This window comes from Marinobacter sp. S0848L (assembly GCF_023016065.1).
Lineage (GTDB): Bacteria > Pseudomonadota > Gammaproteobacteria > Pseudomonadales > Oleiphilaceae > Marinobacter.
Genome location: NZ_JALKAQ010000009.1, coordinates 1 through 57,671, shown reverse-complemented (window position 1 = coordinate 57,671; position 57,671 = coordinate 1). Strand labels below are relative to the sequence as shown.

Sequence of the window (57,671 nt, the reverse complement as noted above, 5' to 3'; positions counted from 1 at the left end):
GCAACAGCAGCCAAAGTGGCCAAACGAATGGCCTTCACGAGTACGTTGGTATTCTTGTGCATGGTGTCTCCTTATTAGTTTGCGCGGAGTATACGCAGCAGAGGGTTACGGCCTCAAATGCCAAAACTACTTATTTGCAAAGCTAATTGTTTCTGCCACATTTAAAACGCAAAAAGCCCCCGACTGGAGGCTTTTTGCCAGATAGATTCAGTCGTCCTGGATGGTCAGTTTATCGACCGATGACGACAAGCTGTCAGCGCCCTTTGCGTCGCTGCCAAGCTTGATCATCAAGCGCAGATCGTTAGCCGAGTCCGCATGGGCCAAGGCGTCCTCATAGGTGATTGAGCCTTCGGAATAAAGCTTATACAACGCCTGATCGAAGGTCTGCATACCGCTTTCGTTCGATTTCGACATCAGCTCTTTAAGCTTGTGGACTTCGCCTTTACGAATCATGTCGGCCACCAGAGGTGTATTGATTAATACCTCAATAACCGCTTTTCGGCCTTTACCGTCCGGCGTTGGCACCAACTGCTGAGCCACGATGGCTTTCAGATTAAGCGACAAGTCCATCCAGATCTGGTTGTGCTGTTCCGGCGGAAAGAACTGGATAATCCGGTCCAGCGCCTGGTTTGCGTTGTTCGCGTGCAACGTCGCCAGACAAAGGTGACCGGTTTCCGCGAACTGCACCGAATACTCCATGGTCTGGCGGGTACGCACCTCACCAATCAAGATGACATCCGGCGCCTGACGCAGGGTGTTTTTCAACGCCACATCAAAACTTTCTGTATCTATACCGACTTCACGCTGAGTGACGATGCAGCCTTGGTGCTGGTGTATAAATTCAATGGGGTCTTCAATAGATATAATATGCCCGCGGCTATTACGGTTACGGTGCCCAAGCATCGCCGCCAATGAAGTGGACTTACCGGTACCGGTCGCGCCCACAAACATGATCAGGCCTCGCTTGGTCATGGCCAGGTCTTTAATGACTTCCGGCAATGAAAGCTCATCAATTTGCGGGATCTTCACTTCAATGCGTCGCAACACCATGCCGCACAGGTTGCGCTGAAAAAACGCACTCACCCGGAATCGACCGATGCCTCGGGCGCTGATGGCAAAGTTACACTCGTGGCTTTCGTCGAACTCGGCGCGCTGTTTGTCATTCATCGCACCGTAGACAAACTCTCGAGTCTGTTCCGGCGTTAACGCATTTTTCGTGACGGGCAACACCTTGCCGTTCACTTTCATGCTAGGCGGAACACCTGCGGTGATAAAAAGGTCCGAACCGCCCTTTTCCACCATTAGCCGTAACAGCTTTTCAAACTCCATTTTTCATACCTATTGGTTTCAATATCGTAGCTAACGCTTAAAAATTATCCGGAATTTTCGCTTTCATACGGGCGTCTTCACGGGAAATCAGCCCTTTTCTGAGCAAGCCTTCCAGACACTGATCCAGTGTTTGCATACCGAGTGAACCACCCGTTTGGATCGACGAGTACATCTGCGCGATCTTATCTTCACGGATAAGGTTCCGAATCGCCGGGGTGCCGATCATGATCTCGTGCGCCGCGATTCGGCCTCCCCCCATTTTCTTCATCAGAGTCTGCGAGATAACCGCCTGCAACGACTCCGACAGCATCGAGCGGACCATGGACTTTTCTTCCGCCGGGAACACGTCGACAACACGGTCAATGGTTTTGGCTGCCGAGGTGGTGTGCAACGTGCCGAACACCAAGTGACCGGTTTCTGCCGCGGTCAATGCCAAACGAATGGTTTCAAGATCTCGAAGCTCACCCACCAGAATGATGTCCGGATCTTCCCGCAAGGCCGAGCGCAAAGCCTCATTAAACCCGAGGGTATCCCGGTGGACTTCCCGCTGGTTCACGAGACATTTTTTCGATTCGTGTACGAATTCGATAGGGTCTTCAATAGTCAGAACGTGCTCGTAGCGGGTATCGTTGATGTAGTCCATCATCGCCGCCAGCGTGGTTGATTTACCGGAACCCGTTGGCCCGGTCACCAACACCAGGCCCCGCGGCACAGAGGCGATGTCCTTGAAAACCTGACCCATGCCCAAATCTTCCATGGTCAGTACTTTCGAGGGGATGGTCCGGAACACGGCACCGGCACCACGGTTCTGATTAAAAGCGTTAACACGGAAACGGGCGACTCCCGGAACTTCAAACGAGAAGTCGGTTTCCAGAAATTCTTCGTAGTCCTTGCGCTGCTTGTCGTTCATGATGTCATAAATCAACCCGTGCACTTCTTTGTGCTCCATCGGAGGCAGGTTGATCCGGCGTACATCGCCGTCGACACGAATCATGGGGGGCAGGCCAGCTGAAAGGTGCAAATCCGACGCACCTTGTTTGGCCGAAAAGGCAAGCAGTTCAGTAATATCCATATGGATCCTCGGAAGGCTTTTTCTTTTAATACAGACGCGGCAAACTCACACTATGAGCAGCATAGCAGACAACATCAGAAGCGTAACCCGACGCATACAAAAAGCAACACAGCAAGCCGGCCGCAAGCCCGACAGTGTGCGGTTGTTGGCAGTTAGCAAGACCCGGCCGCCGGAAGATATTCGTGCCGCAGCCGAGGTTGGTCAAACGGCATTCGGTGAGAACTATCTGCAGGAAGCGTTGGACAAGATCGAAGCACTTAAAGATCTGGGTGTTCTGGAATGGCATTTCATCGGTCCGATCCAGTCCAACAAAACCCGTCAAATCGCCGAAGCCTTCTCTTGGGTGCACAGCGTGGACCGTCTGAAAATTGCCCGCCGGCTCAGCGAACAGCGCCCGGATGATCTCGGCCCGCTGAATATCTGCCTGCAAGTGAACGTGAACGATGAAGAGAGCAAATCCGGTTGCTCGTTATCCGAACTCCCGGAACTGGCGGCCGCGGTCAGCGAACTGCCCAATTTGGCCCTGAGAGGGCTGATGGCCATTCCGGACCCGAACCAAAGCGAGGCCGACCTGAAACGCAGTTTTCGGAAACTGGCCGATGCCCTGGCTCAACTTGGCCAAACCTTACCCGGTGCGCAGCAACTCGACACGCTGTCGATGGGCATGTCGAGCGACCTGGAACCGGCTATCGAAGAAGGCGCAACTTGGGTTCGGGTTGGCTCTGCCCTGTTTGGCGCTCGGCCGGTCAAAGAGAGCCTAAGCTGAATCCGTGCGTTCCTGTTATCATCAGGAACAGACCATTTACTGAGTAAGCACTTGGAGCGAACCTTGAGCAAATCACCCGTCATCTCGTTTATAGGCGCAGGCAATATGGCCAGCGCTATTATTGGAGGCATGCTGGATAACCGCTTCGAAGCCGATAATGTCTGGGTCAGCGCGCCCGATGACAGCCACTTGCAAGCTGTTCGAAACCAGTTTGGCGTAAGCGTCAGCACAAACAACCGCTACTGCGTGGAACAGGCCGACATCGTTGTTCTTGCGGTAAAGCCCCAGGTTATGGCCGACGTATGCCGGGACATTGCACCGGTCGTGCAAAACACCCGGCCACTGATTGTTTCTATTGCAGCGGGACTTACAGCTGAGACAATCGACCAATGGCTCGGTGGCGGCCTGCCGCTGGTGCGCGTGATGCCGAATACGCCGTCATTGGTCGGCAAAGGCGCGGCAGGTTTATTTGCCAATGACAAGGTGTCGGACGAACAGAAAACCATGGTACAAACGGTGTTCGAAAGCATCGGCACCGCGCTTTGGGTCGAAGACGAAAACCTGCTTCACGGCGTTACCGCCTTATCGGGCAGCGGCCCGGCCTACTTCTTCCTGATGCTGGAAGCGCTGGAAAGTGCCGCTACCGATGCCGGCGTAGATCCCGCCACTGCCCGTAAACTTGCCATCCAGACCATGGCGGGTGCGGCCGAAATGGCGGCACGCAGCGAACATGACCCCGGACAACTCAAACGCAACGTGATGTCGCCGGGCGGTACCACCGAGCGAGCGATCAACACGTTTGAAGACGGCGGCATGCGTGATTTGGTGAAAAAAGCCTATGATGCCGCATTCACACGCTCTGAAGAGATGTCAAAAGAACTGGCAGACAAACAGTAACCGCGACGGAGACACAGCTTCATGCTGGCAGACATTCTGATTACGATTCTGATGATTGCATCCACCTTTTATATGTCGGTGGTGCTGCTGAGATTCCTGCTGCAACTGGCTAGGGCTGATTTTTACAACCCGATTTCCCAGTTCGTGGTGAAAGCGACCAACCCACCATTGCGGCCCTTGCGCAGAATCATCCCGGGCTGGGGAGGCATCGATGGTGCCGCTCTGGTGCTGGCGATCCTGATTCAAGCCATTACCTTCTTTTTGATGCTGCTGATTTACAACTCGGGCATGCCTTCTTTTAACCCGCTTACGCTGCTGGTGTGGGGCACATTGAACGTGCTCAGCCTGATCGTAAAGATTTACTTCTGGTCGGTAATTGCCGTGGTCGTAGTTAGCTGGATCGCGCCCCAGAGCGGGCACCCGGCGATACAGCTGGTTGTTCAGATCACCGAACCGGTGATGCGCCCTGTCCGCAACATCATGCCGTCCATGGGCGGGCTCGATTTATCGCCGATTATCGTGTTCCTGATTCTGAACGTGCTGGATGTGGTGTTAAACCACATGAAAATTGCGGCCGGAATGGGCTTCCTTGGCGCCGGCATGTAACCTGCATCACAAATATACATATCGTTACATAATACCTAGACTTTAAACATCTCGAGGCCGGCGCATCAACTCTTTGATACGCCGGCCTTTTTTTGTTTGTCATTTTGCGCCAAACGTCACAACCGGTAAACGCGGCCATACCACAGCTGGATAATCGGGCTATTATTGCCGACATTTAATTTGGGACCATCTACCTCCCAAACGTCGCGCCAAAGGATTACCTCATGAGCCAGCAGGGAACACTGTCGCAGCAGGTGGAAGCCTACCACGACTGGAAAAAAGATCTGATCCGCCAGATCGGCCGATACCGGTTGTGGCTGCAGGACAACAACCTTTTTTCAGAAGACATCAGCACCCGTATCCGCCACGGGCTGGAACTTCTGATTGAGGATGAACTGACGATCGCCTTCGTGGGCGAATATTCCCGCGGCAAAACCGAACTGATTAACGCGCTGTTTTTTGCCAGCTACGGCCAACGAATGCTGCCTTCTGAAGCGGGCCGCACCACCATGTGCCCCACTGAATTGTTCTTCGATCGCACCAACAACACGAGCTATCTCATGTTGCTTCCGATCGAAACCCGCACTGGCGAGCTATCCCTGCAGCAACAACGCAAACGGCCTGAAAACTGGGTTCGGCACGAACTGGCCGAAGACAACCCAACGATGATGCGTGAAGTACTCTCCGAGGTTGCCCGGGTTAAAAGCGTGTCGATCGGAGAAGCCCGAAAGCTAGGTTTCGACGAAGACATGCTGGAAGCCGACCCGAGCCTTCCTGGCAATGTCTTGGTACCGGCCTGGCGCAATGCCCAGATCAGTATTCGCCACCCTCTGTTTGAGCGCGGCCTGCGCATTCTCGATACACCGGGGTTGAACGCACTAGGGTCTGAACCTGAACTGACTATGAGCATGCTTCCCCGTGCTCACGCGGTGATTTTCGTTCTCGGCGCCGATACCGGCGTTACCGCCAGCGACATGACCATTTGGAAGGAGCACATCAACACGGACCATGCCGACCATCGCGCTGGCCGCTTTGCTGTGTTGAACAAAATAGATGTGCTGTGGGACGACATTCAGGGTCAAAACCACACCGACGAGTCTATCGAGCGAGTACGCACCTACACCGCCGAACACCTCGGCATGAAGCAGCACGATGTTTTACCACTATCGGCCAAGCAAGGCTTGCTGGCGCGGGTGCGAAACGATTCCGAATTGTTTGGTCGTTCGAATCTCGGAATGCTGGAGAAGCTGATTGTTCAGCGCATCCTGACCCACAAAGAACAGTTGATTACTCAGCACCTCATCAGCGACCTTCTGGGCATGCTGCAGAACAGTCAGGCAGCGATGCAGTACCGCCTGAAATCGCTGGAAGAAGAACATGCGGCCTGCACCGGCTCTGCACTGGATAAACCGGCGCTCGCCCGGCTCGCAGAACGGGCGCAGAAAGACTACGACTTCTACTACAAGAAGTTGATCACCTTGCGCTCGTCTCGCCGCCTGATGGACTCGCAAGGTGAAATTCTGAACAACCTGGTCAGCGAAAAACGCTTTGAAGCCCACGCCGAGAAAGTGCGAGAGATCATGATGAAAAGTTGGTCTACCGCCGGCATGGTCCGTGCGATGGACCACTTTTTCGACCTGCTGGAAATCGACCTGAGCAACCTGCTTGCGGAAGGCCAATTGGCCGAGAAAATGGTCGGCTCGATTTATCGACGCTACAACGAAGATTCCCGCGCCAGACACTTGGAGCCTATCCCGCTCAGGGCCGGGCGCCATGTCATCGCCGTCCGCGAACTGCGCAAAAAAGCGCGACGTTTCCGCATCAGCCCAAAAAACCTGATGTCTGAGCAGTCAATGCTCATTCGCCGGTTCTTCAATGTGATGGTAAGCGAAGCACGAACGCTACACAGCCGGGCAAGGTCCGACGTTGGGCGCTGGCCGCACGAAGCTTTGCTGCCAATTATCCAGTACTCGATGGAGCAAAAGCAGCTGTTGGAGCATCAAATCAGCCGGTTAAGAGATCTGGTACGAAACGATCGCGACAGTCGTGCCGAGAGGGCGCGCCTACAGCACGCCATCGCCGACCTGCGCAAACAGCTCGAACTGGCCGACAACATGGTGCGTCACATTCGCAAGCCAGCACCGACCATGATCCAGCAAAAAGTCGTCAACATTTACGGCTCCGCCTGAACCCCAAGTTGCTGCAGGCGGCACGCGCCGGTTGCAGCAACCACCCCCCGCCTTTAAACTGCTCTATCGGCGCCAGCTTCTGCGCCACCGCAGGCTTATTGCCTGACTCATGTGGACTGGATCAGGATATCAACACGCTCATGCCCGACTCCCTGCCTACGGATTCCGTGGGCCTCGTTAGCCCGCAAACCATTCATTTCGACACCCCCATCGAATTGGCCTGCGGCCAATCTTTGGACAGTTATGATCTGGTCGTGGAAACCTACGGCACGTTAAATGCCGAAGCCAGCAACGCGGTTCTCATTTGCCACGCGCTTAGTGGCCATCACCACGCCGCCGGATATCATTCCTACGACGATAAAAAACCCGGATGGTGGGACAGTTGCATTGGCCCGGGTAAGCCGATCGACACCAATCGTTTTTTTGTGGTTTGCCTGAACAACCTCGGCGGTTGTCACGGAAGCAGCGGCCCCAGCTCAATCAACCCCAGCACAGGCAAACTTTACGGGCCGGACTTCCCCGTCATCACCGTTGCCGACTGGGTAAAAAGTCAGGCCCGGTTGGCTGACCGCCTCGGCATTCAGCAGTGGGCGGCGGTTGTCGGCGGCTCGTTGGGCGGCATGCAAGCGCTACAATGGAGCCTGGACTATCCCGACCGCCTTCGTCATGCGGTGATCGTCGCCTCTACACCGCGACTGACCGCTCAGAACATCGCGTTTAACGAAGTCGCGCGCCAAGCCATCACCTCTGACACCGATTTTCATGACGGCCGCTATGATGAGGAGAGCACCCTGCCCCGGCGCGGTTTGATGCTGGCTCGCATGGTCGGGCACATCACCTACCTGTCAGATGCGGCTATGGGTGAGAAGTTCGGCCGTGAACTGCGAGAAGAAGCGTTCAAATTTGGATACGACGCCGAATTTCAGGTTGAAAGCTATCTGCGCTACCAAGGCGAACGCTTCTCCGAAAGCTTCGACGCGAACACTTACCTGCTAATGACTCGTGCTTTAGACTATTTTGACCCCGCTTACGAATTTGGCGGTGATCTCTCGAAAGCACTTGCGCCGGCCCAATGCGAGTACCTGGTGCTGTCGTTCAGTACCGACTGGCGCTTCTCGCCGGCCCGCTCTGAGGAAATGGTGAACGCCATGATTTCCGCTCGCAAGAAAGTCAGTTACGCCGAAATCGATGCCCCTTGGGGCCACGATGCGTTTCTGATCCCAACGCCCCGATACACCAACGCGTTCACAGCGTATATGGATCGGGTAGCACGGGAGGTGGGCGCATGAGAGCCGATCTGGAAATCATCCAACAATGGGTAGAACCCGGCCACCACGTGCTCGACCTCGGGTGCGGCGACGGCACTCTGCTCCATTATCTGCAGCAAGAACGCAACGCCACCGGTTTTGGTCTGGAAATCAACCCGGACCACATCACCACCTGCATGGGCAAAGGCGTATCGGTGATCGAGCAGAACCTGGACACTCAGGGCCTGGACAACTTCGGTGACGGCATGTTCGACATCGTGCTGATGACCCAGGCCCTGCAAGCCGTACGCAGACCCGACAAAGTGATCGACGAGATGTTGCGGCTTGGCCGCGAAGGCATTGTCACCTTCCCCAACTTTGCTCACTGGCGCCTACGCTGGGGCCTGGCTCTGAGCGGCCGCATGCCGGAATCAGACGCGTTGCCGTATAAATGGTACAACACCCCCAACATTCGCCTGTGCACCTTCAAAGATTTTGAAGCCTTGTGCCGGCAGAAAGGGATAAAGATCAAAAGCCGCCGGGTCGTCGACGGCCAACATCAAAACAGCTGGCTGGCTCGTGCATGGCCAAACCTGCTGGGCGAGATTGCGATTTATCGAATCACACGGGAGCACACCTGATGATTATTCGTTCTGTTACCCGCTTTATGGCCCTCACCTTTGGCCTGCTACTGTTAGCCAGCCAAGGTCAAGCCGGCGAAAAAGATTTTGGCGAATACACACTGCACTGGAGCGTTTTCCCCAGCACCATGCTGACTCCGGAAGTTGCCAAAGCCAATAACCTGCAGCGCAGTAAAAGCATCGGCGTGGTGAACATTTCCATCATGACCGACAATGAACACGGCCAGCCTCAACCGGTAGGCGGGCAGGTGGAAGGCCAGGTTGCCAACGACATCCAACAGGTCAAATTTCTGGCCTTTCGCCGGATTCAGGAAGGCGACGCGGTTTACTTCATCGCCCAGTATCAATATCGCCCGGCGGAATTGATGACCTTTAACATTACGGCACGTCCCACAGGCTACCCACAAGGCCTGAAGGTGCGCTTCGCCCACTCCTTGTTCAACGACTAAAACCATGTCTCAGAAACTCGTTATTGCCAGCAACAACAAAGGCAAAATTGCCGAACTGACAGAACTACTCAGCCCGCTCGGCTTAAGCCCCGTTGCCCAAGGCGAACTCGGTGTTGGTGAAGCGGAAGAACCGGCCGTTACCTTTGTTGAGAACGCCATTTTGAAAGCCCGCCACGCGGCCCGTGAAACCGGCTTACCGGCTCTGGCCGACGACAGTGGCCTGGCAGTAGACGCCCTCGGCGGCCAACCCGGCGTGCGCTCTGCCCGCTATGCCGGTGCGGCAGAAACAGACGCAGACAATGTTGAAGCGCTATTAGAAGCCTTGAAAAATGTGCCCGAACAAGAGCGTGGCGCGCAATTTCACTGCGTTCTGGTTTATCTGCGCCATGCCGATGACCCGACACCGATCATCTGCCACGGCCGCTGGCCGGGATACATTCTTTCCGAGCCCAAGGGCGACGGTGGTTTTGGCTACGACCCGGTTTTCTACGCGCCCGAGCACGACTGCAGCGCCGCCGAGCTTACACGCGAACAGAAAGGCCGCATCAGCCATCGCGGGCGCGCGCTGGCGAGCCTGCTAGACCAACTTAAGAGCATTCATTAAACGTGCCCTCTTCCTCTGCTGTTTCGGTCTATCCGCCGCTATCGCTGTATATCCACGTGCCTTGGTGCGTGCGCAAGTGCCCGTATTGCGACTTCAACTCCCATGCAATTCGGGGTGACATACCTGAGGCGGCCTACCTTGCTGCCTTGCTGGAAGATCTTGAGCACGACCTAGGCTTTGTTCGCGACCGCCCGATTGAGAGCGTGTTCATCGGCGGCGGCACGCCATCGCTCATGACCAGCGATTTCTATCAGCGCTTGTTCGAAGGGCTTCGCCAACGTCTGAGCTTCGCGCCCGACGCCGAAATCACACTCGAAGCCAATCCCGGTACTTTGGAAGAAGGCCGTTACGAAGGTTTCCGCCAAGCGGGCATTAACCGGCTTTCGATCGGGGTGCAGAGCTTTCATCAAGAGCACCTTAAAACACTGGGGCGCATTCACGATGCCAACGCCGCTCATCGCGCGATTGAGACTGCGAAAGCGGCGGGTTTCAGCAATTTCAATGTGGATTTGATGCACGGTTTACCGGAGCAAACTCCGGAACAAGCATTGGACGACCTGCGGCAAGCGCTGGACCATCAACCCTCACACTTGTCCTGGTATCAGCTGACCATTGAACCCAACACCGAGTTTTTCTCCCGCCCACCGGACTTACCAGACGACGACCGCCTTTGGGAGATCTATCGACAGGGTTCAGAATATCTGCGCGCTCACAACTTCGATGATTACGAGGTATCAGCCTGGAGCCTCCCGAATCACGAGAGCCGTCATAACCTGAACTACTGGCAGTTTGGGGATTACCTGGCACTGGGAGCCGGCGGGCACGGAAAAATCAGCCTTGCCGATGCTCGGATCATCCGCTATTGGAAAACCCGCCAACCAGAAGCCTACCTGAACCGGATAGGTTCACGCACGGCAGGCAGCGAAGAGATCGAACCGAAGGAACGGCCGCTGGAGTTCATGATGAACGTGTTACGGCTGAAACAAGGTGTCGCAGAAGAACTGTTCGTAAAACGTACAGGTTTACCCTTGGCCCCGGTTGAGGTACAACTTGAGCAATTGCGGAAACAAAATCTGCTGGTCGGTGATCGGATCCAAACCACGGAACGGGGCCAGCGGTATCTCAACAGCTTGTTGGAGCAGTTTCTCTGATGGACCAAGCCCGGCACCTCCCGAAGCGGCCCCTTGGATCAGCCTTGGTGACGTCACTGGTAATCAGTGCAGCGTTGTTCATAGCGCTTCTGGTGATGAACCAGCCGCTTAAAACCGCCAGCGCACCGCAAGGCATGATCAGTTTTCAGCTGGCAGGCACTGCTCAGCAGGCGCAAACCATTTTAGCCAGCTGGCGGCCAGATAGCGTGACGATGGCTCGAGCGTCTCTGTGGGTAGATTTTGCTTTCATCGCCGCCTATTTGGCGATGTTACTGCAGCTTACCCGCAGGTTCTCACTCGACCGCCCCGGCGTACGGGAACGAATCATCGCCAAGTGGGTGCGCATGCTGTTTATCGTGGCCGGCACCAGTGATGTTATCGAGAACATTGCCCTGCTCAATAACTTCAGCCCTCCCGACGACAGCCTGAGCATGGTTGCCAGTATCTTCTCACTACTTAAATTTACGGGGCTATTACTCGGCTTGGCGGGGCTTATTATTCTTCGCGCGGCCCGCCGGCAACCGTTAACCCCGGCCTCGTGACGCCGGGGTTCATACGGGGATTTAATTGGTGCGGTAATAAAGCAAGTCCCAAACCCCATGGCCCAGTTTCTCACCACGTTGCTCAAACTTGGTAATCGGACGGTCGTCCGGACGAGGAGAATAACCGCCCTGCTCCTGCACGTTGGCAAATCCCTGCGACGCGTCCATCACTTCCAACATGTGCTCGGCGTAGTTCTCCCAGTCCGTAGCCAGATGCAAAACACCGCCCACGCGCAATTTATGGCGAATGCGCTGTACGAACTCCTGCTGAACCAAGCGGCGCTTATGGTGTTTCTTTTTGTGCCAGGGATCAGGGAAGAACACCATCACACGGTCCAAAGAGGCATCCGGCAGGCATAAATCGATCACATCATTGGCATCGATGTTATACACCCGCACATTTTCCAGCTCGCGGTCATCCACTTCTTTGAGCAAGGCACCTACCCCGGGCAGATGCACTTCCACACCAATAAAATCCTGCTCTGGCGCGGCTTCTGCCATATCCGCCAGTGACCGGCCCATGCCGAAACCGATTTCCAGATTCAGCATGCTGTCGCGGCCAAACACTTCGCGGGGATCAATTACGCCGTCTTCCCGCGTCAGTCCGTACTTAGGCCAGTTCCGCTCGAAGGCTTTCTTCTGACCTTCGGTCATCCGGCCTTGGCGTAACACAAAGCTGCGCACACCACGGCGTGTGGTAATCGGATTTTCACCTTTGGAATCTTGCGAGTCGTTCTGGTCGGCCATTTGCTGTCCTCAACCGCCACTGCGGATCTGATTGCTGAAATTTACCGGACAGTTTAACAGAGTCCGAGGCTTCAAGCGGACACCAAACTACTTTGCCCTTGCTGCCGATCTAATTGCCGGTACCCCAATGCTTCGATCAGGTGTTGTTTCGACAGGTGTTCCTGCCCTTCCAGATCGGCCAAGGTGCGCGCCACGCGCAGAATCCGATGCAGAGCCCGGGCGGATAATCCCAACCGTTCCATGGCCTGAGCCAATAATTGTTCGCTACTGTCATCGATCCGGCACGCCTGGTCCAAAGCCCTGCCCGCAAGCGAAGCGTTCAAGCTGCCACGATCGCGCTGGCGCTTTCTGGCTTGCAGCACCCGCTGTTTCACACTGGCACTGCTCTCGCCGGCTTCGCCTTGGCGGAGTAACACATCCCCTTCCTGCACCGGCACCTCAACGTGCAAATCGAAACGGTCCAGTAAAGGGCCGGATATTTTGGATTTATAACGCATGACCTGACTGGGCGTACACTGGCACTCAATACTCGGATGACCGCTGTAACCGCACGGACACGGGTTCATTGCCGCAACAACCTGAAACTTTGCCGGAAAAGTGACTTGCCGGGCCGCGCGACTGATCGAAATCTCCCCGGTTTCCAGGGGCTCACGCAGCACTTCCAACACCCGTCGTTCGAACTCGGGCAGCTCATCCAGGAAAAGCACACCGCGGTGCGCCAGAGAGATCTCCCCTGGCCTGGGGCTGCCACCACCGCCCACCAAAGCCACCGCGGAAGCAGTATGATGAGGCGACCGAAAAGGCGGTTGGCGCCACCCGCCGGGTTGCAGTGGGTGGCCCGCTACGGAATGAACACTGGCCACCTCCATGGCAGCTGCATCGTCCAGCGCCGGCAGGATACCCGGAAGCCGACTCGCCAGCATGCTTTTACCGGTCCCCGGCGGGCCAAAAAACAGCACATTATGACCACCCGCTGCGGCGACCTCTAAAGCCCGGCGAGGCACCTGCTGGCCCCGCACATCGGCGAGATCGGCGGCATTTTCTGCTTCCGAGGCATGGACAGCATCCACTTCCGGCTTTGGCACGGGCACCAATTTCGCTCGCCCGGTCAGGTGCTCGCACACCGTAAGAATGTGACTTGCGGCCAACACATCACCCTGGCTGGCGAGCGCGGCTTCGTCTGCATTGGCTTGTGGAATCAGAAGTGAACGCCCGGCTCCCCGGGCTGCCAGCACCGCGGGCAACACGCCTTTGAGCGGTCGCAAGGCACCATCGAGGGACAGTTCGCCCATGAACTCCAAGGGTTTGAGGCTGTCGGGCGGAATTTGCCCTGATGCGGCCAATATTCCGAGCGCAATGGGCAGGTCGAAACGGCCACCTTCTTTTGGCAAATCAGCAGGCGCAAGATTGATCGTTATTCGGCGAGCGGGGAATTCGAAGCCCGCGTTCAGCAAGGCGCTACGAACACGGTCCTTGCTTTCGCGTACACCGGTTTCGGGCATGCCGACTATCGAGAGCGCGGGCAAACCGCCTGACAAGTGCACTTCGACGGTTACTTCGGGAGCAGACACGCCAATACTGGCGCGTGAATGGACAATGGCTAACATGATCACCTTCCATGGTGGGCAGATATGAGTCAGACGCGTCCTGCGCCTGCATCACAAACAAATCACGACTGAGCTTTCTGCTCCAGCTCAGCGACTCGCTTTTCCAGCGCTTCTACTTTTTCACGGGTTTTCATCAGAACGGCTTGCTGACCTTCAAATTCTTCACGGGTTACCAGCTCCAGCTTGGACAGTACCGTCATCACCGTTGCTCTGGCCTGGGTTTCGAAATCTTCCCGGGCGGCCCGCGCCATATCGGGAACAAACTGGCCAACCTGGCCTTGAAGCTGGGCGAAGAAATCTTGGGGGCCTTTCATGTGATACCTCGTGGATTCAATGTTTGTGCTCGATCAGGCCGTTTACCCGTCGAATACTCATGCAGTCAGGAGTGTATCACACCGCTGCCCCTGCCATACTGTACCCACTGGGCAGTATAATGAAGCCAGGCCTTGCCCACTGGTGGTTCAACCCTGAGTCAGAGTGGGGCGTAGCGCCCCGATTTGGTGCAGCAGGCTGCGCCAAATTGAAACAAGAAACGAACAGAACGTTGTTTTTATTATAATTTTTTGCGTTGGCATACCTGATGCTAAACCTTGTACACGATCCGCACAATTGATGTGCGAGGTGGCAGCATCCCGAACTCAACCACAAAGACAGTTGAGATGGCTTTACCAAGGAGAAAGCAATGAAACTTGTGACAGCGATCATTAAGCCTTTCAAACTGGATGATGTCCGAGAGGCACTATCCGAAATAGGCGTGCAAGGCGTAACCGTAACGGAAGTGAAAGGTTTCGGTCGTCAAAAGGGCCACACCGAACTCTACCGCGGTGCCGAATACGTGGTGGATTTCCTGCCAAAAGTAAAAGTTGAGATCGCGATTGGCGACAACCTGCTGGATCAGGTGATCGAGTCCATTACCAAAGCTGCCAATACCGGCAAAATCGGTGACGGTAAGATTTTCGTGACCGAACTACAGCAAGCGATCCGAATCCGGACCGGCGAAACCGGCGAAGAGGCGGTCTGATACCGGCCTGACTCCCGGATTCAGCCAACGCAAAAAAACTAAATACCTGACGGGCCTTGTGCGGAGGGCTTCCTATGGAAAGCAATGTCTTTCACCTGCAGTATGCTATAGATACCTTTTATTTTGTTATTTGCGGCGCATTAGTTATGTGGATGGCCGCAGGCTTTGCCATGCTCGAAGCCGGCCTGGTGCGCTCCAAAAACACCACTGAAATTCTTACCAAAAACGTTGCCTTGTTTGCGGTTGCCAGCACCATGTACATGGTGTGCGGCTACGCCATCATGTACGGCGGGAATCTGTTCCTTGCGGGCATTGGTGATGTCGATGTCGACGCCGTGCTGGGCGATTTCGCCAGCCGTGAAGACGGCTTTGAAGGCGGCTCCATTTACTCGGGCGCGTCCGACTTTTTCTTCCAGGTGGTGTTTGTAGCCACGGCTATGTCAATTGTCTCGGGTGCTGTTGCCGAGCGCATGAAACTTTGGGCCTTTCTGGCCTTCGCGGTCGTCATGACCGGTGTCATCTACCCTATGGAAGGTGGCTGGACCTGGGGCGGCAAAGACGTGTTTGGCCTCTATAACCTGGGCGACCTTGGCTTCAGCGACTTTGCCGGCTCCGGCATTGTTCACATGGCCGGTGCCGCCGCAGCGCTGGCGGGTGTTCTCTTGCTGGGTGCGCGTAAAGGCAAGTACGGCCCGAACGGCGAGATTCGCGCCATTCCCGGTGCCAACATGCCGTTGGCGGCTTTGGGCACCCTGATTCTGTGGATGGGCTGGTTCGGCTTCAACGGTGGCTCTGTACTGAAGCTCGGCGACATTGCCAGCGCCCACTCGGTCGCTATGGTCTTTCTCAACACCAACGCAGCGGCAGCCGGTGGTGCTATCACCGCCTTAGCGGTTGCTCGCCTGATGTTCGGTAAGGCCGACCTGACCATGCTGTTGAACGGTGCCATCGCCGGCTTGGTGGTCATTACCGCAGAACCGTCAACACCAAGTGCATTGACCGCTACCCTCTGGGGAGCTTTGGGCGGTGGCCTGGTGGTGTTGAGCATCGTTGCGCTCGATAAGCTGCGCATTGATGACCCGGTTGGTGCCATCTCGGCTCACGGCGTGTGTGGCTTCCTCGGCCTGATGCTGGTGCCGGTTACCAACGGTGACGTGAGCTTCAGCGGCCAGTTGATTGGCGCCCTGACCATCTTCGCCTGGGTGTTCATCGCCAGCCTGATCGTCTGGGGCATTCTGAAAGCCGTAATGGGCATTCGTGTCAGCGCTGAAGAAGAATACGAAGGCGTCGATATTGCCGAGTGCGGCCTTGAAGCCTACCCCGAGTTTGGCAGCAACAAGCAGTAACGCTGCCAGCGAGACCAAAAAGGGCGCCCTCGGGCGCCCTTTTTAGCTATCTAAACCACAACCCAGTTAACCTTCTTCCGGACGTACCTGATCTTCCAGCGCATCAATCATGAATTGCGGCATGGCCAACGCACCGTGGTGAATCCCCGAGTTGTAATAACGGGTGACGAACGGTCGGTCGTTCACGTCGGCTTCACGGAAGTACTTCAACGGGTTGTCTTTGCTACCCATGGTGCAGCTCCACCAGCCTGTGGGGTATACCGGTTGCGGGAATGGCAAAGTCTGCACATGGCTGAAACCGGCTTTGCGCATGTCGGTGTGAATATCTTTGATGATCGATTCGGTGTGAAGCAACGGTGATTCGCTTTGCTGAACCACAATTCCGCCATCCTTCAGCGCCACCATCGCATCGCGGTAGAAATCCAGTGCAAACAAGCCCTCGGCCGGGCCAACGGGGTCTGTGCTGTCGATAATCAGCAGGTCGATGCTGTTGGGCTCAACTTCGCGCATCCACTTTACGCCGTCACCAAAAAAGAAATTGGCCCGTGGGTCGCCATTGGCTTCGCACAATTCCGGAAAATACTTCTCCGACATGCGGGTAACGCGCTCATCGATTTCGACCTGCCAGGCCTCTTCCACGCCGGGGTGTTTGAGTACTTCTTTCAGGGTGCCGCAATCGCCGCCCCCAACAATGACCACTTTCTTCGGGTCTTTATGAGTGAACAGCGCCGGGTGGGTCATCATTTCGTGGTACAGAAAGTTGTCGCGAGTGGTCAGCATCACGCAGCCGTCCAGCACCATCAGATTACCAAAGGTCTCGGTTTCGTAGATCTCCAGTTTTTGGAACTGTGTCTGCTCTTCATGCAGTTTTTTCTTTACCTGCAGCGAAAAGGCCGTGCCCTGATCCTGAAATACCTCGGTAAACCAGCCTTCATTCAATGCTGTCATATCACTCTCCAACTGTATGCCGTTGCACCGCGCCCGGGCATCTCAAAAGAGACGTATTGTAGGGGCAGCAGTCTGCTCCTACAATGCAGCCTTCAACGGTTTTCCCGCCAACTCGGGTTTCCTGACAGGATAGCAATAATGGCAGAATCTACCGCATCACCGGCACACAAGGTTTACAACATCGCCCATTGGAGTGACGGGTACATATCCGTCAATGCGGAAGGTGAAGTTGAAATCTGCCCGGACCGGGGCCGGAGTTCGGCACACATCAACTTGCCCAAACTGACACGATCATTGTCTGACGCGGGCCTGGCCCTGCCGGTACTGGTCCGGTTTACCGACATCCTGCACGACCGGGTGAACAAACTCTGCGGTGCGTTCAATAAAGTCATTCACGAACAAGCGTATCAGGGCCAATACACAGTCGTTTACCCGATCAAGGTCAACCAGCAGCGACGCGTCGTCGAAGAACTGGTGGCTGCCGAACCTGCAGCCACCAACAACCAGATTGGCCTGGAGGCCGGCAGCAAGCCGGAATTGCTCGCCGTATTATCCCTAGCCCGCAACAATGGCTCGGTGATTGTGTGCAACGGCTATAAAGACCGTGAATACATTCGGCTGGCGTTGATTGGCCAGAAATTGGGCCATCAGGTCTTTATCGTTGTTGAGAAACAGTCTGAGCTACCGTTGATTCTGGACGAAGCCAAAAAACTCGGAGTCTCGCCGCTGATTGGTGTGCGCGCTCGTTTGGCCACCATTGGCAAAGGCAACTGGCAAAATACCGGCGGTGAAAAATCGAAATTCGGGTTATCCGCCAGCCAAGTACTGGAAGTTGTCGAAACCCTGAAAAGAGCCGGCGCACTGGACACGTTGCAGCTGCTGCATTTCCATTTGGGTTCGCAAATTGCCAACATTCGGGACATTCAAACCGGCTTAAAAGAGTGCGCCCGGTTTTACAGTGAGCTGCGCCACCTCGGCGCGCCTGTCGGCACCGTTGATATCGGCGGCGGTCTGGGTGTGGACTACGAAGGCACGCGCTCGCGCAGCAGCTGCTCCATGAATTACACCGTGTTTGAGTACGCTTACAACGTGGTACACGTGCTGCAGGCCGAATGTGACCGTTTGGGCTTGCCTCACCCGGCGCTGATCAGCGAATCCGGCCGGGCTTTGACAGCTCATCATTCGGTGCTGATCACCAATGTGATTGACCGGGAGACTCCCGGTCATCACGATGTCTCTGAGCCCGCCATCACCGCACCCTCGCCGCTACAGGATTTGTGGCGGGATCTGCGCAGCCTTCAGGACGACAACTGCCCCCGCTCACTGGCGGAAATTTACCACGACGTGCTGCACGCCATGACCGATGCGCACGCGCAGTTCGCCCACGGGCTGCTCTCGTTAACAGAGCGCGCTCAGGCCGAAACCTTGTACACCCGCTGCTGCCGGTTGATAAGGGCGCAGCTAGACAGCGCCAACCGCGCACACCGTGAAATCATTGACGAACTGAACGAGAAACTGGCCGAAAAGCTGTTTGTGAACTTCTCGCTGTTCCAATCACTGCCGGATGTCTGGGGTATTGACCAGATCTTCCCGGTCATGCCGATCAACGGACTGAATAGGCCGTTAAACCGCCGTGCCGTGGTGCAGGACATTACCTGTGATTCGGACGGACGTATCGATCACTACGTTGACGGCCAAGGCATTGAAACTACACTGCCTTTACCCGAACACAACCCTGACGAGCCTTTGCTCATCGGCTTTTTCATGACCGGTGCCTATCAGGAAATTCTCGGAGACATGCACAACCTGTTCGGCGACACACATTCGGTCGATGTGCGGCTGGACGATCAGGGCAACTACGATATCAGTGAGCCCATTAAGGGCGATAGCGTGGCTAAGGTTCTGAGATATGTGAACTTCGAGCCCGGTAGCATACTAAAAACCTATCAACGCAAATTCGAGGCAAGCAATCTCGAGCCCGAGCTGCAGCAAACACTGTTAGGGGAATTAGAGGAAGGGCTCGACGGTTACACCTATCTCGAAGAGTAGACTTAAACCGATAAATCTCAGGAAGATCCCGTAACACACCCAGGTCAACCCTGAAAATCTTTGCGGATCCAGCGATCCAGTTCATCACTTTGCGCGTAAAACAAGACTGACAAAAACGCGTTGAGTGCATAGAATCATGACCGTAGCCAAATTAAATCAAGCGACAGTCAAGGAGCGTCCAGTGACGACACTGGGGCAGCAACCAGCGAAAGGCGAGGGCCGAAAAGACCCTTGGGGCGCTCTGTTGGAGAAAGTGGGTCGGCACCAAGACAAAGCAGCCTATCACGCGCTGTTCGAGCACTTTGCACCACAGATCAAGTATTACGCCATCTCCAACGGCATCGCCAGTCATGCCGAAGAGCTTGTTCAGGAAGTTTTTGTTGCGATCTGGAGGCGTTCCAGCCTTTACGATTGGCGCAAAGCGGCTGCGTCTACCTGGATTTTCACCATTGCCCGAAACCAACGCATCGACATGCTGCGCAAGATGCAGCGTCGAAGTGGTGAGATGGCCATTGAAACCGAAGACCTCTGGCAGATTCCCGACGATAACGACGATGACCCTGTTACTTCATTGCACAGGCTGACCTCAGAACGCCGGATTCGCGAATCTCTGAGCCAGCTACCGCAAGAGCAAGTGACGGTTATTGCAAAAGTGTATATGGAGCATAAATCACATCAAACGGTGGCCGATGAGCTGAATTTGCCGCTCGGGACCGTAAAAAGCCGGGTTCGCTTGGCGCTGAACAAATTGAAAGTGATTTTGCAGGACCAGAACGTATGACTCGACACCATCCAGACAGTCTGAGCCTGATGGAATACAGTGCAGGCAACCTGAGCGAACCCCATGCGCTTTGCATTCGCTTGCATCTGGATCAGTGCGGGCATTGCCGCAGTCGGGTTGATACCTTGAACAGCCTCGGGGCTGTCATGATGGAACAGCAGCCGGACGTTTCCGTGTCTGACACCAGTTTCGAACAGTTATTGGCACGTATCGAAGAGGCACCCGATGCGCGAGCAGCGCAAGAGTCTCCCCGGCTCAGCCCGCTTCAAAAACTGCTTGGCGACGACATGAATAACCTGCCCTGGAAGCGCCAGTTACCGGATGTCAGTGTGGTTGATATCACCGACAAATTCCCCGGACAGTCAGAACGGGTGATTCTCCAGAAGCTGGCAGCCGGCGGTAAAGCTCCGGCACACACTCATCGGGGCACGGAAACAACCATCGTGCTTCAAGGTGCGTTTTCCGATGCGAAAGGTGTTTTTAATCAATGGGACTTTGTTGTACTGACCGATAAAGACGTGCACAAACCGGTCGCCATCGGTCACGAAGACTGCATCACGCTGTCGATCCTGAGCGCGCCGCTGAAATTGACCGGTCCGTTTGGCCGGCTTCTGAACCCGTTTATTCGCTGATAAGACGCCCGGCAGGCGAATCGGAACCTGCGGGGCGTCACCATGGCAAATCTTGCCCGTTCCAGCTGATAAAGCGACCGTTATCTTCCTCGGACAATCCCGATAAAACCTCGTATAAATTCGCTGCGGTCGCATCAGGCTCATGCACCGTCAGCTTCGCCAGCGACTGGCTAAACGGCGCACTGAGGTTGGAGCGAGTGGTGCCGGGGTGCAAAGCCACGCAGGCGATTGGCGCATACCTTCGGGGCAACTCCACAGATAGGTTTTTTACCATCATATTCAACGCAGCTTTCGAGCATCGGTAGGCATACCAGCCACCAAGCCGGTTATCCTCGATCGAACCCACCTTCGCCGAAACGGCGGCAACACGGGCCAAGCGCTTCCCCCGTAACCAAGGTGCCAGCGCCTGGACCAGCACACCAAAGCCAAGGCAATTCACCTGAAACGCCTGAATCATACTGGCCTGAGTCATATCCTCTACCCGTTTTTCGGGAGCAACAACGTCATCGTGCAACAGACCAGCGGCGTAGATCACCGATATTCCACCGTTCGCAGATTCCAGCATTTTCCGGATCTCGGGGTACCGAGCCATGTCCAGAGGAAGCTCTGCCTGCCATTCGATCAGATGCACCGCAGGATGCTCCCTAACGCGGGCATTGACGGCATCAACCGTTCTGGCCAGCCCAATTAGCGGCTCACCTGGCTGCTCGGCAAGAAACCGTTCTGCAAGCGCGCTGCCAATGGCGCCCGAAACTCCGGCAATAACGACGGTCATTGTCCTGTCTCCTGAATAAGTCGTGGTCGTGTCTAAGGGTAATACGCTCACAGACTCTCATCAGGTTGAATTTCGGGTGAGCCAGTTTATTCAAACGCACGTATGAACCCAGACACGGTTTTTAAGCGCTTGCAGTCAGTAAAGCGCAGTACCCACGGCAAACTGTGCCGATTTCGTAACGACAGGAGAGTGTCCATGCAATATCAAGCGCCTGCGAATGATCTTCGTTTTCTACTGTTTGATGTGTTGGGAGCAGACAAGCTGCACGAACTCGATAAGTACGCGGATGCCACTCCCGACCTGATTTCAGCGGTCATCGAAGAGGCCGGCAAGCTGGCAAGCGAAGTCATCCAACCCACCAACCAGGTCGGCGACCGACAAGGCTGCACCTTCGACCCGGACACAAAAACCGTCAAAACACCGGATGGTTTCCAGCAAGCCTACACGGCGTTCGTGCAAGGTGGCTGGACCGCGCTCGATGCACCCATTGAATATGGCGGCCAGGGCCTGCCGCACACCCTGAAATTCGTGGTGGATGAAATGGTGTGTTCCACGAATTTATCGCTCGGTATGTATCCGGGCCTTACTCACGGTGCCATCAGCGCACTCTACGCTCACGGCTCCGAGGCACTGAAGCAAATCTATCTGGAAAAGCTGATCTCCGGCGAATGGACCGGCACCATGTGCCTGACCGAGCCCCAGTGCGGCACAGACCTAGGCCTGATCCGCACCAAAGCCACCCCCAACGACGACGGCAGCTATGCCATCGAAGGCACGAAAATCTGGATCACCGGCGGTGAGCACGATCTGGTCGACAACATTGTGCATCTGGTGTTGGCGAAACTGCCCGGCGCGCCCGACACCACCAAAGGCATTTCTTTGTTCGTGGTACCAAAAGTGCTGCCGGAATCTGGCGAGCGCAACCCGGCCTTTTGCGGCGGTCTGGAACACAAAATGGGCATCAAGGGTTCTGCCACCTGTGTGATGAACTTTGAGGGTGCGAAGGGCTGGTTGGTGGGCGAGCCGAACAAGGGCATGAGCGCCATGTTCACCATGATGAACGAAGCGCGGCTGATGGTCGGTATGCAAGGGTTAGGTCTGGCTGAAATGGCTTATCAGGAAAGCCTGGCCTTTGCCAAAGAACGTCTGCAAAGCCGATCGCTAAGCGGCGCAAAAAATCCCGAAGGCGCGGCAGACCCGATCATTGTGCATCCCGATGTACGCCGCATGTTGATGCGCCAAAAAGTCTTGAATGAAGGCATGCGCGCTTTGGCACTGTTTACCGGACATCAACTGGACTTGTCGGTTGCTCACAGCGATGCCCAAATCCGGGAGAATGCCGATGACCTCGTGCAACTGCTGACCCCTGTGGTGAAAGCTTTCCTGACCGATGAAGGCTACAACAACGCGAACTGGGGCCAACAAGTGCTGGGTGGTTCCGGCTTTACTCAGGACTGGCCGCTCGAGCAACTGGTCCGGGATGGACGTATCGCCCGAATTTACGAAGGCACCAACGGCATACAGGCAATGGATCTGGTGGGGCGCAAACTATCACTGAAGGGAGGCCAACTGGTTCGCACCTTGTTCTCGGAGCTTGCGGGCTACCTGAAGGGCAATCCGGATGCACCCTACCGACACGAGCTCACACACGCCGTCAAGAAACTGGAAGAAGCGACCCTTTGGCTAGCCCAAAACGCTCCAAAAGACCCGGAGCAAGCGGGTGCTGCGGCTACACCGTATTTGCGCGTAATGGCGCTGACAGTAATTGGCTACCTCTGGTCACGCATGGCGGACGTTGCGAACAGTCAACTCGAAGCCGGTGAAGGCAATCGCTCGTTGCTGGAAAGCAAGCAAGTTTCGGCCCGCTACTACTTCGAAAAACTGATGCCGGAGATCGACTGGCTTCTGGCGGATATCGTGTCAGGTAAAGACAGCCTGATGGCCTTTAACGACGAACACTGGTTGGGCTAAAACGGCAGATTACCGATCTAACCAAAACTCATGTCCGAAAATGACCGATCATTGGCAATTTCTGACCTTCAATGGGATCGTCAGACAGTCAATACTGATCACGTTGATTAGTGTCTCTGAACTAGTCCAGCCTGGCTTCACACAAGTTAGGTATCTTCTTTTAACCACGCTTTTGCGTGGTTTTTTTTGGCCAGAGAAACGCCTGTCGTCATATGGGCCAAGAGTGCATTAGCGCATAGCCCCTGCCACAGCCCCTGCGTTACAATCTGCCCCTCATTGATACACCGTACGTTCAACCAGACACCACGAGCCCTGAATGACTTCCGACTCTCCGCAGCCTGACGATTATCAGTTTCGCTTTGGCGGCATCGAACGGCTTTATGGCCGAAAAGCCCTGACCGCCTTCCGGCACGCGCACATAGTTGTGGTTGGTTTGGGGGGCGTGGGTTCCTGGGCTGCTGAATCGTTGGCCAGAAGCGGCATTGGCACGCTTACCTTGATTGATATGGACGACATTTGCGTTTCCAACACCAATCGCCAGCTGCACGCTTTGCAAGGCCAGTACGGTCAGACCAAAACAGACGCCATGGCCGAACGCCTGCGGGCGATTAACCCGCAGGCGGATATTCGGGTTCATTTCGGTTTTCTGACCACCAAAAACGTGCAAGAGTTGATCACCGACGACATCACCGGCGTGGTGGATGCCATCGACAGCGTAAAATCCAAGGCCAGCCTGATTGCTCATTGCCATCGCCGGAAGATACCGGTGGTCGTTGCCGGTGGTGCCGGGGGGCAAATGGACCCCACACAGATTCAGGTGGCCGATCTCAGTAAAACCACCCAAGACCCGCTGCTGGCGAAGGTGCGCAACTTGCTGCGCCGCGAGTATAATTTTTCTCGCAATCCAAAGCGCCGATTTGGCGTTGAGGCCGTATACTCATTGGAGCAGCTGACGTACCCGGCTGCCGATGGCGAAGTTTGTCACCAGAAACCGGCTACGGAAGGCCCGGTCCGACTGGATTGTGCCTCGGGTTTTGGTGCCGCCAGCCCGGTCACCGCGAGCTTCGGTTTTTTTGCAGCCTCGAGGCTCCTGAACCGAATCGCTCGCCGAGCCAACCTCTAAACTTTTCAACCGGAAGCCCTTATGGCCGCTAGTACTGCTCTGATTCTTGCCGGTATCGGCATCAGCTCTCTGCTTTGCCAATGGTTCGCCTGGCGCGTGCGCATGCCCGCCATTCTCTTTCTCCTGGCAGGCGGCATTATTGCCGGGCCGGTATTGGGTTTTCTTCAGCCCGCAGAGGTCTTTGGTGATCTTCTTTTTCCTGTGATCTCCCTTGCGGTTGCCATCATTCTGTTTGAAGGCAGCCTGACGCTCCGCTACGAGGAAATCAAAGGCCACGGCAAGATGGTGCGCAATCTGGTGCCCGTGGGCTCCATCGTCACCTGTGCCATCGGCACACTCGCCGCACGCTGGATTCTGGAGGTGTCCTGGGAAGTTGCTCTTTTGTTCGGCGCCATTTCCGTGGTCACCGGCCCGACGGTGATTGCACCGCTATTGCGAGCCGTACGGCCCACCGCAAAGCTGTCGAATATTCTGCGCTGGGAAGGCATCATTATTGATCCGGTGGGCGCCCTGCTGGCGGTTCTGGTGTTCGAAGGCATTGTGTCCTGGGGTCAGGGCAATGTGTTTGGCCACTCACTGTATATCTTCGGCAAAACGCTGGTGGTCGGCTTTATCATCGGTGCCATCGCGGGCTATTTGAACGGGCAAGCCTTGAGAAAACACTGGCTGCCGCAGTACCTGCACAATGCCGGCACACTCACGTTTATGCTGGGTGTTTACGCCATCTCCAATGAAATGGCGCACGAATCCGGCCTGCTGACGGTAACCGTGATGGGGATCTGGATGGCGAACATGAAGCGGGTGCCGATCGACAGCATTCTGGAATTCAAAGAATCCCTGAGCGTTCTGCTGATTTCGGCCCTGTTTATCATTTTGGCCGCCCGTGTCGAGTTTTCCGCCATTCTGGATCTGGGCTGGGGGCTGGTGGCGGTTCTAGCCTGCCTGATGTTCATCGCTCGCCCAATCAGTATTTTCCTTTCCTCCATCGGCACGTCACTGAACTTTCGTGAAAAGCTGTACCTGAGCTGGATTGCACCACGGGGTATTGTGGCCGCAGCCGTATCTGCCCTGTTCGCTTTTCAGCTTGAGCGGCTCGGTTATGACGGCGCAGAAACTCTGGTGCCGTTGGTGTTCATGCTGATCATCACCACCGTCACTCTGCAAAGCCTGACCGCCCGTCCGATTGCCAAGTTGTTGGGCGTGAAAGAACCACCGGCTCACGGCTTCCTGATTCTGGGCGCCAACCCTATTGCCCGGCTGATTGGGCAAGCACTGCAAAAGCACGAAGTGCCCATCATGCTCTCAGACACCAACTGGGAGAACGTGCGACAGTCCCGAATGGAGAACTTACCGGTTTATTTTGGCAACCCGGCTTCCGAGCATGCCGCTACCCATATGGACCTGACCGGCATCGGTAACCTGCTGATTCTTTCGCCCTACAAACAGATGAACAGCCTGGCCACGTACCACTTCATGGACTGGTTTGGCGACACCTCGGTGTTCGGTTTAACCGAGGGCGACCAAGACCAGAAGGCCCGGCTACAAACGGCCGGCAAGGTACAGCGTACACGAGGGATTTTTGACGGCGTGAGCTACGCCAAGCTTGCCAGTTTGGTCAGCCAGGGGTACCACGTTAAAACCACCCAGCTGAGCGAAGAATTCAGCTACCAGCAGTTCCTCGAGCAATACCAGCAACAGGCTCTGGTGCTGTTTATCATCGACAGCAAAGAGCACATTCATCCGGTGAAAGATATGGAATCACTGGAACCGGAAGACGACTGGGTGTTGATCAGTCTGGTGCCGCCGCAGCCCAAGAAAGAGCGGGACAACAACGGCAACCAGAGTTCAGGCGAGAAAGCTGACAACTAGTCCGCCAGCCCGGCTCGTATTAGCGACAATCGAGCACCAGTTTGCCGCGAACATGACCTTCCGCCAGAAGGTCATGGGCTTCACGCACCTGATCCATGGCGAACACTTTGTCGATGTGCACGCGCACGTCGCCGTCTTCAATCAGCTCGGCAATTTCTTCAAGGTGAAACACATCAGGGCGCACGCGCATTCCGTGGGCTCGCACCCCCATCTCTTCAGCGGCACTGACAACGTCATCGGCGGTCACCGTTGGGATGGTGACCAAAACACCGGACGCGCCCAAGGTGTGCAGCGAGCGCTTGCCCGCGTCTCCGCCGACCAGATCCAAGACCACATCCAGCCCGAAGCACTCATCGGCAACGTCCATGGTTTGGTAATCAATCACCTCGTGAACGCCAAATTCCGCCAGGAAGTCGCGATTCCCGGCAGAGGCCGTGGCAATCACGTGGGCATCCCGTGCCAGCGCAAACTGCACCGCAAAGTGGCCAACCCCGCCGGCACCCGCATGTATCAGCACTTTTTGATTGGGCTCTAAGCGGGCGATTTCAAACAAGCCCTGCCAGGCCGTCAGCGCCGCTAAAGGCACGCCTGCTGCGGTCACCAGATCCAGCTCTTCCGGAACAATGGCCAGCTCGTCCGCGCGTGCAACGGCAAACTGCGCATAAGCACCGCCCGTCAACGGGAAACCAATCATGCCCATCACCCGATCGCCCTTGGCAAGGGTGGTGACTTCGTCGGCCACCGCCACGACTTCTCCGGCGGCATCGTAACCCGGCCCCCACGGCAGATCGTTTTCAATTTGGGTGGCGACAAAGCCCATGCCCAGGCGAGTTTTCCAATCGATCGGATTGAGCCCGGCACCATGAACACGAATCAGTACTTCGCCCTCACCCGGCTCCGGGATCGGCGCATCAACGACCTGCAGCACATCGCTGTCGCCAAATCGGTCGTAAACCACTTGGCGCATCGTTTCGACTTCCGTTAATTCAGTGGGGGCCATGGGGTTCTCCAGACGGGTTCGCATCAGATGCCTACAAAGACGATCGTGTTCAAGTTCAGCCTAGCAGAATTTCTACCCGGCGCGTTTTCCGCTCACTCAAGGCTTTCCCTGATCTCGGGAATGGCTTCTAACGACAATTTCCCGATACGGTCGTTATGCAGCGAGCCAAAATACAAATTACCATTGTGAGGGTTCACCGAGGTGATTTCCTGCAAATGCGTGCCCTTGGTGTCGTGCAGACTAAGCAATGCCTTACCGGTTGCATCAAAGGCAACCACCAGACCATATTCCTGAGGCTTGGGTTTCAATCCGTCGGGCAGTTTGGCGACCAGATTCTTGAGCCAGGGCTTGGCGTGCATAGCATCAATTTGAGCGTTTCGTAGCGTTGGGAAGGCAACCCAGTACCGGCCCTCATGGTCGATGGCCAGATTATCCGGGAACCCCGGCAGGTTGTCGGCGAACACTTCGGTTTTACCTGCTTTCGGGCCTGCGATCCAATGTTTCAGAATGCGGTACTTCCAGGTTTCGTTAACCAGCAGGTAATCGCCTTCGGTGGAAACGGCGACACCGTTGGGAAAGTACAAATCAGCCAGCAGCACTTCGGTTTTCCGGGTTTTCGGGTTGTACCGAAGCAAGCGGCCATGAGGACGCATTTCCAGCAGGTCCAGCAGGTAGTCCTGCTGGCCAAAACGGGAGCTGGCATCGGTGAAGTAGACCCGCCCATCGGGTGCAATGATCACGTCATCGGTAAACCGGAACGGCGTGCCTGCTGCTTCCCGACTCAGTACATTGATTTCGCCTTCCGGTGTAATCGACAACAATCCCTTGCCGGAGTCTGCCACCAGCAGGTTGCCCTGTTGATCCATCACCATACCCAATGGTCGGCCACCGGTTTCAAGCCAGTCATCCACCCTGCCGTCCGGGAACACGCGAATGATCTTGCCATCCTGGGTTCCGGCGTACAGCACTCCGTCAGCTCCCACGGTGGTATCTTCGGGGCCATACACTTGCCCTTTCGCCAACAACTCGGCTTGGCGCAAGTACCCGTTCGGGACGTAGGCACCGGTCATTGGCGGTGGTTTGGGCGCCTGCCAGGCTTTGCTATCCACAGGAGACGGGGTCAATAAAAAGCCGCCAAACAACAGAAACAATGCCAGCAAGGCAATCAACAACCACTTCATGGTGCACAACTCTTTATTCTTGTCATTGTTCTTCCTTAAGCGTCGCTAATACGGATCAGGACTCCCTAACCTTAGCAAACCTCAAGAAGGTCTCGGGACGGTGAGCGGTTACTGCTCCAGAAATTGCCGACACAAGGTCGCAAAAGTATCCGCTTTTTCCGCATGCAACCAATGCCCGGTGCCCTCGATTATTTTGAGTTCGGCGTTAGGGAACAAGGTTTGAGTCGTGTCTTGGTGCTTTGTCTGGATATAAGCGGAGTCTGCCCCTTTGATAAACAGAACCGCTCCATCGTATGGGCCGTCACCTTCGGGTGCAGCTGAAAGGTTCGAATAACTGGCATCGATCACAGGCAGGTTCAAGCGCCACCGAAACAGAAGGTCGTCCTGCTCGATGTCGTCTTTCGGGATGCGTTCAAGATTTTTCAGCAAAAACTGGCGCACGCCGGGTGTTTCAACATACTCCGCGAGCCGGGCATCGGCTTCGGTTCGTGATTTCACGCCACGCAGATCCAGACTTTTCATACCTTCAAGAATGGCGTCGTGACGTGGCTGGTAGCTAACGGGGGAAATATCCGCAACGATGATCCCTAGCACCCTCTCCGGATAACTTAACGCCACCTGCATCGCAACTTTACCTCCCATGGAGTGGCCAAGCAGATGCGCCTTATCGATGCCTTGGGCATCCATGTAAGCCACCACGTCGGAAGCCATAGCAGGATAAGTCATTTCATCCGTGTGGGGAGAGCTGCCATGATTGCGCTGGTCCAGGCCATGGATTTGCCATCCGTCTTCCAGTCGTCGGGCAACACCACCCAGATTTTCCAGAGAACCAAACAACCCGTGCAGCAGGATTAACGGTTCGCCTTGCCCGGATATCCGGTGATTCAGTTCAACACTCATAGTGGGGCAGTCTCCGGCTCATAGAATGTAGCCAACTACACTACCATCGCCAGATGTCGGGGCAAGAACAAATTTAGGCATATGATCGCCCACAAAAAAGCCGGGCATGTAGCCCGGCTATAACCATGTCGTCCGTACGCCTGATTGCTTAGCAGTAGTAAATGCTGCCAAGGTACTCAGCGAGTGCCATAACGTTTTCACGCTCGCGTTGGCTATGAGGTACAAAGATTTCCTGTTGCATACAATCCCTCCACTATGACCTTTCGGTTACTTCAACCTGATGTCACTCATGCTATCGTTGAATTAATGAAAAGCCGTTGACAAGCGGTGCCATTCGCTTGACATTTTGTAACAGTTTCTACAAAACCACTGATTTCAGGCCCCGGCATGACCGATGTCCATCCAGACAACGCAGAAATACCGCACGTTGCGGCTTCGAGCACGCTCGCGCTGGTGCATTATCTGGATGCCCGAGGGCTTCTTGCCCCCGCGGAGATTGAGCGCGAAACCGGCCTTCAGCTCAACACTCTGGAAGATCCGGACCTGCGCGTTCCCGCCACCGCTCACTACCGGCTGTGGGAACTCGCCGAGCGGCTCACCCGAGATCCCGGAGTCGGTCTGCATGCGGGCCAGGTGATCGACCCCGAACGTATGGGGCTGGTCGGGCACGTATTCTTCAATTGTGACACCCTTGGCGAAGCGGTTATCCAGTACGTTCGCTTGTACCGGCTAATCAACGAATCGGTCACGCTCCATTTTGAACAAACCCCGACTCAGGCGATCCTGAGCTGGCAGCCTGACAACCCCGCGTACTACTCGCGCCTTGATATGGACCGCACCCTTGCGGCGGCAATCTGCCGAACACGCCACTTTATCCACAAAGGCATCACCGCAGACTGGGTTGAGATCGCCCATCCGGAGCCCTCCTACGCCAAGGAATACCAAAAGCTGCTCGGTGGCCCCGTTGTTTTCGGGTGCGGCATTACCCGGATCGCTTTTTCCAGCGAACACTTGGACCACCCCATTCCACACCGCAACCCTTACGTGTATTCCGCGGTGCTGAAACAGGTCAATGCGGTATTGGCCAGGCTCCAAACCCGACGCTCGTTCAGCCGCAAGGTACGACGGCTCATTTCCCGACAGATGGCGACCGACAAGATCGATGCAGACACCTTGGCGCGCCAATGCCACATGAGCAGGCAAACCCTGTATCGGCGACTGAAGAAAGAGGGGTTAAGCTTTCAGGATCTGGTCGAGCAAGTCCGCCGTGACAAAGCCCTCAGATACGTAGCGGACGACCAATACGCATTGGGAGAGATTGCTTTTCTGCTTGGTTTTTCGGAACTTAGTGCCTTCAGCCGTGCATTCAAACGCTGGACCGGCGTTGCACCGGTCCAATTTAGAGCCGAACATAAGGGCAACCCTTCATGATCGAGGACACGTTTACCTTACTGGCGATTCCGCTTGGGCTGCTTTATCTGGCCTCACTGGCCTGCATCTATCGCATTCTGCTGACGTACCGTACCACGCAAGGTGCGATCGCCTGGATCACCACGTTGATCGCGTTGCCCTATGTAACCGTGCCTTTGTTCATTCTCTTCGGCCGGTATCGTTTTGGCGGTTATATGAAAGCACGGCGCTCCGGCAACAAAGCCCTCAGCGGCCTTCTCGAAGAATTCGAATGCCAGACCACCTCAATACCAGACCCGAATCAGAAAGAATTCGGCGATGAGTTGCAGGTTCTGTCTAAATTAAGCCGCCAGCCCTTCACCAGCAAGAATCAGGTAACTCTGTTGAAGGACGGCGAAGCCACCTTCGATGCGTTGTTTCAGGCCATGGAAGACGCTGAGCACTACATCCTTCTGGAGTTTTACATTGTCCGCTCCGACCGCGTTGGCCAGCGCATCAAAACGATCCTGGAACGCAAGTTGGCGGAAGGCGTGGAGGTTTGGCTGCTTTATGACGACATCGGCAGCCTGTCGCTGTCTCGACGCTGGCTCAAAGAACTGGCCCAGGCCGGTGCCAAAGTAGCGTCGTTTGGTAAAGGCAACATTCGCCGCCGCCGTTTCCAGATCAACTTCCGCAACCACCGAAAGCTGCTGGTCTGTGATGGCGTGACTGGCTTTGTGGGCGGCATCAATCTCGGTGATGAGTATCTGGGCACCGCCATGGATCATGAACCTTGGCGCGATACCCATTGTCGTATCGACGGCCCGGCTGTTACCGGCCTGCAGTTAGCATGGCTGGAAGACTGGAACTGGGCCAGTGACAGCAAACCGACATTAAATTGGTGCCCGAACTTTGACTCCTCGGGGGACGACAAGGTACTGGTATTGCCGACCGGTCCGGCGGACACCTGGGAAACCTGTGCGTTATTTTTCCTGAACTGCATCAACAACGCCCGAACCCGTGTCTGGATTGCCTCCCCGTACTTCGTGCCTGACGTGCAGATTATCAATGCGCTCCAATTGGCCGCCCTGCGTGGGGTGGATGTTCGTATTCTGATTCCTGAGAAATCCGACAGCCTGCTCATCCGTGTGGCGGCCTATTCCTACCTGATACAGGCCCGTCAGGCCGGTATCGGCATCTACCGCTACCAACCCGGCTTCATGCACCAGAAAGTTGTTTTGGTAGACGATCGCTATGCATCCATTGGTACTGCAAACCTCGATAACCGCTCCATGCGCCTGAACTTTGAAATTATGGCGATCAATACCAGTCCTCGCTTCATTCAGGAAGTGACGACCATGCTGGAAGAGGACCTGAAACACAGCCGGTTGATGACCGACGCCGATTACGAAGATCGCTCGTTGCTGTTCCGGTTGTGGTGTCGGACCGTTCGCCTGCTCGCACCGTTGCTTTGAACTGGTTCTCAGTTTGGGCTTGTGCGAATATGGCGTTCCTGACAATCTCGGAAGCAGCTACAAAACGCACATGAACGCATTCAAGCCAAAAGAAACCCTGACTGAACAAGTCGCCCGCCACGTTGAAAACCTGATAGCCTTTGGACAGCTGCGCTCGGGCGAACGGATTTACGAAAGTGCCATGGCTAAGGAACTAAACGTCAGCCTGGGCTCCGTACGGGAAGGCTTGTTGTTGCTCGAGAAACGGCATCTGGTCAAGAACGTGGCTCGCAAAGGTGCTTTCGTGACCACACTTGATGAGCATTTCGTGCACAGTTTGTATGAAACGCTGGAGCTGTACCTGACCCACACCGGGCGGAAGTTAGTCCGGCAATGGCAACCCGAGGATATGGAACGGCTGGTTACTCTGCGCGATAAGATGCAGCGCTGTTACGAGCAGAACGACTTGTTGGCGTTTCTTGAATTGGGCATTGAGTACACCCAGGCATCACTGGTCTACGCTAACAACTACTTCATCGTTTCTGCCATTGACGATTTGTGGCCATCCGCAAAACGCTGTGCATTTGTGGCTTTCCGCCACGGTGGTAAGCAGGTCATTGAAGACAATTTGGCACATATGGAAGAATCCATAAAGGCGATCAAAGCTCGGGATGAGCAAGCCCTAACGGAGATTCTGCACCGCTACGCCCTGCAACAATGCCAGCAAGTGCTGACGGCTTTGGCTCAGTAAAACAGCTGGGTAAACGAGAAACCGATGTTCATATAAGCGGTCCAGTCATCCTCGTTGTTGTAAGCAACAGAGAACTGGAGCGGCCCAACGAACGTATCAACACCGGCAAACACACTCCAAGAACGAACCAGGTTGTCCCAACGGGCGTCGTCGATGCGATCCCAGGTATTACCCGTCTCAAAACCCACACCGGCAAACCAAGGCATAAACGGGCCACCGAACTCCCGGCGAGCATAGGCTCCGGCCAACGCGGCGTCGTTGCCACTGAGTTCGCCGGCCGCATAGGCTGATAGCCGTCTGAACCCGCCAAGCCGCGCGGCGTTCTCGATACCCGCTTCGCCACTCACCACCTGTTTCGTATACAACAGACCGGTGACGTTGAATCGTTGCCAACTGGCCGTGCCCAACAACATGCCCGTGATGGAATCAAAGTCGCGATCCGAACCCAGACCGGGGCGTTCGAAACGCGCTCGTATACCCGCAAAGCCACCGGATTTCGGGTAAAACGAATCGCTGAGAGAATCGTGCACCAGCTGAACGTTCGCGTAGCCCTGATGGATTCGGCTTGATGGCGCCACTTGATCGCCGACCGAATCCTCCACCCTCACAGAGCCTCGTACATAACCGATCCGCACTTCAGCGTCGCCGCCCAGCTCCATACCAATGGCCGCATCGACCTGCGTCCGGGCAACATCGATCTCGGCAATACGGGCGCTGTCCTCATACACACTGTAATCATCGCGCTCGTGCTCGATACCGATCACAGCAAATCGTTCGTAACCAAAATCTAATGGTTGATACCATTGGGTGCGAAACCAGGGCTGGGTGCCTAACTGGGCACCGACGTGCCACTCGGCGCCCAGACTGTTGAGTTCTGTCATGCGAAGCCCGGCTGCGAGATTAAAACGGGTGTCGCCGTTAAAATTGTCTTCGTAGCTCAGACCCGATGACAGATAATTCGGGCCCCACCGTTTCTCTCGCGCCTGAACATTCAGAACCGGACCTTGCTCTGAGGGCCTAAGCGACCAGGACACAGTTTCGTAGTACCCCAACCCATAGATACGTTTCAGGTCAGATTCGAGTTGCTCGATGTCTAAAGGTTCGCCCGCTTTCTGACGGACCCGCTCTTTAAGAAACTCCGTTGATAGCCGTCGCCCTGCCTTGAATTCAATTCGGGCCACTTTGTCCACCGTCACCTCACGCTGCTCCAACCCCTCTCGGAAAGCGCGCCACTCCTCTGCCGGTACCGTCAGATTATTGAGTTCCACCGCGTGTTCTCTGGCGGCGGTCGCACCCAGTTCAAACAACACCGGGCCATCGTAAAAATCGGCAGAACCGTAGCCTTCCAGCCGAGGCCGGATAAGTACGTCGTTGTCGGTGATCAGCACGAGCTGGTCTTCGGTATTTCGCCGGGTCAGCAGCGTGGTAAGCTGCCCCACCACGGAAAACGCTTCTTTGATCTCGTCGGTTTTCAGCAACGGATCCGTAATATCGACCGCGATGATAATGTCGGCCCCCATATCACGGGCCACACTGACGGGTAAATTATTGGCAATTCCGCCATCCACCAGCAGCCGTCCAGAGCGCTCCACCGGGGCGTAAACGCCGGGAATACTCATACTGGCGCGAATGGCTTCTGCCAGATTGCCGCTTTTGATGATCACCTCGACGCCGGTTTCCAGATCCGTCGCGATGGCGCGAAACGGAATGGGAAGCTGATCGAAGTCATCCACCAATGCGGCGTTACGGGTAAGCTCGTTCAGAATCAAACCAAGGTTTTGGCCTGTGACCAATCCCCCACCGACATGGATGCCATCGGCATCGACACCAATGCCCGGTGTGATGGGCAAACGCCAGTCGGACTGTTTACGTCGCACCGGCTTGTATGCCCGGCCGGGGTCGTCTCTGAAGCTGGACAGCCAGTCCAGATCGATAAAGCGTTGTTCGATTTCGTCCACCGACATGCCGGATGCATACAACGCAGCAACCGCGGAGCCGGCGCTGGTACCGACCACCATATCGACCGGCACCTTCATTTCTTCCAACACCCTGAGCACGCCAACATGCGCCATGCCTTTGGCGCCGCCACCACTCAGCACCAACCCCACTTTCGGACGGGTTTCCTGGGCGCCACTCAGAGCTGGCCACGCAGCAAGCGCCACCGCGACAACAAAAAAGACGGGGAGTCTGAATAGAATTTTCAAAAAACGCTCAGCGTGGATTAGTTGGGTTTGTCATCGTCAGCCAACGATATATGAGAGGTATCCGGAACGATCGGCGGAGGTGTTTCACGCTCAACGCCGAGATCTGAACCCGGAGGTGCCAGGCTCCACTCGTCCAGATGCTCAAACATCGGTGCTTCAACTTCCTGGTGCTCGACAAGCGTGACACCCACCGGGTCCAGGCTCAGGCCCGAGCCAGCCAGAATCTCGTCGACCTTCTCACCGGCAACTGGCAACCGGTCGCCGGGCTCCACCTCCGGGGCCTTATCTGGCGCTGCCTTTGGCGGCGGGGCGTCTTTGCGGGCCGGAGAGACACCCTGTGGCGGTGTTTCCGGCACAGCCTTACGAGCTTGCGCTGATGTTTGCCCGCTCGCAGCGGCCATCGCCTGCACATAAACCACCATGCCGTGCTTTTTGAGTACCGCTTGGTATTTCTCGGCTTGTTCCTGGTCCAGCTTGTTACGGATCACCACCGCCTGACCACTGAACATGCGGTCCAGCTGCTCGACACTGGCCTTAAACAACGCTTTGGCGTTGGCGCGGGCGGTCTGCACATCGGTACCTGATGTGCATTCGCCCTTGAATACGAGCTGGAACATGACGTTACCTCATTTGTTCTTTTCACGGAGCCCGGTTTTATCATAGCTGAAAACACGATGGCAGGAGACAAGTGCCATGCAATACCCGCGGCGAACACACCGTGATTGTGTCAATATTGCAAACAATTGAAAAATACCACCGCGTTGAGCGGAAAAAACCGGCACGCTCTGCAATAATTAACTGTAACCAAAACTTACATTTGGTTACGGTACTGCCTTCATTATTGACGAGATCCGCCTATGCGCATTCCATCCTTTGCTGTGCTCTGTACACTGCTGACCGGCGCGATAAGCAGCCAGGCGCAGGCAGGCAATCTGGACGTGCTCATGCAACAGGTTTTCCCGACGGCAGAAGCCACCTACATCGGCTATGAAAGCATCGAACGCGAGGACATCCCCGCCAGCGCGGACGTCGACCGGAAATACCTGGTGGTCGATTTTCGCTTCAAAGGAACCCTACCCTCGACACAACAACTGCAGGCCAAGGTCCACAAAGTGTGCATGACCCTGTTCAGGGATCGGCAACTGATGCAATCGCTGTCAAATTCCGGATACGACATGGTGTCCGTGGCCTTTGATCGCCAATCTCAGTTCGATTGTCTGTAAGTCACCGCTAGCTCTGCCCCAGTATACGGGGAAACGCCTCGAGCGCCGTGTTCACCGCATCCAGATTAAAGGCCTCCACATCCGCCAGGAGTTTTTCTCCATAACGGGTAACCGAGAGCGACCGATGGCGCTGACCCCAGTCGATTATTCGCAGCGCGAAGTCTTTCATTTGCTCCGGGTCGCCACTCTCCCGAACGTCCTGCCATTCGTTGCCAAAGTCTCGTGTGAGGCTTTCCCGTAGCCAGCCCCGTTCCTGCATGCTCATGGTCTGAGCCAGCAATCGCTCGGATTCTTCCGGCGTACCTTCTTCTTCCGCGTCTTCCCCGGTGGCCTCAACCCGTGGCAATACAATGGTAAACGTTGAGCCAACTCCGGCCTCACTTTCGAGCGTCAGCTCGCCCCCCATCATTTCCACCAATTTACGGCTGATCGCCAGCCCCAAACCTGTGCCACCGTAACGTCTTGAGCTTTGTCCTTCGTGTTGCTCGAAGGCATCAAAAATGCGGCTTTGTTGATCCGGAGCGATGCCGATACCGGTATCCGTTACCGTCACAACCATTCGGTAGTATCGGGCATCGCCGTCACTCTCGTCTTGGTCGTCCAGAAGCTCAGCCATCACACGAACGGTGACTTCGCCCTGGTGAGTGAATTTGATGGCATTTCCCACCAAATTGAACAACACCTGGCGCAACCGGGTTTCATCGAGCACCATCGCAGACGGTAAACCCGCACCCACACTGACTTCCAGAGCTATGCCCTGCTCTGTTGCCCGCAGATCGAAAATATGACGAACGTCGCTTAGCAAGCGGCGCACCGAAACGGGCGCAAAATCCAGCCGCATTTTGCCAGCTTCAATTCTCGACAGATCCAGAATGTCATTGATTAACATCAGCAAACTGCGGCTGCCGGCACGGATGGCGTTCAGGTAATTGCGCTGCTGCGGGTCGGTCACGGAGTTATAGAGCAGATCGCTGTAGCCAATCACCGCATTCATGGGCGTGCGGATTTCATGAGACATGTTCGCAAGGAACTCGCTTTTTGCGCGGTTCGCCAACTCGGCTTCACGGGCCAGTCGTTCGGCTTCCAGCTTGGCGGCTCGCAGTTCATCCTCACTGCGCCGCAGCGCGTTCTCCGAGCGAATACGTTCATCAACCTCCAGCGACAGTTTGCGGTTCCAGTACAGGAAGATCAGCACAACCACGATGGCAATCAGAATGATCCGCCGAACAACCGTGTAATCAGTTTCCTGCTCAATATCCAAATGAATCCAGCGATTGTAGACGGCTTCGCCCTCAGATTCGGGCAAGCTGCCCAGCGCCTTGTTCAAAATGCGGTGCAGTTCTGGCTTGTCTTTGCGCACCGCTAAGCGCAAATCGTACTGGTACGGGGTGATACTGGTAATTCTGAGGTTGGATAAGCCCAGCCGTGCAACGGTATAACTGACCGCAGGAATATGCGTCACCATCACATCCAGATCACCGTTGGACAGCGCCAGCAAACCATCAGCCACTGTAGCCTGGGGGTAGAGATCAAGATCCGGATGGTTAATCAGTAAATAATCGTGGCTGGCCTGCCGGTTCACAACGCCAACTTTTTCGTCGCGCAGCTCACGCAGATCGCCGATAAACCGGCCGCTGTCACGGATCGCCAAGGCAATGGGGACGGTTACGTAAGCACGGGTGAACAGATATTCCTGCTCTGTGCGGGGCGTACGGGACAAGCCCGGCAAAATATCCACCGTGCCGGCCCTCAGCTCGTGTTCGGCGGAAGCCCGGGTGTCCGTGAATTTCTTATTGAACCGCACCCCGAGGTTCTCCTCCAGCCGGCCGATCAAGTCAGCAACCAAGCCCGCCGGGCGACCATCCTGTTGAAACTCGAACGGCGGCCAATCTTTGCGCAGCCCCACTTGCAGGCCCTGATTTTTATCGAGCCAGTTTTTTTCCGCTGCGGTCAAGGCAACGCCGCGACCTGCCAGCATCGGTATATCGCCCTGCAACCACGCCTGTCGAATGTCACGGTGTTCTTTATGGGTAATCGATAGTACCGCCCTGTCGGCGACTCGAAATAATTGATGCTGATCAGTTGGCACTTGCAGCACTACTTCCACAGGCCGGCTATCCAACAGCACTGCCAATCCGATGCCATTGACCATTGTTGATTGAAGGTAGTCGGATACCACCGGTACCGGTGCCAAGAAAGCATCGGCGTTACCCGCTAACACCTGGCTGATGGCTTCGCCCAGGTTATCCACGGGTACAGGGGTAAAATTATCAACGGGATCAAGTAAAGGAAACTGATTGGGGTCGTCTCCGATAATCGCAACATTGGCCGCTTCCAGATCGGTCACGGTGCGGAAACCCGCATCTCCCGCATTCACGAACACGCCGTAAGTGAGGCTCATGATTGGTGTGGTGTGCCGCAAACCCGGGATGACGGGCGCACCCGGCACACGAGTGGTCAGCATCAAATCAGCAGGCTGTTCCTGCTCGTCCAGCATGAAGGGTTCAACTGGAAGGTCCAGTTTTCGGGAAAGAAGGTCCAGATAATCCGCCAGCAACCCCACCAGCTGCCCGTCGCCACTTTCGAAAATCAGGGGCATCTGTGTTTGCCGGACCCCCACCTGAATGCTGTCAAGCTCCCCAAGCCACATCAAGTCTTCAAGGCCCAGAACCGGGGCGGGGGATTCTTGTGGTGGGTCAGCTTGCGCCGCTGCGGTCGAGAAGCTTACCAACAGAATCAGCACGAGCTGGAGAAAAAACGTCACTTCACACCCTCACGGAGCCACTAATGCGGCTCATTAATTGGCGACGACGCGATTCCGCCCCGTCGCTTTGGCTCGGTATAGCGCCTGATCAGCACGATCAAAGGCTTCGTCCTCGCTATCACCACGAACAAGCTGAGCCAACCCGGAAGAAAGCGTAATGCTGACCGGATTGCCACCAAAATGAAATGGTAATTTCTCGACATAACCTCGCAGCTTATCCACCACAGTAACCGCTTCGCTCATGCTGGTTTCCGGGAGCAGCAGTGCAAATTCTTCACCACCGATACGGGCAATGAAATCAGTGGCTCTCAAACGTCCCTGAAGCTCACGGGCAACCAATTGCAGCACCCGATCACCCGCTTTGTGCCCGTATGTATCATTGATCCGTTTAAACAAATCGATATCGATAACGGATATCGTCAACGGATGGCCATAACGTTGCCAACGGCTATATTCAAAGTGCAGCCGCTCCTGCCACGCTTCCCGGTTGGGCAGTTGCGTTAGCAAATCCGTCATAGCCCGGGCACGTTCCCGACGGATCTGTTCCTGCATGCGTTCGGAGCTGGATTCCATCGCAGCCATTTTTTGCTGCATGGATTCAAGCTGCTCGGCCATCATTTGTTCCCGCCGACTTTCTTTATCCTTGAAGCGCCCGAGCGCGTTCCCGATCTGATCTAACCGTTGCCCGACCGAGCGTTTTAATTGTTCCAGATCGTCGCTGCCCCTGATGTCTTCACTGACCAAATCAATCTCGTGGCGGATTTCCTGGTCAAGAGCCTCCGTATCGTCTTTGCGCGACGAATTGGACTCCGATTGCTGTGCAAAATGCACACGCAGGGTTTCGAGGCGATCATTGAGGCGTTTCAAAAATGCTTCGAGCTCCCGTTGGTTCCGGGTAATCGCCAGAATCAGCAGTTCGGAAACAGACTTCAGACTATCGCGCAAGGTGCTCCAATCAATGCTGGACAGTAACGTTTGCTGCAGCTCTTTGGCTTTCGCTTCGGCCGGCGGTTCGAGCGTTACCTGTTCCAGGACTTGGCTGAGTAGCTGCCCCACCCGTCGGGCGATCAGAAGGCGGTGATCCTGATCCGAAATATCGATACCTGCTTCGGTTTCAGGTGCGGGCACGGGCTTTTCTGTCGCCGGCTCTCGGGGAATCTGTGCCCGCTCATCCAGCAGTGCAATCTGACGATCGATCTGTTCCTGTAATTGGAGCCATTTTTCCGCATTCAGTGTTTTTCGGCGAAGATCAACCCTGAGTTGATTTAACAAACGATCTAGTTCCGGCCGCTGGCCCTCGGAGGCCACACTGGTTCGTACCAGCATACGCTCTAGCAACTCACGCTGTTCCTTGCTTTGCCGCTCTTGCTGTTCTGCTTCTTTCAGAATCTGTTGATATTTGGTTTTCCAGGATTGCTCAGATGCCATGCCGTACCCCGTTATTGGCCAGCCGAACCGCGGTCGGATGAATCGGGCGTGCTGGCGCCCGAGCGCCGACGTGCCCGTGGGTGGCTTTGATCATAAACCCGGGCAAGATGTTGAAAGTCCAAGTGAGTATAGACCTGTGTTGTGGCAATGTCCGCATGCCCCAGCAGCTCTTGCACTGCTCGCAAATCCCCACTCGATTCCAGCATATGGCTGGCAAATGAATGCCGGAGCATGTGAGGATGTAAGCGCTGATCGGCCCCTTGTGCCCTTCCCCAGCGAGCCAGGCGCGCCTGAATGCTGCGACGGCTTAACCGAGAGCCCCGTTGGCTGACAAACATCGCGGGCTCGCTGTCCGGGGCGAAGCGAACGCGACATTTCAGCCAGCGCCGAATCGCTGCGGCGGCCTTGGCCCCTACCGGTAGCAGCCTTTCTTTACTGCCTTTGCCCAAAACCCGGACCTCCCCACTCACCAGATCGACAGCATCCTGGTTAAGGCCGGCCAGCTCAGACAACCGCAGGCCGGATGAGTACATCAATTCAAACATGGCTAGGTCTCGCGCTTCCAGCGGATCGTCAGGGTTTACATCCAGCAACTGGTTGAGCTGATCCACATCGGCCACTTTCGGCAGGCGACGGCCGCTTTTCGGGGCACGGATATCCAGCGCCGGGTTGTCTTTGGTGCGCCCTTCTCTGTGTAAAAACCGGTAAAACCGTCGCATTGAGGACAAATGCCGCGCAATGCTCTGACCAGACAGCCCGCTTTTACTCAGGCTGGCCACATACCGACGTACGTCGTGGCTGGTCACTTTGGACCACTGATCAATGTTCATTGCGGTAAGCCAGGCACCCAAGCGTTGCAAATCCCGGAGATAGTGTTCGCAGGTACGGGGGGAATGGCGTTTTTCAGAAGCTAAATGCGTGACAAAATCGACCAGGGGCACGGATAGCGCCTCTGGCAACGGGCCATCGGAACCGGTGCTGGTCACCCTTGGCCACTCTCCACGGTTAGCTCGGCAACTTTTGCGGCATCGGAGCCGTGGCGTTTCAACACCGGCGGCAGCAAGCGGCTGAGCGTGTCGCTGATGTAGCTGAGAAACAGCGAGCCCATGTTCTGGTCGAAATAACCGGGCTCACAGCTGCCAACCGCAAACACACCCACCAAGCCTTCGTAGCGGAGTGGCACCAAAGCCACTGAGGCGATGGGTTCATCACGATCCGGAAACAGGAAGGCCCGCTCCGTCTCCCGGAACTGGCCACACACGGCCCGATCACCGTCCAGCAATGCTCCTAGACGCTGTTCAGCCTGGGTTTTACCGACAATGTGCAGGGCGCCATGGGACTGACCCAGCTTGTTCACGTCGCCAAACAATAAAATTGAAGCCGCATCCAAACCGAAATCACCACGAATGCTGTCGTCGATGGCCGAAGCCATGTCCTGCAGGTTCTTAGCCTCTATCACCTGCATCAACAACCGCTTGCTCTTTTCGAACAACCGGTCGTTATGACGCGCGATGGACACCAACTCCATCATTTCATTGCGCAGGGTATCCCGCTGCTCACGAAATAAATGTACCTGGCGCTCAACCAATGAAATCGCGCGGCCACTGTCGTGGGGCAAGGTTAAACTGCGCAGCAGCTCATCTTGATCGAGAAAAAAATCAGGATGGGCGCGAAGATAATCCGCCACCTGCTCGGGGGTAAGTTCGCCGGCCTTCTGGCGGGCCGTTTGTTCTGTCATCACGTTCTCCTGAACCGTCAGGCCCTGTTTTTATACGTTCTTGAGCTTTTCCGTCGGCGGGGCGGAGTGTCGCCCGGCAGCCGCAACTGGCCTTCAAAGACTGTTGTGGCAGGGCCTTCCATCATAACAGGGGTACCTTCACCCTGCCATTCAATCACCAGAGGACCACCTCTGAGCTCCACGTTCACCCGCTCATCGAGTAAACCGCGCAACCGGCCAGCGACTACGGCGGCGCAAGCACCGCTGCCGCAGGCCAGTGTTTCTCCTGAACCACGCTCAAACACCCTCAAACGGGCGTGACCGCGATCGACAATCTGCAGAAAACCAATGTTGGCCCGGGCCGGGAAACGCGGGTGCTTTTCCAGTAATGGTCCCAAACTGGATACCGGCGCGGTATCAACATCTTCAACGACCAGAACCCCATGGGGGTTACCCATAGACACGGCGGAAAGCTCCACCGTCTGCTCCTCAACGTCAACGGTGTACACGGTTTTCTGGCAATTCGCGGCAAACGGGATCGCCGGTGGATTCAACTCCGGCACGCCCATGTTCACCAGCACCTGTCCATCTTTGCTGATGCGAAGCTCTATGATGCCTTTCGCGGTCTGTACCCGAATCACGCGTTTGTTGGTCAGACGCTGATCCCGGACAAAGCGGGCGAAACACCGCGCTCCGTTGCCACATTGTTCCACTTCCGAGCCGTCGGCGTTGAAAATACGGTAGCGGAAATCAACGTCCGGTAGCCCCGGTGGCTCTACCACCAACAACTGATCAAAACCGATGCCAAAATTCCGGTTCGCCAGGTCGCGAATCATCTCCGGGCGCAAGCGAAACTGCTGACTGATGGCATCCACCACCATAAAGTCGTTGCCCAGCCCATGCATTTTGGTAAACCGGAGCAACGGGCCCTGCCCCCGCCTTTGCTGCGTCATGTCCCGCTCCCCGCTCATTCCGGCAAGCAACTTTCCGGGGCCAGCTGTTCGTCCAGCGTCTCCCGGCGGCGCACCACGTGTACCTGATCACCGTCAACCATCAACTCGGGCGGGCGATTACGGGTGTTGTAGTTGGACGCCATCACAAAACCGTAGGCACCGGCTGAGCGAACCGCCAGCAGGTCGTTTGCCTTCAGGGTCAACGGGCGATCTTTTCCAAGGAAATCACCAGTTTCGCAAACCGGACCGACCAGATCCCAGACTTTCTCTTCGCCCTCGTTGTGGGGCTGAACCGGAACGATAGCCTGCCAGGCGCTGTATAGTGCGGGGCGAATCAGATCGTTCATGGCCGCATCTATGATGGCGAAGTTGCGGTGTTCGGTGCACTTGAGGAATTCCACTTTGGTTACCAGAATACCGGCGTTCGCGGCAATGGAACGACCGGGTTCCAGAATGAGCTCCAGTTCCCGATCCCCCATACGCTCCGACAAAGCCTTCACGTACTCGGACGGTTCAGGCGGTGTTTCCTGATCGTAGGTCACGCCGAGTCCACCGCCCATGTCGAGGTGGCGAATGTGAATGCCTTGCTCGGCCAGGCTATCGACCAGCGCCAACACACGGTCCAGTGCATCCAGAAACGGGGCAACAGTGGTCAGCTGTGAACCAATGTGGCAATCCACCCCTTTGATATCCAGGTTCGGCAAAGTCGCGGCACGGGCGTATACCTGCGGAGCTTCGGCGATATCAATGCCGAACTTGTTTTCTTTCAATCCGGTGGAAATATAGGGATGGGTTCCAGCATCCACATCCGGGTTCACCCGCAATGAAACCGGCGCTTTCACGCCCAGTTCACCGGCCACCGCATTCAAGCGATCCAGTTCGGTATCAGACTCAACGTTAAAGCAACGCACACCGGCTTCCAGTGCCCGCTTCATTTCCCACTCTTGTTTGCCAACACCGGAAAACACAACCTTGCTGGTGTCGCCGCCGGCCCGAATCACCCGCTCCAGCTCACCGGCCGAAACGATGTCAAAACCGGCACCAAGCCGGGCCAGAACGTTCAACACGGCCAGGTTGCTATTGGCTTTTACGGCGTAACATACCAAGTGCGGACGATTGCTCAGGGCATCGTCATAGGCCCGGTAGTGGCGCTCCAACGTCGCGCGTGAATACACGTAAGCCGGAGTGCCATGCTGCTCAGCAATTCGGGCAACCGGAAGATCTTCGGCGTAAAGCTCACCATCACGGTAATTAAAATAATCCATGCTTATCCTGAACTCGTTAGAAGAGGTAAACGTCAGCGCGTTTTTTGCTCGTTATCGCGGGCATTCGAAACGGTTGCCGGCTCTTTCGAGGCGGTTTCAGAAACATCCGCTGCCACCGGCGCTTCCCGGTACAGCGGGCCTTTCTGGCCGCAGCCACTCACGGCAACGATGGCCAGCAAACACAGTGCTGCATAGCCCAACCGAAGCGCTTTCATCGTCTGCATACGTTTACCCTTGCGTGAATAATAGACGAAGTATACCCGAGTCCCGTCCTGTACCGCGAGGTCACGGTTTGATCGAGCCGACACTGTGTCCGGGAGGTTTTTTTCATCCGGATAGCCAGTATGATGAGACTTTTGTCGTAACTCAGGCGGACAATCAATAACAACTCTCGGTTCCGGGCGGCTTCCGGTAATACCCGAGCATCATGAGGCACCTGCGCTTTGAAAGAGTTCCTGATCCAACGCTATCGCCCCGACCCTTCCGGGCCAGTGATCCATCCCACGCTGCTGCGGGTAGACGTTGACGGCCGTATTACGCACGCAGACAGACACGCTGAGACCATGTTCGGATACGATGCCATTGAACTCTCTCACCTGTCTGTACAGCATATTCTGGCCTCTCGGCAGGACGACCCTTTCGCACCGGCCCACCGCCACCGCCTGGCGGACGGCCAGACCGTACTGGTGACGTTCAAACACAAGGAAGGTTTTTTCTTCACGGCTTCGCTTGGATTAAGACTCGAAACCCGACAAAACGACCCGGAAATCCGCGCTTCTATTTCGCAGATAGACAGTCAAAAAGTGGACAGCCGCTTGCTCGCGCTCGCTGAGCGCAGTGCCAATTTTGGTGTTTGGGAGTTGGACGTAGCGTCCAATGACGTTTTCTGGTCTGAAACCATGTACCAGTTGCTAGAACTGCGCGTGGGTGCCGACCTTTCTCCCGAACAAGCGTTATTTTACTGCCAGTCCCATCAGAACCGGGTACGTGCGTTGATTCGCCGATGCATCCGTTCCGGCCGAGCCTTCAGCGTTGAGTTGCCGGTCATCACCAGCCGGCAGCGACTGGTCCGCGCCACGCTAACCGGCCGCGCATTTAAACGTGGCGGGCGTGTGCACCGAATAGGCGGGGTTCTTGTTAATCACAGCTCGGCCATGCACCACGACGAGCAAAAACAACAAGTTCAACGCCTGCTCGAAGCGATGGCGTCCGCCACACCTGACCTGATGGTCGCGATCGACACAGACTTTAACCTGCTGCACTTCAACGCCGTTTGGGAACAACAATTCCGAACCGCTTTCGACCTGGAACCCCAACCCGGGGACAACCTCAAATCTTTGCTCAAGCACTTCCCCAATGAACGCCGGTTGATGGAAAGCTTGTGGCAAAAAGCCTTCGAACGTGACCATTTCATCGCCGAGATGCCCCTGTTCAGTGACGGTGCATCGTCTTCTTTGTTCGAGCTTCATTTTCAACGCATCCGCAACGATAACGGTGATGTGGTGGGTGCGGTACGAGTTGGCAAAGACATTAGCAGTCGGGTTCTGCAAAACAGTGGGGGTGATCACCGCATGCGGCACGATCCGGTCACAGGCCTGATGAACCGCCGCGCATTCAGCGTCCATCTGGAACGCGCCATCAGTCATCGTCACAAACGCCAGTTGGTCGACAGCCTGCTGTTTCTCGACATTGACGATTTTGATGGCTTTAGCCAAATTGCCGACACCGGCACCTGTGACCGTTACCTGCGCGAACTGGCCAGCACACTGAACCTACGAGTGCGAAAGCGTGACGCACTCGCGCGTCTGGGCGGCGATACTTTTGCCCTGTTTATTGAAAACTGCCCCGAATCCCGGGCCCGGCGCATCGCCGATGAAGTCCGGGAGCAAATCGCTCAGTTTCAATTCGAGTGGCACGGAACGGTGCTTCAGGCAACCGTCAGCGGTGGCCTGCTCATCATTGACAAAGATGCTCCGGAACAACCCGACGTACTTCTGAGCCAAGCCGCCGATCTGTGTCACACCGCAAAAACGTCCGGCCGGGACCGGATTCACACCGCCCACGCACTACCCACCGAAAAGGACAGTGACAGCGGGAGCGAGCGGCGGCTGCAGCAGCTGCGTCAGGCGCTCGATGATGAGGCTTTGGTACTGGAGTTTCAGGCGATGAAACCGGTGGCCAGCGTAACCTGGGGCGATCACGTCGAAATCCTCTGTCGCATTCCGGCCGGCCCGAACAACGACCTGCTCAAACCCGAGCACTTTCTGCCCGTGGCCGAACGCTACGACTTGGCCAAAATGCTGGATCGACAGGTTATCCGGCAAACTCTGGCGTGGCTGAGCCAGCACCGCTTACTGGTGCCGCGCCTGAAATACTGCGGATTCAACCTGTCTCTGGCGTCGGTTCTGGACGACACCTTTACCGACTTTATGGAACAGGCCGTGGCCATAACACCTTTTTCCGCCAGTTGTTTTTACCTGGAAATTCGGGAATCCCATGCCACACGTTACCCCGATGAAGTGGCGGTTCTCTGCGATTCGCTGCATCAGATCGGCTGTCGGGTGGCGTTGGAAGGCGCGGGAGCCTCGGTGGAAAGCTACAGTCTGGCGGCCAATTTGCCGGTCGATATCATCAAACTCGACAAGCGGGTTATGCATCAGCTAGAGAGTGATCCGGTGCAACAGATTATGGTGGATGCCCTGCACCGAATTGCCGAAACAACCGGCAAAGAAACCGTTGCGACGTTTATTGAGAACGACGAAACCCTTCGCAAAGTGCGCTCGCTGGGCATTCATTTCGGACAGGGCTTCCGGCTGGCACGGCCTCAACCACTGGAGGATCTCACCCCTGCGGTGGTTGATCTGACCACCGGACGGATTGGCGGGTAAGGGAATGCCGGCAACTCAACGGTGCCGGCATTCCCTCGGACAAGGGGGGAATCAGAGCGCAGCGCGGGCCCGGGCAACGGCAGCCAGCACCTGATTCGGCGCGGTACCACCCAAATGGTCACGAGCCTGTACCGAGCCATCCAGCGTCAGCACATCAAATACGTCTTCGCCAATCACATCGGAAAACTGCTGCAGTTCTTCCAGTGTCATTTCAGAAAGATCGCGGTTTTCCGCAACGCCAAAGGCCACAGACTTACCGACAATCTCGTGAGCGTCGCGGAACGGCACACCCTTCTTGACCAGGTAATCCGCCAGATCCGTCGCCGTTGAGAAGCCGCGCTTGGCCGCAACCCGCATGTTATCCGCCTTCGCTTTGATTGCCGGAATCATATCGGCGTAGGCCTTCAGGCAACCTTTAACCGTATCCACGGTATCGAACAACGGCTCTTTGTCTTCCTGGTTGTCCTTGTTGTAGGCCAACGGCTGGCTCTTCATCAGGGTCAACAGGCTGATCAGATGACCGTTCACCCGACCGGTCTTACCACGAACCAGTTCCGGTACGTCCGGGTTCTTCTTCTGCGGCATGATCGACGATCCGGTGCAGAAGCGATCCGGAAGATCGATGAAGTCAAACTGGGCCGAGGTCCACAGCACCAACTCTTCACTGAAGCGCGACAAGTGTGTCATCAACAAAGACGCAAAGCTGCAGAATTCGATGGCGAAATCCCGGTCACTGACCGAATCCAGTGAGTTCTCGGACGCCCGGTCAAAGCCCAACAGTTCTGCGGTCATGTTGCGATCAATCGGATACGTTGTGCCAGCCAGCGCAGCAGCGCCCAGCGGCATCACGTTCACTCGCTTACGGCAATCCTGCAGTCGCTCGGCATCCCGCACCAGCATTTCATACCAGGCCAGAAGGTGATGGCCGAAAGTCACCGGCTGGGCGGTTTGCAGGTGCGTAAAACCCGGCATGATGGTAGCCGCTTCACGCTCCGCCAGATCCAGCAGGCCAGATCGCAAACGCGTCAGTTCTTCGGCAATCACATCGATTTCATCACGCAGATACAGACGGATATCGGTGGCCACCTGATCGTTCCGGCTGCGGCCCGTGTGCAATTTCTTACCGGTAATTCCGATGCGTTCGGTCAGCTTGGCTTCGATGTTCATGTGCACATCTTCCAGGCTCACAGACCATTCAAACCGACCGGCTTCAATATCTTCTTTAACGCCTTTCAAGCCTTCAATGATCTGGTCACGCTCGGCGTCGGTCAGCACACCCACTTTAGCCAACATGGTGGCGTGGGCAATGGAGCCGGTAATATCATGGTGATAAAGGCGCTGATCAAAACCCACCGACGCCGTGAAGCGCTCGACGAAGGCATCCGTCGGCTCACTGAAGCGGCCGCCCCAAGGTTTTTCGGAGGATGTGGTCTGGTCAGGTTTTTTCTGATCCGTCATGGTCTATCTTTCCTGCTGATAGCCCGGCTATCATCACGCCGGCCGTGGGTAAATGAAATTTTGAGCAGTATAACATTCCGTCCCGGGTTAAGGAGACTTCCCTGAAACCGAGCAACACCTCACGCGCACCCGACACTGCCAATTTTTTTGTGCCCGACTTATGCCGGGTACGCGCGGTGTTTATGCTGTTGGTTACCAGCGAACTGCTGGTGTTGGTGCTGGCCATCGTACAAGCCGAGCGCAGCTGGATCGACTGGAACTATTTCGGCCTGCTGTCGCTGTTTGTTCAATGGACCACGCTCACCAGTACCGCCCTGATCTGCTTGCTCCGGCCCTGGCTGGCCCACCGAAGTGTTGCTCACGCAACTGTCGTGATTGTCAGCATTGTGCTGCTGGATGTGCTGATTTTCAGTTTATTCGCCGACAGTGTTCTGCACCCCGAGCAAGCGCTCACACCCTGGCAAAGCGTTGCCAAGAAACTGCTGCTGGCGCTGCTGATTTCGTTGATGGTACTCCGGTATTTCTACCTGCAATACCAATGGCAGCAGCAAACCGAAGCCGAAATGCAGGCAAGGCTGACATCCTTACAGGCCAGAATTCAGCCCCATTTTCTGTTCAATAGCATGAACACCATCGCCAGCCTGATCGCCAGCAACCCAGACCGGGCCGAAGAGGCGGTGCTGGATTTGTCAGAGCTGTTTCGCGCCAGCCTTCGTACTGACGATCAATTGGTGCCGCTAAAACGCGAACTCGAGCTGTGCAAGCGCTATCTGGCGATTGAGGAATTACGTTTAGGCGACAGACTCACCCTTGAATGGCAGATACCAACCGGGCTCGAACACCAGGCCATTCCCCCGCTGACGCTGCAACCGCTGGTAGAGAACGCCATTTACCACGGCATTCAACCCCGGCCCACCGGGGGCACGGTGCGTATCGAGACCTATGCGAAGGGTAATTTCGTGTACGTGATGGTACAAAACCCAAAGCCGGATGCCGAGCAACAGCAGCATCAGGGCAATCGGGTTGCCCTGGCCAACACCCGGGCCCGCCTGCAAGCTCTGTTTGGCGAACCTGCCATACTCAAGCAAAGCCACCAGAGCGACATCTACACCGTCACCTTGCGCCTTCCGCGCCGGACGGCCAATCAACAGAGCCAACGCTAGAGATACAGAGTCATCATGAGCACAGCACCACAGCGCATTCTCATCGCTGACGACGAACCGCTTGCCCGCCAACGCCTACAGCGATTACTGGACGCCGGAGACGGCTATCAGGTATGCGGCGAAGCCGCCGATGGCAACGACACGCTGCACAAGGTTGCCGAACTTGAGCCGGATATTGTCCTGCTGGACATTCGCATGCCGGGGCTGGACGGCCTGCAGACTGCGGACAAACTGAGCCAACTGAACAATCCGCCCGCCATCATTTTTTGCACCGCCTATGATCATTACGCCATTCAAGCCTTTGAGGTACACGCCGTCGCCTACCTGCTCAAACCTGTGCGGCGCGAAGCTCTGGCGGACGCGCTGGCCCGGGCAGGGAAAGTTAACCGCGTGCAGCTGCAGGCGTTAAATCGCGAACCGGAAACAAGCGGTGAACAAATTGCGGTTCGGACCCATCGCGGCACCGAACTCATCGAGTTGGCGGATATTTATTACTGCGAGGCTGATCAGAAGTACGTCACGCTTCACCACAGCCGCGGTGAAACCGTCTGTGATTACACCTTAAAAGAACTGGAACAGGCCTACCCCGAACAGCTGTTACGCATTCACCGTCACACTCTGGTGGGCGCGCGTTACATTCAGGCGTTGCGGCGCAGCGCCGATGGCCAGAACGAGCTGGAACTGCGAGGGGTAACCAAGCGGCTCGCCGTCAGCCGCAGACACGCCAGCTCGGTCCGCCAGTGGTTGCAGGAGCATCACCCCTCTCCCTGACGGGGTGCCCGAACTATCCAAAAGAGGTACATCCGGGCACCTTACGGGACTTTTCCAATCTCTCGAGGTAACCTTGTAGGTACATTTTTCTCAACGACAGTGAGTGCAATGTCCAATCGTATTCTTCGCATCGCAACCCGCAGCAGTGCCCTGGCATTGTGGCAGGCAGAATTCATCAAGTCCGAACTGGAAAGGCTTCACAGCCATATCACCGTCGAACTGATCAAAATCAAAACCCAAGGCGACATTATCCTTGATGTGCCTTTGGCGAAAGTTGGTGGTAAAGGCCTGTTTGTCAAAGAACTGGAAGAAGCCATGCTGGACGGCCGTGCCGACCTGGCCGTGCACTCCATGAAAGACGTGCCGATGGAATTTCCCGAAGGTCTTGGCCTGGTCGCCATTTGCGAGCGTGAAGATCCCACCGATGCCTTCATCAGCAACCACTACGCCAATATTGACGAACTGCCTGCTGGCGCAGTGGTCGGAACCTCGAGCCTGCGACGGGAAGCGCAGATTCGCGCCAACCGCCCGGATCTCGAAATCAAAATGCTTCGCGGCAACGTCAACACCCGTTTGGCCAAGCTCGATGCCGGCGACTACGACGCCATCATTCTGGCAAGTTCCGGCTTGAAGCGCCTTGGCTTCAGTGACCGCATCCGTTACTGCCTGCCCGACACCTTCTGCCTGCCTGCCGTCGGTCAGGGTGCACTCGGCATCGAATGCCGCCTGAGTGACAACGAATTACGGGAACTGCTTGAGCCACTGAACCATGCCGATTCTGCGGACCGCGTAAAAGCGGAACGCGCTATGAACCGTCGTCTGGAAGGGGGTTGTCAGGTGCCCATCGCAGCGTACGCGCTGCTGGAAGACGACGACACATTATGGCTTCGCGGCTTGGTCGGCTCCGTAGATGGCACACAAATTCTGCGGGTTGAAGGCCGGGCGCCGAGAGCCAAGGGCGAACGCCTGGGCCGTGAGCTGGCTGAACAGCTGTTGGGCATGGGTGCAGATAAAGTGTTGGCTGAAGTGTATGGCCACACCCCAACCTGATCGTCAGCAACGCCTCCCTGATTTGGCGCAGCGCCGTGTTCTGATTTGCCGGCCGGAACCGGAAGCCTCGCGGCTGGCCGAGGCGTTCCGCGCCGCCGGTGCAGAATGCAGAACCATGCCGTTGCTGGTCAGGGAGCCGCTGCCCGAGACACCTGAACAGCACACGCTGCTACAGGAGTTGGATAACTTCAGCCATATCATTGCCGTCAGTCCTTTTGCGGCGAACCTGTTACTCGATCACATTGACAACTGGTGGCCCCAGATTCCACTGGGCCTGCAATGGTACGGCGTGGGCTCGGGTACCTCTTCGGTGTTTGCCCGCCATGGTCTGAAAGCGCGCCAGCCCAAACAAGGCTGGACCAGCGAAGCGCTGCTTGAACTTCCGTCTCTGCAAAATCTGGCCGGAGACAAAGTATTATTAGCGCGCGGCGAGCAAGGCCGGGAGCTGATTCGTCAAACTCTGGAACAGCGCGGCGCGAAAGTCTCCGTTATGCCACTGTACCGGCGAGCTCAGCCGTACTATCCTCCTGAACAGGTAGACGAGATTTTCGGCAGCTTCCGGCCTGAAGTCATCATTGCGCTTTCGGGAGAAACCCTGAACAATCTCAATGCACTTGCGCCTGACCACCACAGCAGTTTGCATCGGACGCTAGTGGTGGTTCCGGCCGAACGAGTAGCTCGGCAAGCCGAGAACGCCGGATTCCGAAACCTGATCGTTCCGAACGGTTTGGACGATCAGAATCTGGTAACCAGTGTCGCGTCAACGCTTGCAGCGAGAAGCTAACAACAACGGATAACCGAGTAAGGATGCCCGTGACTGAGACAACGAACCAATTGCCCGCCCCGGTTAAAGAAACCGACACCAAAAAACCGCGCCTTTGGCCTGTCTGGGTCGTCGCCATTGTCGCTTTGGTCCTGGTGATCTTGCTTGCACTGTGGAACTGGCAGCAATGGAACCGGCAAAACAACAGCCTGCAAGCGCTTCAGGATCTGAAACAAGACACCGAGCAACTTGAAAACCTTTACGGTAGTCGTGGCAGCGAGCAAAGCCAACGCATTCAGGCTCTCGAAAGCAAGCTGGCCGAACAGCGTGAACTAATCGCCACTCAGCAGCGACAGATTGATCACACTGCCCGGGAATTGCTGGAAGCCGGCAACCGCACGCGCACCGACTGGCTATTGGCGGAAGCCGAATACCTACTGCGCGTCGGCAACCAGCGCTTGATGATAGAAAAAGACATTCGCGGCGCACTCTCTGCTCTGGAATCCGCAGACGAAGTATTAGCGGAATCCGATGACATCGGTGTTTACCCGGTGCGCGAACAACTCGCCAAAGAAACCCTGGCCCTCAAGAGTATTCAGGGCGTGGATCGTACCGGCTTGTACCTGAAGCTCGAAGCGGCCATTGCCAGCGTAAACGAACTGACGACCCAGGCACTGATTCACGATCAGGCACCGGGCTTCAACATGAGTGAAGACGCCAATGCGCCAGAAGACGGCAGCAACATGTTTACCCGGGGCTGGAACCGTTTCCTGAGTACACTGAAAGACGTGGTCGTGGTGCGAAGACTGGACGAAACAGTCAAGCCGCTGATGTCCCCGGACCAAAGTGCCTGGGCTCGCCTGAACCTGCAACTGATGCTGGAAGAAGCCGAAATGGCGGTACTTCGGGGCAATCAACCGCTTTACGAACGCGCCCTCGACAAGGCCAGACACACCGTTAGCGAATGGTACGACTCGAGCAACCCGGCCGTTAAAGGCTTGTCTGACATACTTACTGAGCTCGCCGACAAACATGTTGACCCGAAACTCCCCGACGTCAGCCAATCGCTCGGCTTGCTGAAAGAGCGGCTGGCTGGCCGACTGGCACCGGACAGCGAGGGTAAAGATTCATGATTGCCCTGCTGCTGATCATTCTGGTTGCGCTGTTGGTTGGAACAGGTCTGTCCATGGGACTGGCCTACGATCTGGGCTATATCCGCATCAGCCTGGGCAATTATCTGATCGAAACCAATTTCTGGGTCGGGCTGGCGCTGATTGTGTTGCTGGTGGTGGTAAGCCTGCTGGTGATCAACACCCTCAAGCGCTTCCGCAAAGGCACCAGCCTGATGGCCACCTGGGTTAGCCGGGGTCACGAACGCCGTGCCCGACGTCGCACCACCAAGGGCCTGCTGGCGTTGGCCGAGGGCAACTGGCCGAGAGCGCGCAAACTGCTCTCCAGCGCCGCCAATCATGCCGACACGCCGCTCATCAACTATCTCGCGGCCGCCCAAGCAGCCTCGGAAACCGGCGACCATGAAGGTGCCGACGAGTTATTGCGCCTTGCGTTCGAAAGTACCCCGGGCTCCAGTCTTGCCGTTGGCATCACCCAAGCCCAACTGCAGCTGTCGGGCAATCGTTTGGAGCAAGCGCTGGCGACACTGCTGCGCCTGCGCAAAGAAGCGCCCCACCATCCGTTCGTGCTAAAGCTGCTGAAAACCACCTACCTGCGGCTGGAAGACTGGAAAGAGCTGTCCAAGCTTGTGCCAGAGCTGCGCAAGCGCAGCGTGCTGACCGAACGAGAGCTGGATGAGCTGGAACGAGAAGTTTGGAAAAACCTGCTGGAGCGGGCCGCTGAAGATTGCGAACGCAAGCGTGAGAGCGATCCGGAAGCGTCTTTAGAACCTCTCACCATCTTGTGGGATGAGCTGCCCCGCTTCGTACGCCGGGACGAACACACCATTCATGACTACGCACGCCTGCTCGCACGTCTGGGCGACGAAGAACAAGCCGAAACGCTGCTGCGCAAAGTGCTGAGAAGCCACTGGAGCGACGAGTTGATCAACCTCTACGGGCGACTGGAAGGCAGCGACCCCGAGGTGCAACTGCTGACCGCGGAACAATGGTACAAAGACCGGCCCAACAGCCCTCAATTGCTGCTGGCCTTGGGGCGGTTGAGCTTACGAAATCAGCTGTGGGGAAAAGCCAGAGAATACTTTACGGCCAGCCTGAAGCTGAAACGGGACCGGGAAACCATGGCCGAATTAAGCCGGCTGAATGCCCATATGGGTGAGGAAGAAAGCAGCGTAAAAATGATTATGCAGGAGTTTGAATCGGACAGCGCCCTACCCGAGCTACCGATGCCCAAGGCCTGATTTGTCAGGTCCTTGGAGCATACTCCAACACATCCGAATAAAAATCCTGCTCGGAAAGCCCTGCCTCGACCAATGCATCCATCAGCGTGTACACCATGGTCGGTGAACCGCTGGCATGCACTTCTACTTTGCTCCAATCGAGACCCGTTGCAAGGACCGAGCGCACCAACTGGTCGTGGTGGCCACCCCAATCGTTGTCTTCATCATCGCCAACCACCGGCACAAAACTGAAGGCGTCCCATTCGTCATGCCAGCGCTGGGCCAGCGAACGCAGGTACATATCCTCGTGTTTTCGCACACCCCAGAACAATTTGATGCTCTGGCTGAAGTTTGTTCCCTGCAGAAACTCCACTAAACTCTTCATCTGGGCAAAGCCGGTACCCGCGGCCACAAGCACCAGCGGTTTGTCCGGTGCTGCGGCCAGGCACGCCTTACCATGGGGCAACTGGACCGAGACGTCTTCGCCTGAGGTCAGTGCATCAATCACTTTCTGTGCTGAAACCCATTCCGGCGTGGCCTGAATGTGCAAAACAATGTTGTCTTCCGCAGGACTGCTGGCAATGGAGAAATAACAGGGATCAGCGTCCGGCAGATTAACCGATAAGTACTGACCGGCATGAAAGTTCACATCCCGGCGCCGGGGCAACTTCAACTCTACCCGATATACGTCGTGGTTGATGGAGCTCACGTCCACCACCTTGGCCTGATATATTCGGGGCTGATGATTTGCTGTTGCCATAACGGCGGGTATCTCCAATTCAATATCGGAGAGGGCCTGCGTCCGACACATCATCAGGCGCTCTCCGGTTAAAATGAGTTGCTGATTGCGGGTGTTCAGCGCTTGCCCGCTAATCAAACGGGCTTCGCAAATTTCACAAACGCCATTACGGCATGCCGCCGGCGCTTGAATGCCCGCCTCTGCGGCGGCTGACAGCAGATCGTTGGTGCCGTTCACCGGGTAGCACAGATCTGCAGGGCGCAAGCGGATGCGATGCAAGCTTATCTACCCCTTCATTTTGGGGAGTTTTCGGGAATTTCAATCCCGAGGCTATCCCAGATGTCGTCCACCCGCTGCTTCACCTCTTCGGTCATGGTGATCGCCTCGCCCCATTCACGGTCGGTTTCACCCGGCCATTTATTCGTTGCATCCAGCCCCATTTTGGAGCCGAGCCCCGATACCGGCGAGGCAAAATCGAGGTAATCAATGGGGGTGTTGTCCACCAGCGTGGTGTCCCGGGTCGGGTCCATCCGGGTGGTCATGGCCCAGATGACGTCTTCCCAGTTACGGGCATTCACATCGTCATCGGTCACGATCACGAACTTGGTGTACATGAACTGGCGCAAGAACGACCAGACCCCCATCATCACGCGCTTGGCATGGCCGGGGTATTGCTTCTTCATGGTGACAATGGCCAGTCGATACGAACAACCTTCCGGCGGCAGGTAGAAATCCACAATTTCCGGGAACTGCTTTTGCAGTATCGGAATAAACACCTCATTCAGAGCTACACCCAGCACTGCCGGTTCATCGGGCGGGCGGCCGGTGTATGTACTGTGGTAGATGGGATCTCTGCGATGGGTGATACGTTCAACGGTAAACACCGGGAACTCATCCACTTCGTTGTAGTAACCGGTATGGTCACCAAACGGCCCTTCCGGGGCCATATCATCGGGATAAATAAAGCCTTCCAAGACGATCTCGGCACTGGCCGGCACCTGCAGATCACTGAGCCCGGCACTCACCAACTCGGTACGGGAACCCCGCAACAAGCCGGCGAAAGCGTATTCAGACAGGCTATCCGGCACCGGTGTTACCGCACCCAGAATGGTGGCGGGGTCTGCACCTAAGGCTACTGCAACCGGGTAAGGTTTATCGGGATTCGCTTTGCGAAATTCCTGGTAATCCAAAGCACCGCCGCGATGGCTGAGCCAGCGCATAATCAGTCGGTTACGGCCAATCACCTGCTGGCGGTAGATGCCTAGGTTCTGGCGCTCTTTATTCGGCCCGCGTGTAATAACCAATGGCCAGGTCACCAACGGCCCCGCATCCCCGGGCCAACAGTGCTGAACCGGGATCTGGTACAGATCAACCTGGTCCTTTTCGATCACGACTTCCTGGCACGGTGCCGAGCGCAGCACTTTTGGGCTCATGCGCATGACCTGCTTGAAGATGGGCAGTTTTTCCAGCGCGTCTTTGAAGCCCTTGGGGGGATCCGGCTCTTTCAGAAACGCCAGCAACTTACCGACTTCTCGCAAAGCGGTGACATCTTCCTGCCCCATTCCCAGCGCAACTCGTTTCGGCGTACCGAACAGGTTGGCCAACACGGGCATGTCATAGCCCTTGGGGTTTTCAAACAACAACGCCGGTCCACCTGCCCGCAAAGTGCGGTCGCAGATTTCGGTCATTTCCAGATGGGGGTCAACTTCTACGCGGATGCGCTTTAGCTCTCCCAGTTTTTCCAGCTGGGCAATGAAGTCTCTCAGGTCGTTGTATTTCATCTTATGCTCCGCTTTTGGCCTGCTACGCCCTCGCGGGGTAATGGGCCAAAGTCAGTGTTTGGACTGGGGAGTTGGAACCAAGCCGGGCGAGGGGGCCAAAACGGAAAACGTGGTTTT

52 protein-coding genes (1 of these 52 running past the window's edge) are annotated in these 57,671 nt (G+C 56.0%); 29 read left to right on the top strand and 23 right to left on the bottom strand.

Annotation, left to right across the window (positions count from 1 at the left end; translation table 11 throughout):
- From MWU64_RS11620 to MWU64_RS11610, 3 genes are all read right to left on the bottom strand, one after another.
- Nucleotides 1-62 carry the 5' portion of an outer membrane protein transport protein gene (locus MWU64_RS11620; RefSeq protein ID WP_247064559.1) on the bottom strand. 1,438 nt of this gene lie to the left of the window's left edge, so the window shows 62 of its 1,500 coding nt (coding positions 1-62); the start codon lies at nt 60-62; its stop codon lies off the left edge, out of view.
- A 145-nt stretch (nt 63-207) separates the two neighbouring features.
- Nucleotides 208-1,329 carry a PilT/PilU family type 4a pilus ATPase gene (locus MWU64_RS11615; RefSeq protein WP_133006615.1) on the bottom strand — a complete coding sequence of 374 codons (1,122 nt, stop codon included), beginning with the start codon at nt 1,327-1,329 and terminating at the stop codon, nt 208-210.
- 37 nt (nt 1,330-1,366) lie between these two features.
- Nucleotides 1,367-2,401 (bottom strand): type IV pilus twitching motility protein PilT, encoded by a 1,035-nt coding sequence (locus tag MWU64_RS11610; protein WP_247064558.1) that lies wholly within the window; start codon nt 2,399-2,401, stop codon nt 1,367-1,369.
- Nucleotides 2,402-2,453: 52 nt separating this feature from the next.
- On the opposite strand from MWU64_RS11610, the gene MWU64_RS11605 reads away from it, so the two are divergent.
- From MWU64_RS11605 to MWU64_RS11560, 10 genes are all read left to right on the top strand, one after another.
- The gene (locus MWU64_RS11605) at nt 2,454-3,167 is read left to right on the top strand and encodes a YggS family pyridoxal phosphate-dependent enzyme (protein ID WP_247064557.1); all 714 of its coding nucleotides are present in this window, start codon (nt 2,454-2,456) and stop codon (nt 3,165-3,167) included.
- A 63-nt stretch (nt 3,168-3,230) separates the two neighbouring features.
- Nucleotides 3,231-4,064, top strand: a complete 834-nt coding sequence (proC, locus tag MWU64_RS11600) for a pyrroline-5-carboxylate reductase (protein ID WP_247064556.1) — start codon at nt 3,231-3,233, stop codon at nt 4,062-4,064.
- A 21-nt stretch (nt 4,065-4,085) separates the two neighbouring features.
- A complete protein-coding gene (locus MWU64_RS11595) occupies nt 4,086-4,670 on the top strand; it encodes a YggT family protein (protein ID WP_247064555.1) in 585 nt (194 codons plus the stop codon).
- Nucleotides 4,671-4,894: 224 nt separating this feature from the next.
- A complete protein-coding gene (locus tag MWU64_RS11590) occupies nt 4,895-6,859 on the top strand; it encodes a dynamin family protein (protein WP_247064554.1) in 1,965 nt (654 codons plus the stop codon).
- 140 nt (nt 6,860-6,999) lie between these two features.
- The gene (locus MWU64_RS11585; protein WP_247064553.1) at nt 7,000-8,148 is read left to right on the top strand and encodes a homoserine O-acetyltransferase; all 1,149 of its coding nucleotides are present in this window, start codon (nt 7,000-7,002) and stop codon (nt 8,146-8,148) included.
- Nucleotides 8,145-8,747 carry a methionine biosynthesis protein MetW gene (metW, locus tag MWU64_RS11580; protein WP_247064552.1) on the top strand — a complete coding sequence of 201 codons (603 nt, stop codon included), beginning with the start codon at nt 8,145-8,147 and terminating at the stop codon, nt 8,745-8,747. Before MWU64_RS11585 ends, metW begins: the two co-directional genes overlap by 4 nt.
- On the top strand, nt 8,747-9,196 hold the full coding sequence (locus MWU64_RS11575) for a DUF4426 domain-containing protein (RefSeq protein WP_247064551.1): 450 nt from the start codon (nt 8,747-8,749) through the stop codon (nt 9,194-9,196). Before metW ends, MWU64_RS11575 begins: the two co-directional genes overlap by 1 nt.
- 4 nt (nt 9,197-9,200) lie before the next feature.
- On the top strand, nt 9,201-9,800 hold the full coding sequence (rdgB, locus tag MWU64_RS11570) for an RdgB/HAM1 family non-canonical purine NTP pyrophosphatase (RefSeq protein ID WP_247064550.1): 600 nt from the start codon (nt 9,201-9,203) through the stop codon (nt 9,798-9,800).
- Nucleotides 9,801-9,802: 2 nt separating this feature from the next.
- The gene (hemW, locus tag MWU64_RS11565; protein WP_247064549.1) at nt 9,803-10,951 is read left to right on the top strand and encodes a radical SAM family heme chaperone HemW; all 1,149 of its coding nucleotides are present in this window, start codon (nt 9,803-9,805) and stop codon (nt 10,949-10,951) included.
- A 47-nt stretch (nt 10,952-10,998) separates the two neighbouring features.
- Nucleotides 10,999-11,493, top strand: coding sequence for a hypothetical protein (locus MWU64_RS11560; protein ID WP_348645556.1), 495 nt, complete (start codon nt 10,999-11,001; stop codon nt 11,491-11,493).
- A gap of 21 nt (nt 11,494-11,514) precedes the next feature.
- Here MWU64_RS11560 and trmB read toward each other — a convergent pair whose 3' ends face one another.
- The 3 genes from trmB to MWU64_RS11545 all read right to left on the bottom strand — a co-directional run bounded on the left by trmB (nt 11,515) and on the right by MWU64_RS11545 (nt 14,161).
- Nucleotides 11,515-12,240 carry a tRNA (guanosine(46)-N7)-methyltransferase TrmB gene (gene trmB, locus MWU64_RS11555; protein WP_247064547.1) on the bottom strand — a complete coding sequence of 242 codons (726 nt, stop codon included), beginning with the start codon at nt 12,238-12,240 and terminating at the stop codon, nt 11,515-11,517.
- 71 nt (nt 12,241-12,311) lie between these two features.
- On the bottom strand, nt 12,312-13,847 hold the full coding sequence (locus MWU64_RS11550; RefSeq protein WP_247064546.1) for a YifB family Mg chelatase-like AAA ATPase: 1,536 nt from the start codon (nt 13,845-13,847) through the stop codon (nt 12,312-12,314).
- Nucleotides 13,848-13,909: 62 nt separating this feature from the next.
- A complete protein-coding gene (locus tag MWU64_RS11545; protein WP_247064545.1) occupies nt 13,910-14,161 on the bottom strand; it encodes an accessory factor UbiK family protein in 252 nt (83 codons plus the stop codon).
- 368 nt (nt 14,162-14,529) lie between these two features.
- On the opposite strand from MWU64_RS11545, the gene glnK reads away from it, so the two are divergent.
- Both glnK and MWU64_RS11535 read left to right on the top strand, forming a co-directional pair.
- Nucleotides 14,530-14,868, top strand: a complete 339-nt coding sequence (gene glnK, locus MWU64_RS11540) for a P-II family nitrogen regulator (RefSeq protein WP_091997389.1) — start codon at nt 14,530-14,532, stop codon at nt 14,866-14,868.
- Between the two features lie 74 nt (nt 14,869-14,942).
- Nucleotides 14,943-16,214 (top strand): ammonium transporter, encoded by a 1,272-nt coding sequence (locus MWU64_RS11535; protein ID WP_247064544.1) that lies wholly within the window; start codon nt 14,943-14,945, stop codon nt 16,212-16,214.
- Nucleotides 16,215-16,280: 66 nt separating this feature from the next.
- Here MWU64_RS11535 and speE read toward each other — a convergent pair whose 3' ends face one another.
- A complete protein-coding gene (speE, locus tag MWU64_RS11530; protein WP_247064543.1) occupies nt 16,281-17,162 on the bottom strand; it encodes a polyamine aminopropyltransferase in 882 nt (293 codons plus the stop codon).
- Between the two features lie 138 nt (nt 17,163-17,300).
- Here speE and speA point away from each other — a divergent pair, with 138 nt between their 5' ends.
- The 3 genes from speA to MWU64_RS11515 all read left to right on the top strand — a co-directional run bounded on the left by speA (nt 17,301) and on the right by MWU64_RS11515 (nt 20,624).
- Nucleotides 17,301-19,211 (top strand): biosynthetic arginine decarboxylase, encoded by a 1,911-nt coding sequence (speA, locus tag MWU64_RS11525; protein WP_247064542.1) that lies wholly within the window; start codon nt 17,301-17,303, stop codon nt 19,209-19,211.
- Between the two features lie 181 nt (nt 19,212-19,392).
- The gene (locus tag MWU64_RS11520; RefSeq protein WP_247064541.1) at nt 19,393-19,992 is read left to right on the top strand and encodes a sigma-70 family RNA polymerase sigma factor; all 600 of its coding nucleotides are present in this window, start codon (nt 19,393-19,395) and stop codon (nt 19,990-19,992) included.
- A complete protein-coding gene (locus MWU64_RS11515; protein ID WP_247064540.1) occupies nt 19,989-20,624 on the top strand; it encodes a ChrR family anti-sigma-E factor in 636 nt (211 codons plus the stop codon). The genes MWU64_RS11520 and MWU64_RS11515 overlap by 4 nt, the downstream gene beginning before the upstream one ends.
- A gap of 37 nt (nt 20,625-20,661) precedes the next feature.
- Here MWU64_RS11515 and MWU64_RS11510 read toward each other — a convergent pair whose 3' ends face one another.
- On the bottom strand, nt 20,662-21,399 hold the full coding sequence (locus tag MWU64_RS11510) for an SDR family NAD(P)-dependent oxidoreductase (RefSeq protein ID WP_247064539.1): 738 nt from the start codon (nt 21,397-21,399) through the stop codon (nt 20,662-20,664).
- A gap of 195 nt (nt 21,400-21,594) precedes the next feature.
- Here MWU64_RS11510 and MWU64_RS11505 point away from each other — a divergent pair, with 195 nt between their 5' ends.
- The 3 genes from MWU64_RS11505 to MWU64_RS11495 all read left to right on the top strand — a co-directional run bounded on the left by MWU64_RS11505 (nt 21,595) and on the right by MWU64_RS11495 (nt 26,362).
- Nucleotides 21,595-23,370 (top strand): acyl-CoA dehydrogenase C-terminal domain-containing protein, encoded by a 1,776-nt coding sequence (locus MWU64_RS11505; RefSeq protein ID WP_247064538.1) that lies wholly within the window; start codon nt 21,595-21,597, stop codon nt 23,368-23,370.
- A gap of 316 nt (nt 23,371-23,686) precedes the next feature.
- Complete coding sequence (tcdA, locus tag MWU64_RS11500) at nt 23,687-24,493, top strand: tRNA cyclic N6-threonylcarbamoyladenosine(37) synthase TcdA (protein ID WP_247064537.1); 807 nt, start codon at nt 23,687-23,689, stop codon at nt 24,491-24,493.
- Nucleotides 24,494-24,514: 21 nt separating this feature from the next.
- Nucleotides 24,515-26,362 (top strand): sodium:proton antiporter, encoded by a 1,848-nt coding sequence (locus MWU64_RS11495; protein WP_247064536.1) that lies wholly within the window; start codon nt 24,515-24,517, stop codon nt 26,360-26,362.
- Nucleotides 26,363-26,381: 19 nt separating this feature from the next.
- On the opposite strand, the gene MWU64_RS11490 is transcribed toward MWU64_RS11495, so the two are convergent.
- From MWU64_RS11490 to MWU64_RS11480, 3 genes are all read right to left on the bottom strand, one after another.
- Nucleotides 26,382-27,362 (bottom strand): NADP-dependent oxidoreductase, encoded by a 981-nt coding sequence (locus tag MWU64_RS11490; protein ID WP_247064535.1) that lies wholly within the window; start codon nt 27,360-27,362, stop codon nt 26,382-26,384.
- A 92-nt stretch (nt 27,363-27,454) separates the two neighbouring features.
- The gene (locus MWU64_RS11485; protein ID WP_247064534.1) at nt 27,455-28,543 is read right to left on the bottom strand and encodes an SMP-30/gluconolactonase/LRE family protein; all 1,089 of its coding nucleotides are present in this window, start codon (nt 28,541-28,543) and stop codon (nt 27,455-27,457) included.
- Nucleotides 28,544-28,651: 108 nt separating this feature from the next.
- Nucleotides 28,652-29,443 carry an alpha/beta fold hydrolase gene (locus tag MWU64_RS11480; protein ID WP_247064532.1) on the bottom strand — a complete coding sequence of 264 codons (792 nt, stop codon included), beginning with the start codon at nt 29,441-29,443 and terminating at the stop codon, nt 28,652-28,654.
- Nucleotides 29,444-29,830: 387 nt separating this feature from the next.
- On the opposite strand from MWU64_RS11480, the gene MWU64_RS11475 reads away from it, so the two are divergent.
- From MWU64_RS11475 to MWU64_RS11465, 3 genes are all read left to right on the top strand, one after another.
- Nucleotides 29,831-30,874, top strand: a complete 1,044-nt coding sequence (locus tag MWU64_RS11475) for an AraC family transcriptional regulator (RefSeq protein ID WP_247064530.1) — start codon at nt 29,831-29,833, stop codon at nt 30,872-30,874.
- The gene (gene cls / locus MWU64_RS11470) at nt 30,871-32,307 is read left to right on the top strand and encodes a cardiolipin synthase (RefSeq protein ID WP_247064528.1); all 1,437 of its coding nucleotides are present in this window, start codon (nt 30,871-30,873) and stop codon (nt 32,305-32,307) included. The genes MWU64_RS11475 and cls overlap by 4 nt, the downstream gene beginning before the upstream one ends.
- Nucleotides 32,308-32,377: 70 nt before the next feature.
- Nucleotides 32,378-33,037: a GntR family transcriptional regulator gene (locus MWU64_RS11465; protein WP_247064526.1), complete on the top strand. Its 660-nt coding sequence runs from the start codon at nt 32,378-32,380 to the stop codon at nt 33,035-33,037.
- On the opposite strand, the gene MWU64_RS11460 is transcribed toward MWU64_RS11465, so the two are convergent.
- Nucleotides 33,031-35,241 carry a patatin-like phospholipase family protein gene (locus tag MWU64_RS11460; protein WP_247064523.1) on the bottom strand — a complete coding sequence of 737 codons (2,211 nt, stop codon included), beginning with the start codon at nt 35,239-35,241 and terminating at the stop codon, nt 33,031-33,033. The genes MWU64_RS11465 and MWU64_RS11460 overlap by 7 nt on opposite strands.
- 17 nt (nt 35,242-35,258) lie before the next feature.
- Entirely contained in the window at nt 35,259-35,858 is a 600-nt protein-coding gene (locus MWU64_RS11455) for a hypothetical protein (protein WP_247064521.1), read from the bottom strand.
- Between the two features lie 240 nt (nt 35,859-36,098).
- Here MWU64_RS11455 and MWU64_RS11450 point away from each other — a divergent pair, with 240 nt between their 5' ends.
- Nucleotides 36,099-36,464 (top strand): hypothetical protein, encoded by a 366-nt coding sequence (locus MWU64_RS11450; protein ID WP_247064519.1) that lies wholly within the window; start codon nt 36,099-36,101, stop codon nt 36,462-36,464.
- Nucleotides 36,465-36,471: 7 nt separating this feature from the next.
- On the opposite strand, the gene MWU64_RS11445 is transcribed toward MWU64_RS11450, so the two are convergent.
- From MWU64_RS11445 to MWU64_RS11415, 7 genes are all read right to left on the bottom strand, one after another.
- Nucleotides 36,472-39,114, bottom strand: a complete 2,643-nt coding sequence (locus MWU64_RS11445) for a transporter substrate-binding domain-containing protein (protein WP_247064622.1) — start codon at nt 39,112-39,114, stop codon at nt 36,472-36,474.
- Between the two features lie 147 nt (nt 39,115-39,261).
- Nucleotides 39,262-40,656 carry a GGDEF domain-containing protein gene (locus MWU64_RS11440; RefSeq protein WP_247064517.1) on the bottom strand — a complete coding sequence of 465 codons (1,395 nt, stop codon included), beginning with the start codon at nt 40,654-40,656 and terminating at the stop codon, nt 39,262-39,264.
- A gap of 11 nt (nt 40,657-40,667) precedes the next feature.
- Nucleotides 40,668-41,615 (bottom strand): tyrosine recombinase XerC, encoded by a 948-nt coding sequence (gene xerC / locus MWU64_RS11435; protein WP_247064621.1) that lies wholly within the window; start codon nt 41,613-41,615, stop codon nt 40,668-40,670.
- A gap of 23 nt (nt 41,616-41,638) precedes the next feature.
- Nucleotides 41,639-42,394 carry a DUF484 family protein gene (locus tag MWU64_RS11430; protein ID WP_247064515.1) on the bottom strand — a complete coding sequence of 252 codons (756 nt, stop codon included), beginning with the start codon at nt 42,392-42,394 and terminating at the stop codon, nt 41,639-41,641.
- 17 nt (nt 42,395-42,411) lie between these two features.
- Nucleotides 42,412-43,326: a diaminopimelate epimerase gene (gene dapF / locus MWU64_RS11425; RefSeq protein ID WP_247064513.1), complete on the bottom strand. Its 915-nt coding sequence runs from the start codon at nt 43,324-43,326 to the stop codon at nt 42,412-42,414.
- A 14-nt stretch (nt 43,327-43,340) separates the two neighbouring features.
- Nucleotides 43,341-44,591, bottom strand: coding sequence for a diaminopimelate decarboxylase (gene lysA, locus MWU64_RS11420; RefSeq protein ID WP_247064511.1), 1,251 nt, complete (start codon nt 44,589-44,591; stop codon nt 43,341-43,343).
- 32 nt (nt 44,592-44,623) lie between these two features.
- Nucleotides 44,624-44,815: a lipoprotein gene (locus MWU64_RS11415; protein ID WP_247064509.1), complete on the bottom strand. Its 192-nt coding sequence runs from the start codon at nt 44,813-44,815 to the stop codon at nt 44,624-44,626.
- Between the two features lie 219 nt (nt 44,816-45,034).
- Between MWU64_RS11415 and MWU64_RS11410 the strand changes: the two genes are divergently transcribed.
- Complete coding sequence (locus tag MWU64_RS11410) at nt 45,035-47,479, top strand: EAL domain-containing protein (RefSeq protein WP_247064507.1); 2,445 nt, start codon at nt 45,035-45,037, stop codon at nt 47,477-47,479.
- Nucleotides 47,480-47,530: 51 nt separating this feature from the next.
- Here the strand turns inward: MWU64_RS11410 and argH are convergent, their stop codons facing one another.
- Nucleotides 47,531-48,937 (bottom strand): argininosuccinate lyase, encoded by a 1,407-nt coding sequence (argH, locus tag MWU64_RS11405; protein WP_199005222.1) that lies wholly within the window; start codon nt 48,935-48,937, stop codon nt 47,531-47,533.
- A 182-nt stretch (nt 48,938-49,119) separates the two neighbouring features.
- Between argH and MWU64_RS11400 the strand changes: the two genes are divergently transcribed.
- The 6 genes from MWU64_RS11400 to MWU64_RS11375 all read left to right on the top strand — a co-directional run bounded on the left by MWU64_RS11400 (nt 49,120) and on the right by MWU64_RS11375 (nt 55,055).
- Nucleotides 49,120-50,100, top strand: coding sequence for a sensor histidine kinase (locus MWU64_RS11400; protein ID WP_247064505.1), 981 nt, complete (start codon nt 49,120-49,122; stop codon nt 50,098-50,100).
- A 15-nt stretch (nt 50,101-50,115) separates the two neighbouring features.
- Nucleotides 50,116-50,871 (top strand): LytTR family DNA-binding domain-containing protein, encoded by a 756-nt coding sequence (locus MWU64_RS11395; RefSeq protein WP_247064503.1) that lies wholly within the window; start codon nt 50,116-50,118, stop codon nt 50,869-50,871.
- Between the two features lie 108 nt (nt 50,872-50,979).
- Entirely contained in the window at nt 50,980-51,921 is a 942-nt protein-coding gene (hemC, locus tag MWU64_RS11390; RefSeq protein ID WP_247064501.1) for a hydroxymethylbilane synthase, read from the top strand.
- Nucleotides 51,902-52,705, top strand: a complete 804-nt coding sequence (locus tag MWU64_RS11385; protein WP_247064499.1) for a uroporphyrinogen-III synthase — start codon at nt 51,902-51,904, stop codon at nt 52,703-52,705. The genes hemC and MWU64_RS11385 overlap by 20 nt, the downstream gene beginning before the upstream one ends.
- Before the next feature lie 23 nt (nt 52,706-52,728).
- Nucleotides 52,729-53,817: a uroporphyrinogen-III C-methyltransferase gene (locus tag MWU64_RS11380; protein WP_247064497.1), complete on the top strand. Its 1,089-nt coding sequence runs from the start codon at nt 52,729-52,731 to the stop codon at nt 53,815-53,817.
- The gene (locus tag MWU64_RS11375) at nt 53,814-55,055 is read left to right on the top strand and encodes a heme biosynthesis HemY N-terminal domain-containing protein (protein ID WP_247064495.1); all 1,242 of its coding nucleotides are present in this window, start codon (nt 53,814-53,816) and stop codon (nt 55,053-55,055) included. The genes MWU64_RS11380 and MWU64_RS11375 overlap by 4 nt, the downstream gene beginning before the upstream one ends.
- Nucleotides 55,056-55,059: 4 nt before the next feature.
- Here MWU64_RS11375 and MWU64_RS11370 read toward each other — a convergent pair whose 3' ends face one another.
- Together MWU64_RS11370 and ubiD are read right to left on the bottom strand one after the other, a co-directional pair.
- On the bottom strand, nt 55,060-56,052 hold the full coding sequence (locus tag MWU64_RS11370; RefSeq protein ID WP_247064492.1) for a 2Fe-2S iron-sulfur cluster-binding protein: 993 nt from the start codon (nt 56,050-56,052) through the stop codon (nt 55,060-55,062).
- A gap of 14 nt (nt 56,053-56,066) precedes the next feature.
- A complete protein-coding gene (gene ubiD / locus MWU64_RS11365) occupies nt 56,067-57,554 on the bottom strand; it encodes a 4-hydroxy-3-polyprenylbenzoate decarboxylase (protein ID WP_247064490.1) in 1,488 nt (495 codons plus the stop codon).
- Between the last annotated feature and the right edge of the window lie 117 nt (nt 57,555-57,671).

What these genes read in the sequence shown, in the direction of transcription:
- MWU64_RS11415 (WP_247064509.1), bottom strand. Translation starts at nt 44,815, where the DNA reads ATGCAGACGATGAAAGCGCTTCGGTTGGGCTATGCAGCACTGTGTTTG.
- MWU64_RS11595 (WP_247064555.1), top strand. Translation starts at nt 4,086, where the DNA reads ATGCTGGCAGACATTCTGATTACGATTCTGATGATTGCATCCACCTTT.
- MWU64_RS11515 (WP_247064540.1), top strand. Translation starts at nt 19,989, where the DNA reads ATGACTCGACACCATCCAGACAGTCTGAGCCTGATGGAATACAGTGCA.
- speA (WP_247064542.1), top strand. Translation starts at nt 17,301, where the DNA reads ATGGCAGAATCTACCGCATCACCGGCACACAAGGTTTACAACATCGCC.
- MWU64_RS11610 (WP_247064558.1), bottom strand. Translation starts at nt 2,401, where the DNA reads ATGGATATTACTGAACTGCTTGCCTTTTCGGCCAAACAAGGTGCGTCG.
- MWU64_RS11505 (WP_247064538.1), top strand. Translation starts at nt 21,595, where the DNA reads ATGCAATATCAAGCGCCTGCGAATGATCTTCGTTTTCTACTGTTTGAT.
- dapF (WP_247064513.1), bottom strand. Translation starts at nt 43,326, where the DNA reads ATGACGCAGCAAAGGCGGGGGCAGGGCCCGTTGCTCCGGTTTACCAAA.
- MWU64_RS11495 (WP_247064536.1), top strand. Translation starts at nt 24,515, where the DNA reads ATGGCCGCTAGTACTGCTCTGATTCTTGCCGGTATCGGCATCAGCTCT.
- speE (WP_247064543.1), bottom strand. Translation starts at nt 17,162, where the DNA reads ATGACAGCATTGAATGAAGGCTGGTTTACCGAGGTATTTCAGGATCAG.
- tcdA (WP_247064537.1), top strand. Translation starts at nt 23,687, where the DNA reads ATGACTTCCGACTCTCCGCAGCCTGACGATTATCAGTTTCGCTTTGGC.
- MWU64_RS11510 (WP_247064539.1), bottom strand. Translation starts at nt 21,399, where the DNA reads ATGACCGTCGTTATTGCCGGAGTTTCGGGCGCCATTGGCAGCGCGCTT.
- metW (WP_247064552.1), top strand. Translation starts at nt 8,145, where the DNA reads ATGAGAGCCGATCTGGAAATCATCCAACAATGGGTAGAACCCGGCCAC.
- argH (WP_199005222.1), bottom strand. Translation starts at nt 48,937, where the DNA reads ATGACGGATCAGAAAAAACCTGACCAGACCACATCCTCCGAAAAACCT.
- MWU64_RS11585 (WP_247064553.1), top strand. Translation starts at nt 7,000, where the DNA reads ATGCCCGACTCCCTGCCTACGGATTCCGTGGGCCTCGTTAGCCCGCAA.
- hemC (WP_247064501.1), top strand. Translation starts at nt 50,980, where the DNA reads ATGTCCAATCGTATTCTTCGCATCGCAACCCGCAGCAGTGCCCTGGCA.
- rdgB (WP_247064550.1), top strand. Translation starts at nt 9,201, where the DNA reads ATGTCTCAGAAACTCGTTATTGCCAGCAACAACAAAGGCAAAATTGCC.
- MWU64_RS11550 (WP_247064546.1), bottom strand. Translation starts at nt 13,847, where the DNA reads ATGTTAGCCATTGTCCATTCACGCGCCAGTATTGGCGTGTCTGCTCCC.
- MWU64_RS11375 (WP_247064495.1), top strand. Translation starts at nt 53,814, where the DNA reads ATGATTGCCCTGCTGCTGATCATTCTGGTTGCGCTGTTGGTTGGAACA.
- MWU64_RS11455 (WP_247064521.1), bottom strand. Translation starts at nt 35,858, where the DNA reads ATGTTCCAGCTCGTATTCAAGGGCGAATGCACATCAGGTACCGATGTG.
- glnK (WP_091997389.1), top strand. Translation starts at nt 14,530, where the DNA reads ATGAAACTTGTGACAGCGATCATTAAGCCTTTCAAACTGGATGATGTC.
- MWU64_RS11545 (WP_247064545.1), bottom strand. Translation starts at nt 14,161, where the DNA reads ATGAAAGGCCCCCAAGATTTCTTCGCCCAGCTTCAAGGCCAGGTTGGC.
- MWU64_RS11480 (WP_247064532.1), bottom strand. Translation starts at nt 29,443, where the DNA reads ATGAGTGTTGAACTGAATCACCGGATATCCGGGCAAGGCGAACCGTTA.
- MWU64_RS11445 (WP_247064622.1), bottom strand. Translation starts at nt 39,114, where the DNA reads ATGTGGCTTGGGGAGCTTGACAGCATTCAGGTGGGGGTCCGGCAAACA.
- MWU64_RS11450 (WP_247064519.1), top strand. Translation starts at nt 36,099, where the DNA reads ATGCGCATTCCATCCTTTGCTGTGCTCTGTACACTGCTGACCGGCGCG.
- trmB (WP_247064547.1), bottom strand. Translation starts at nt 12,240, where the DNA reads ATGGCCGACCAGAACGACTCGCAAGATTCCAAAGGTGAAAATCCGATT.
- lysA (WP_247064511.1), bottom strand. Translation starts at nt 44,591, where the DNA reads ATGGATTATTTTAATTACCGTGATGGTGAGCTTTACGCCGAAGATCTT.
- MWU64_RS11535 (WP_247064544.1), top strand. Translation starts at nt 14,943, where the DNA reads ATGGAAAGCAATGTCTTTCACCTGCAGTATGCTATAGATACCTTTTAT.
- MWU64_RS11400 (WP_247064505.1), top strand. Translation starts at nt 49,120, where the DNA reads ATGCTGTTGGTTACCAGCGAACTGCTGGTGTTGGTGCTGGCCATCGTA.
- cls (WP_247064528.1), top strand. Translation starts at nt 30,871, where the DNA reads ATGATCGAGGACACGTTTACCTTACTGGCGATTCCGCTTGGGCTGCTT.
- MWU64_RS11485 (WP_247064534.1), bottom strand. Translation starts at nt 28,543, where the DNA reads ATGAAGTGGTTGTTGATTGCCTTGCTGGCATTGTTTCTGTTGTTTGGC.
- MWU64_RS11590 (WP_247064554.1), top strand. Translation starts at nt 4,895, where the DNA reads ATGAGCCAGCAGGGAACACTGTCGCAGCAGGTGGAAGCCTACCACGAC.
- MWU64_RS11490 (WP_247064535.1), bottom strand. Translation starts at nt 27,362, where the DNA reads ATGGCCCCCACTGAATTAACGGAAGTCGAAACGATGCGCCAAGTGGTT.
- MWU64_RS11605 (WP_247064557.1), top strand. Translation starts at nt 2,454, where the DNA reads ATGAGCAGCATAGCAGACAACATCAGAAGCGTAACCCGACGCATACAA.
- MWU64_RS11380 (WP_247064497.1), top strand. Translation starts at nt 52,729, where the DNA reads ATGCCCGTGACTGAGACAACGAACCAATTGCCCGCCCCGGTTAAAGAA.
- ubiD (WP_247064490.1), bottom strand. Translation starts at nt 57,554, where the DNA reads ATGAAATACAACGACCTGAGAGACTTCATTGCCCAGCTGGAAAAACTG.
- MWU64_RS11395 (WP_247064503.1), top strand. Translation starts at nt 50,116, where the DNA reads ATGAGCACAGCACCACAGCGCATTCTCATCGCTGACGACGAACCGCTT.
- MWU64_RS11465 (WP_247064526.1), top strand. Translation starts at nt 32,378, where the DNA reads ATGAACGCATTCAAGCCAAAAGAAACCCTGACTGAACAAGTCGCCCGC.
- MWU64_RS11385 (WP_247064499.1), top strand. Translation starts at nt 51,902, where the DNA reads ATGGCCACACCCCAACCTGATCGTCAGCAACGCCTCCCTGATTTGGCG.
- MWU64_RS11440 (WP_247064517.1), bottom strand. Translation starts at nt 40,656, where the DNA reads ATGGCATCTGAGCAATCCTGGAAAACCAAATATCAACAGATTCTGAAA.
- MWU64_RS11475 (WP_247064530.1), top strand. Translation starts at nt 29,831, where the DNA reads ATGACCGATGTCCATCCAGACAACGCAGAAATACCGCACGTTGCGGCT.
- MWU64_RS11575 (WP_247064551.1), top strand. Translation starts at nt 8,747, where the DNA reads ATGATTATTCGTTCTGTTACCCGCTTTATGGCCCTCACCTTTGGCCTG.
- MWU64_RS11615 (WP_133006615.1), bottom strand. Translation starts at nt 1,329, where the DNA reads ATGGAGTTTGAAAAGCTGTTACGGCTAATGGTGGAAAAGGGCGGTTCG.
- MWU64_RS11430 (WP_247064515.1), bottom strand. Translation starts at nt 42,394, where the DNA reads ATGACAGAACAAACGGCCCGCCAGAAGGCCGGCGAACTTACCCCCGAG.